Consider the following 46,093-nt stretch of genomic DNA (forward strand, 5'->3'; position numbering starts at 1 on the left):
TTTTAAATAAAATAACCCAAACTTTACCAATAAAATATTGAACAAAAAATCCTATTTCAAAACATTATTGGAAAAATAAGAAGCGTATAAAACTTTCATGCCTGATAGCGGCGGCTTTCAGATTATAATACCCTCCCCTCACAACGATTGTAACTTTTCTTACATATCGCAAGGATGTCATGTAAAAGGCTAAAGATAGAGTACATATTATATAATCACCATTGCATAAATATCTTACACGCTTTATGCTTTTCCATGGGAGCAAAAGGAAGATGTCAATGTCATCTAAACTGACGCGTAACCAAACATTGGTTTTAAATACTTTAAAAAATGCAAAAGGGCCTTTAAGTGCTTATGCGATTCTCAATCACTTACGCGAAGAAGGTTTTCGCGCACCTCTCCAAGTTTATCGTGCGTTAGAAAAGCTCGTACAGTTAAAGTGTATTCATCGTCTTGAAAGTGTAAATGCCTTTATGGTCTGTTTACACCCTGAAAACTGTCAACATGAACTTACAACGTTTATAATTTGCGAAAACTGTGGCACAGTCAACGAAATACAAAATCAAACGATTGTATCAAGTTTAAAACAGATGGTTCAAGCAGTTGACTTCCAAGCACACAAAAGCACCCTAGAAGTACGAGGTCTTTGTAAAAAATGCGCAATAAAATAAGACATCTAACTTGAAAATAAGATCTCTAACTTGCAAGTTTATATATTTAGTATTATGTAGCAGGGATCGCCTTATTGTTGGAAAAGCTCTTATCGTCCGTGCATATATCACCCTACCCTAGAGTGAGAGGCTTATTATACTCGTTAGAACATAAATATTGAAAGTATAAAATCATGTCCGTATCTGAGACCATTTTTTCAACAAAAAATCTCGATAAAATGAAACGAAAAAAGGTAATCAAGGCTCTTCTTATTGTCTTTGCGCTTTTTGTACTTTGGTTTAGCTATAAGTGGACGACGCAATGGTGTTATATGCTGTCCACTGAAGATGCCTAAACTGTGGCACAGTCAACGAAATACAAAATCAAACGATTGTATCAAGTTTAAAACAGATGGTTCAAGCGGTTGGCTTCCAAGCACACAAAAGCACCCTAGAAGTACGAGGTCTTTGTAAAAAATGCGCAATAAAATAAGACATCTAACTTGAAAATAAGATCTCTAACTTGCAAGTTTATATATTTAGTATTATGTAGCAGGGATCGCCTTATTGTTGGAAAAGCTCTTATCGTCCGTGCATATATCACCCTACCCTAGAGTGAGAGGCTTATTATACTCGTTAGAACATAAATATTGAAAGTATAAAATCATGTCCGTATCTGAGACCATTTTTTCAACAAAAAATCTCGATAAAATGAAACGAAAAAAAGTAATCAAGGCTCTTCTTATCGTCTTTGCGCTTTTTGTACTTTGGTTTAGCTATAAGTGGACGACGCAATGGCGTTATATGCTGTCCACTGAAGATGCCTATGTGCAAGGAGATATAGCCGCTATTGCGACTAAATTAAATGGGTATATTGAAAAAATTGCCATTAAAGCCAACCAAGTTGTAAAAAAGGACGATGTTTTATTTTACCTAGACAATGGTGATTATAAAATAGCCTTAGATCAAACAGAAGCGCATCTTAACACACAGAAAAAAACACTTCTACGCATTGATGCGCAAATCACAGCCGCTCGTAGTTCTTTAGATGATGCAAAAGCACAAAAAGCAGCCGCTTCAGCCATAGCAACCAATGCACAACTCACCTTAAAACGTGTAACAGAACTGAAAGCCAATCGTTATGCTCCTCAATCCAATGTTGATGATGCCAAATCCGCTTATGAACAAGCCATTGCGAATGTTAACAGAGCGGATGCAAAAATGGCTTCAGCACGTGCAAATATCCGAGTGCTAGAAGCGCAACGAAGTGAAACAGAAAGCGAAACAAAGAGTTTAGAGCTCTCGCGTAAAAAAGCACAACGTGATCTTGATTCGACCATTATACGAGCGCCATTTGATGGAGTTATAGGAAATTTAACAGCAAAAACGGGAGATTTTGTTGTAAATGGCCAACGTCTTGCGGCGTTAGTCCCCATACATGCACTTTATATTGAAGCAAACTATAAAGAAACACAGCTACAAGACATTCATACCGGACAAAAAGCTTATATTTCTGTTGATGCCTTCGAAGATGATGTTTTTACAGGAACAGTGCTTTCTATTTCGCCCGCAACAGGCGCTGTTTTTTCTCTTCTGCCTCCACAAAATGCTACCGGTAACTTTACAAAGATTGTCCAGCGCATTCCCGTACGTATTTCTATTCCAGAAGAAGTTTTAAAAACCGGACATATCCGAGCAGGAATGAGTGTTTCAGTGAAAATTGATACACGTACAAAGCCACAAGATAAAAGTCTCTTATAAAAAAAGTAGAAGATCTTACTATGACATCTTCCATACCAGAGCTCATACAGTCTCAAGAACGCATAGGAATGCGCAAAATTGTAGTTTTTATTGCTATGTCTTTTGGCATGTTTATGGCAATCTTAGATATCCAAATCGTTTCCTCTTCTTTAGCTGAAATTCAAGCGGGTCTTACAGCAAGCTCTGAAGAAATTTCATGGGTTCAAACCTCCTATCTCATCGCTGAGGTCATCATGTTGCCGCTTTCTGGATTTTTAGGAAGATTGCTTTCAACACGTGTTTTCTTCACCATATCAGCGATCGGGTTTACGATTACTTCTGTTCTTTGTGCAACAGCAACATCTATTGGAGAGATGATTTTGTATCGCGCACTACAAGGTTTTATTGGTGGAGGAATTATCCCAAGCGTTTTTGTCGCCTCTTATGTTCTTTTTCCTCCTTCCAAACGCCCAATTGTTACCCCTATTGTTGGACTAGTAGCAACATTGGCCCCCACCATTGGTCCAACCGTGGGAGGCTATATTTGTCATCTCTCATCATGGCATTGGCTCTTTCTCATCAATGTACCCTGCGGGATTATCATCTCAATTCTCGCTTGGAAATTAATTGATTTTGATAAAGCTGATCCCTCTTTAATGAAGAAGTTTGATTGGTTAGGATTCATTTCTATGGCTACTTTCTTGGGAACTTTAGAGTATATTCTAGAAGAAGGAGCACGTCATGATTGGCTGAGTGATACGCTGATTCGGGATTTGTTCATTACCATGATTCTTGCTGCAGCCTTATTCTTCTGGCGTGCTTTTACAGTAAAAGAACCCATTGTAGATCTCTCTACTTTTTCTAATTTTAATTTTTCAGCTGCATCCATTTTTTCCTTTTCATTGGGAATAGGCCTTTATGGACTCACGTACCTTTATCCTGTCTATTTAAGCCAAATCCGCCACTTTGATGCCCTCATGATTGGAGAAACATTGTTTCTTTCAGGATTCGTCATGTTATTAACTGCCCCGCTTGCTGGATTTCTTTCAGCACGAATGGATGCACGTTTAATGATGGCAATAGGACTTTTTGGTTTTGCAATAGGTATTTGGATGGCGAGCTCTATCACAGATAACTGGGATTTTTGGCAGCTTTTTTGGCCGCAAGTTTTCCGTGGTGCTTCTGTAATGTTATGTATGGTTCCTATTAATAATATTGCCTTGGGAACACTCCCACCAGAACGGATGCAAAATGCTTCCGGACTCTTTAATCTCACCCGGAATCTAGGTGGGGCTGTAGGGCTTGCCATTATCAACACTCTCATAACAAAACGCACAGACTTCCATCATGAACGAATAGCCGAAACTCTTAACTACGCAAACAGACAAGCAACTGAAATGCTTTCAAATCTTACTGTATTATTCAAAACAGAAACCTTTGATTCCTATACTCTGGCTCTTTCTCAATTGTTTGGTATGGTACGCATACAAGCAACCATTATGGCTATTAGTGATATTTTCTTTATCATAACCATCATTTTTGGTGTTTTGACATTTATGACCATGTTTCTCAAAAAAATACCACCTCTCATGGATTCACCACCAAATCACTAAGCTTAATTAAAATTGAGAAATATTTTTTATCCTTATCACTTTGCTCGTTTCCTATGCACTTTATCTTGTCTCAAGAGACAGTATAAATAAACATATGATTCTAAATGATTCTTCTGATAAAAATTCTTTTAATGCGGGCTCTTTCCGCACTTAAAAACAACTTCTCGCATACAAAAATTGTTCTAGATGATAATAAACAAAGAGCTTATCTAAAGTGCTCCACACCATAAAGATAAAGCAGCCATTTCTATAAGATTTTTGATTTATCACCATAGGGCACAAAAGATTAAATCTCTCATCTATCTACCCCCTTTTTACGCTACTATCCTCATAAAAACTATTTTGTTAAGATTCTGTGCCCTTCACTCTTTTGATTCTTACAAGAATATTCATAAAAGATTTATGATTCTTGTGATTTTTATTCACGCACATATTTCTCTTATAATGTGTAGGATAACGTTTTTTTTTGATTCTGAATGCAAAATTTTACATGAGAAAATCATTTTGTATTTGATACTCTCATGCCAATTGCAAAACGATTTACCTTTATAGCAAAAAAGTAATGATATATTTTTTTCAAAAAAGCTGCTTTTAAACATGTAATTTTATTTTTTTACACTCTTTAAAAAAAGCTGATACTTACAATTTTGATTCTACTGCTACATATTTTTCTTTCTTAAGCCCCTTCTCTTTCAACAAGAGCTGAAATGGTATAAAATTTCTCAAAATATCTCTCTATTGAATCAATCAAAACCATTCCCTTGCACATAAAAAGCAAAGAAATAAAAACTGTTTAAGAAAAAAGTAAAATATCCAACCGTTTTTATGCAAGATTTATCAACGATATTGAAAACTGGAAAACTGTATGATGATAGCGACTTTAAAAGAACACAAGACAACTCAAAAATCCGGTTCCTTCAGTATTATAAAATAAGACACTATTTCAAAAAATGAGCTTAAAATATATTCTTACTCACTTAACTGAAATTATCAAAAATAAGAAACCAGCCCCATAAAGAAAAAGCCATATAATAAAATCGCAATACAACTCCCCAAAACTTTGTACCGCTAAATACCTTGGCACTGTCAAAACGCTATGCTCTTCTCAATGGCAGCTGCTGAAAAACGAAATAAACACTATCTTCAAGCGACTTTATGATGCTGAAAACGATTTGAAACTTCTCGTTCTCCACTAGGAACCAAAGTGCCATAACACCCAGAAAGATAATGTGGTATCAGTTCCAACGCTTGAAAGCGATGTTTTTCGTAAGGACCAGGCATTGCCAAATTTTCTGTTAAACTATTTGAAAAGCCAAAACGTTGATAAAATTCAAAATCCCCTACCAGCAAAATGGCGCCATATCCCAATTTTTTTGCTGTTTCAATTGCATGTCGGACTAAAATTGATCCTATTCCCATACCAGCACATTCAGACGCAACAGCCAAGGGGCCTAAAAGTAAAGCATGTTGTGTTTCATTTTTTTCTTTAGAAAAAGAAACATGCCAAAGACGGACACTTCCCACAAGCTCTCCAAGCACATTTTTAACCACAAAAGAGAGCCCTTGAGCAGCCAAACGACCACGACGTAAAACCTCTGATGATTTACGTTTACGTCCATACCCCATCATTGAATCAAGCAAATTTTCTCGATAAGGCTTATCGGCTTCTTGCTCCAATAAAAGTGTAAAACATGCCCCATCTTTTGTTTGAAAATTAATCATGTTCATCTCTATAACCGCCCTCTTACAGCGCCATGACGAGCATAGCAAAAAATTTAAAAAACTATAGTTAAAAGGAAATGTCAGATCACATATGATCGTAAAGGCTCAAAACCATTAAAAGCAACCGATGCGTAAGTTGTTGTGTAAGCACCCGTTCCATGAATCAATATTTCATCTCCTATCGTTAGGGATAGAGGAAGCGGATAAGGTGTTTTTTCATAGAGAACATCTGCCGAATCGCATGTCGGTCCAGCCAAAATACAAGGCTCCATCACCTTATCATCATGAGGTGTCTCAATAGGATAACGAATGGCTTCATCCATAGTCTCAGCAAGACCATTAAATTTCCCAATATCAAGATAAACCCATCGTACATTATCGTTATCAGCTTTTTTAGATATTAGAACAACTTCTGTACGAATAACACCAGCATTGCCAACCATCGCACGTCCTGGCTCAATAATCGTCTCAGGGATACGATTACCAAAATGCTTTTTCAATGAATCAAAAACTGCTGTACCATAAGCTTGTTCTGTAGGGACATCTTTCAAATAACGCGTTGGAAAACCGCCCCCCATATTCACCAACCTTAGTGAAATGCCTTCTTGTTCCAAACGCTTAAAAACTGTAGAAGCATCCGATAAAGCACGATCCCACGCACTCAAATCAACCTGCTGAGATCCAACATGAAAAGAAACACCATAGGCTTGCAAACCCAATTGGTGTGCCCGTCTTAGAACATCAACCGCCATATCTGGAACACAACCAAATTTGCGTGACAATGGCCACTCTGCACCTTTGCCATCGGTAAGAACACGGCAAAAAACACGTGCTCCTGGAGCAACACGCGCAATTTTTTCCACTTCTTCAACACAATCAACAGCATAAAGTGAAACTCCCAATGCATATGCTCGTGCAATATCACGCTCTTTTTTAATCGTATTTCCAAAAGAAATACGCTCTGACGTTGCTCCTGCTTTTAAAGCCATTTCAATTTCTGCAACAGAAGCCGCATCAAAAGAAGATCCTAAAGAACTTAGCAAACGCAAGATTTCAGGAGCTGGATTTGCCTTTATTGCGTAAAAAATACGAGACTGCGGCAGAGCTTTTTCAAAATTTAAATAGTTATCACGAACAACATCAAGGTCAACAATTAAGCATGGACCTTCAGAACGATGTGTTGCAAGAAAATCGCGAATACGTTGCGTTGCCATCTGCAATTCTCCTTGAGGGAACGCTCCCCCACTCTATGCTTAGACAGCCAAAGCTGCCAAAAGCTAAAGGACAAAAAACACACAACAACCATCCCCATTCTGATTACAAAAAACCAGAAATTAGCATTGCATGCTGCGAAAGAACAGCGCGAAACCGCGTTATTCTATTTTATCTGCCTTTTTGATTGGAGTTGAGAAAACCACTTCCGCACTGAAGGCAATGAGGTGTGCCTCTATAGTTATCCCAGCATTTAAAAGCTGGAAGACACCAGAAAGGCCCGCACCGTCGTTGCTTCAAGATGTCCTCATTCTTGCAATTGGCTGTAAGAATGACTGGAGCGGTTAGTTCCAGGTACCGTACCGGTTAATCTCACCATTTGAGAACCAGCGGACACCCACAGGCACGTGCGACTTTGGGCAAGGCATCCTATAAAACGAATTCTTTCTCATTTCAATCATTTTTTTAATTTTAAACATTTTTTAATTCTTAAAGATAAAATGATGCGAAAAAACAACACTCTCCCCAGACAAAGCCATCCATCCGCTTTCATGAGATCACACCCCTTACATTATCTGTGCAACATAAATCACTGTCTTGCGTTTAAAGCCCCTCGTTTCTTTACCCTATTCTATCTCCTAATATCCGCAGCAGAAAATAACGCAAAATAAATTACTCAAGACATTAATTTATAATGATAATTTATTATTGTACCCTTAAACAAAAATCCCATTATAAAATCCTCTTATTTCAACCCTCTTACAATGAATCAATTAAAATCATTCTTTTGCGCATCACAAATAAAAAACAATTGAAAAAAGGAGTACCTCTTATATATCCTCTCAAATGCAAAGATGACCAACATTGAAGACTGAGGATAGTAACGACTGAAGCACCATAGTCTTTAAAGATAACGTGTCCTTCCCCCAACAAAACACCATTATCTTTCTCATTTACATCCTAAAAACATCCCTGCTTCCACATTCATTTCACAGCATCGCTTAAGCAAAATATCATGAAGAAATCCCCGTATAATATAGCTTGTATAATATAGATCAACTACATCTCACCCTCTTTATACTTATGAAATTAAAAACAAACGCTCCCATTCTATCTGCCAACTCCCAATATTGCAGAAACTCCTACATTGAAATGTTTCATAACACCTTATCTAAAATGATTTTTGTCCACACGTTACTCCCATTTGCAACGTACAAGCGAATGAATTTTACGCGATTCGTTCTCATCTAATCTGAAAGCAACAAAGTTCACAATATTGAACTCTTTTATTCAAATGAATAATAAATTATCATTATAAATTAATGTATTATATTAAATTCTGAAATCATAAACTCCTATTATCATTTTATTTTTCCACCTAGCATCTGCTTTTTCATCTCCTCTTATTAATCACATCTTATTCATACGCTTTTCTCTTAAACTATAATCTCCCTCCTCTGCGCTGTTGGTGAACGGCTTTTCTATTTTTAAATGAAAAGTATTTGAAAACTCAATCCTATAAGTCAAGGAGAGCGAACAATCTATAATGATTATTTATAAGTCAAATAATTTAATATAAACAAAAAGACCGAATAATATCCGGTCTTATGAAATATTTTTCTACCAATATAAAAAACTCTTCTCTCTTAAATTTAAGAGAAAAACGCTACAACTTAAAACTCTACACTACGATATCCTTATGTCCCTTGATGAGAATCAATTGCACGCAACTTCAACAATTGAAATTGCTTATGGCGCTCACGAAAGCGCTCTCTATCGGCTTCACTACGCGTGTTATAACAAGCATCACAGGAAACACCTTCCTCATAATGAGGCGATAATTTGCTTTCAGCATTAAGAGGAGAACGACACGCGCGACATAATTCGCGTCCACATTCTTCAAGACCATGTTGAACAGAAACACGCTCATCAAAAACAAAACACTCACCCCACCATAAACTTTTCTCTTTTGGAATTTTTTCTAAATATTTTAGAATACCTCCTTTTAGATGGTAGACTTGCTCATAACCAAGATCACGAACATAAGCTGTTGATTTTTCACACCGAATACCACCTGTACAAAACATGGCAATTTTCTTTTTTTTCTTTAACTCAGCCTCATGTTTACGCACCCATTCAGGAAATTCGCGAAATGTTTTAATCTGCGGATCAATCGCTCCTTGAAAACTCCCTATCGCATATTCATAGTCATTCCGTGTATCGATTAAAATTGTCTCTTCATCTTGAATAAGAGCATTCCAATCTTCAGGATCGACATAAGTACCAACAACTTTTAGCGGATCAACCCCTTCAACCCCCATTGTCACAATCTCTTTTTTCAACCGCACTTTCATGCGATGAAAAGGCATTTTTGATGCCCATGAATATTTAATCTCCGGCGTTTGAAACGCTGGCTCAGCCGTAATAAAATCCACCAATGCCTCAATCGCATCACAAGAACCAGCAACTGTTCCATTAATGCCCTCTTGTGCTAAAAGCAGAGTGCCTTTGATATCCTTTGCTTGACATAAATCCTGCAAAGGTTTTTGTAATTGATGATAATGCTTCAAATCTGCAAAGCAATAAAGTGCAGCAACTTTAAAATTCTTTTCCATGTGTTTTGCCATAACGCGCGTTTCATTCAATTTCAAGATTTATTCATGTACTCTTTAACATATTGTGCTTAATCAAACGATACAAATAATATCATCACCAAGAAGAAAAAATATCATGTGCCAAAAAAGAGAAAAGCTTTTATTATATCTCCAAGGACAAACTGTTATACCTGTTTTACTCATTGACAATCTACAAAGTGCTGTACCGTTAACACGCGCTCTTGTCAAAGGTGGATTAAAAACAATTGAGATCACCTTGCGAACACCAAATGCCCTCAAAGCAATTCAGAAAATCATACAAGAAGTCCCTGAAGCAATTGTTGGAGCCGGCACAATTCTCAACACAACACATTACGAAAAAGCCGAACAAGCTGGAGCCAAGTTTATTGTAAGCCCCGGATTATCCAATGAACTAATCAATTGTGCAAAAAATAGTGAAATTCCCCTTCTTCCCGGTGCAATGACCCCAAGTGAACTCATGCAAGCATTAAACAAAGGCTATTCATATCTTAAATTTTTCCCTGCTGAAGCTGCTGGAGGTATTTCCTTCATTGAAGCTTTAGCATCTCCCTTCTCTGATATCCGGTTTTGCCCAACAGGCGGTATTACACAAAAAAGTGCAACACAATGGCTCCAACTGCCCAATGTCTTCTGCGTTGGTGGTTCTTGGATAGCGCCCCAACAACTCATTGCAATAAGTGATTGGGATTCGATTACTGCATTAGCATATACCGCATCACAACTTCCCTCTCCCTCGAAAAAAGCTCTTTCTACAATCTAATATAAAGTGCAAGAATATCAGCCCCTTCAACAAGACCAAAGCTTTCACACATCCTTACGCAATCTTTTAACATTGCCATGGAACCACAAATCATCACCCGATCTTCATCGAGATGAATTTTGGGGAGTGCTATTGTTTCAAAAAAGCTCCCACTCTCCATAACAGTCGTAATACGCCCCATATGCTCAGAAAGCTCACAAGTAGTCATAGGATAAAATTTCAACTGTTGTGCATATGCCCCAATGAATGAATCTTGTTGCAAAGAGAAAACAAGATCTTTTGCACAAATTAACTCATTCTTTTCGCGCGTTATTTAAATAAGAACAACTTCTGAAAATTTTTCATAAATGTCAGGCTCACGAATAAAGCTTGCAAAAGAAAAAAAAACCGTACCGGTTTGAAAGAAGATAAAGCATCAACTTTCCCACTCATTACTCCACAAAAGCGCGCTCTACAACATAAGTAGCAGGAGCATTATTGGCCCCTTCAACAAGACCAAAGCTTTCACACATCCTTGCGCAATCTTTTAACATAGCCATGGAACCACAAATCATCACCCGATCCTCATCAGGATGAATCTTAGGAAGGCCTGTTGTTTCAAAAAAGTCCCCACTTTCCATCACAGTTGTAATACGACCCATATGCTCAGAAGCTTCACGAGTAGTCATAGGATAAAATCTCAACTGTTGTGCATACTCTCCAATGAGTGGATCTTGTTGCAAAGAGGAAACAAGATCTTTTGCATAAATTAACTCATTTTTTTCGCGCGTTGTTTGAATAAGGACAACTTCTGCAAATTTTTCATAAGTTTCAGGATCACGAATAAGGCTTGCAAAAGGAGCAATCCCCGTCCCAGTTGAAAGAAGATAAAGACGTTTTCCAGGAATAAGAGCATCAAGCACCAGCGTTCCTGTAGATTTTTTACGCATGAGAACTGTATCACCAATTTTAATTTTTTGGAGATGCTCGGTTAAAGGTCCCCCTGGAACTTTTATCGAAAAAAACTCAAGCTGTTCATCCCAAAAGGGACTTGCAATCGAATAAGCGCGATAAATCGGCTTTTCTGCATTTGGCAAACCGATCATAACAAACTCACCCGAACGAAAACGAAAACTTTCCGGACGATTCAGACGGAATTTAAATAACCGATCTGTATAGTGACAAACCTCTTGGACAGTAAGGGCGAACACATTCTCAGGAATCGGAAAATTTGCAACGCTGCTGATGCTTGACGGAACATTGGTAGCAGACGTATTCATACTCTTCCCCATATCTTTATTGAACGTTAAATTTCGAATCCTTGACGTGATATAGTACTTGCACAACCATCTGCCAACAATTTTCTCAACACAAAAGCCTCAAGGTTAACACTTTTATGTCAAAATTAAATAAATGAGTCTAGCGCGCTCTATCAGCGATAAAATTGATTTCACTTAAAACCAATCAAAGACTAGAAAGTAAATATTGGATACCCAATCCATCTTGAAAACAAATAATATCCAAATCAACGAGTTTTCTAAATCAACAGTTTTAATGTATCAAAAAGTGTTTACACACTGTTTTCCATTCAATAAAAATAATTTTAAGTGCATGAGACGACATCCAAAATTGCACAGATGAGTGATCTTCCCCCTCATGGTAGAAAACTTGTAATACATTGACTTAACGTGGTTAATTTAATCATTTTACCTTCTCTAAATAAGAAGCCAATGCAATATTTAATCACAACAATCACACCAGCAATAATAGTCTAACATTGCACTCTTCAAAATGATACAATACAATAAACTATGTTTATTTTTTTATATGCCTAAACGAGGGAAAATAAGTAAAAAAGTCTATGTTTTACAAATCATTAGAAGATACCATGTTGATAACAACACAAATAAAACTAAACTATCTCTTATATCTAGAGTACCATTTTACATAAAAAACGACTTTAATGGCAGCATAGGCTTCTTAATGATTTTGACCATAGCAAATAGTGTCTTTCCCCTATATCGTAAAGAACCTCAATGAAACAACCAAAAAAACTCCGTATTTCACGAACACAGATAAGCTTTTAAAATGAACAAATCCGTTAATGATGAAATAGATACATCACTCTATACAGCTGTAGCAACCATCGATGTCAGTGCCATTGTTGCCAATTATATTACTTTAGCCAAACGTGTAGCTCCAACACAATGTTCAGCAGTTGTAAAGGCAAACGCCTATGGATTAGGAGCTCACAAAATTGCTCCTGCCCTTTATCAAGCTGGTTGTCGCACTTTTTTTGTCGCCCAAATCAGAGAAGCACTCCAATTAAAAAGCATTTTACCATCAAATGTCACAATTGCCATTCTGAATGGACTTCCACACTTAGCAGAAGAGTTTGTCGCACAATCTGGTATTGTTCCTGTTCTAAACTCTTGGAATGCCATTGAAAATTGGCAAAAAATTTGTCAAAAAAAAGATAAAAAATTTCCAGCAATTGTTCAAATCGATACCCATATGAACCGATTAGGACTGGATCAAAAAGAATTACAAAAACTCATCAAACACCCTACAATTTTCGAAAAAGCAGAAATAAAATATATTCTTAGTCATCTTTCTAACGGAGAAGATGATACCCACCCATCAAATTATGCCCAATTGACTTCTTTCAAAACGATCCTTGCGCAATTGCCTGCTTGCAAAGTTTCCTTTGCCAATTCTGGAGGTATCTTTCTAGGATCAGATTTTTATTTTGATCTTGTTCGTCCAGGCATTGCACTTTACGGAGTTGATCCGCGGGGAAAACACCCATCACCTTTGAAACCTGTTTTAAAACTTGAAGCCCAAGTCATTCAAAGCCGCGTTGTTGATATAGGAGCACCTGTTGGTTATGCAGAAAGCTTTATAACCAACAGACCAAGCACTCTTGCAACCATTTCTATAGGCTACGCAGACGGCTGGCTCCGTACTCTTTCGAATAAAGGAACTGTTTATTTCAACGGGCACAAACTTCCCATGGTTGGGCGGGTTTCTATGGATTCCATTATTGTAGATACGACCGATCTTGAACAAAAACCTCAAACTGGTGACTGGGTAGAACTCATTGGTCCCCATCAAACACTTGAAAAAGTATCTATAGATGCCGATACCCTTCCCAATGAAATTCTAACATCTCTTGGCTCCCGCTATAAATACATTTACACATAAAAACTCTTTAAAAAAATAAATTGATAAAAATCATCATTTTAGAAAATTGAGGGGCTTTTACAAAAGATTTTACAACAATCAACCACACAGAATGGTCATAGACACCGTACATTCACAGAAATCTCAAAACAGACAAGTTGATGGACTGTTTTATGGAAGTAGCTTTCATCTAAAATACAAAAACTTAGCCTTTCCCCATAAATTGACAAAAAAGAATCTACTACAAAGTTTTTAAAATTAATTTCCCAATTAAAATCATTCGCTTGCATACCACAAGCTGAACTATGTGTAGATAAAAATGATTTAAGAAAAGAATAATGCCTCTTATGAACCATAGTGCCAAGAGCTATAACATTAGGCGCTGGCAAAGTGTATGATAGTGCCCAGCTTACTCCGTTATGAAGCGTAAAGATAGTGGGGAATCAATGGATTTACCCTTACACCATTCACGAGCGCCGTCGCGAAATGGGATTGGGAGCGAAGTGTCTCTTTAAAACAAACACGTGAATTAACAACTCAAGTATATTCTTTTTGGAGCGTTCTGTTTTACATGAGGATCATTCCCCCACTAAAGAACACAATAAATATAAAGTATGGAGCAATGTGTAATCCCCATTATTTAAAAAACATTGCTTTAAATGCTTTTGAAAGCCATAAAGCTGAATTAAGAGGAGATGACAAACTGAGGATTGATTTTCACCTTACGGCTTTACATTTTCCAAAATAAGATTGTCTTCCAGTTTCAAAGATTACGTCAACAGAAATACGCAATCCCCGCCCTCATCTGACAGACAAAAGCAGGAACTACTCATAAAGCTCTTTTTTTCTCAATCTCTGGCTCAAGACATGTTGCTGCATTAAGTTTGGATGTTGATTTACAGGCAACAGCTAAAGCACACGAGCTCTTAGGAAAACAGCGCCGTAAAGTCACAAACTGACTTGCAATGAAGTGGAAAGATGTGCCGGCTTTTTATAAGATACCTTGTAAAAAACAACCATAATACATTTGGCTTTGCGTTTGCTCATTCTGACAGGTGTTCTTACATATTTTTGCGTCATATTTATAAAAAGCAGATTAAAGAGAAATATTTAGACAATTCTTGACTCGAAAAGATGCAACAACAGAGTTTCGCGTGTCTTTATCATCAAAAACACTAAAATTGATTTTATTCTTTCTACAACCGGTCGTCGTCACCCTAGTGAGAAGGAGTATATCACAACACATGCAACAGACGTGACCTATCCCCCGTAGGTTTCGCTCTCGTTTACATGAATTAGCTGGCTAGACCAATGCCGACTAGTCACTAAAACCATGTCATACGGTAGAAGACAAAGGAGAGCATGCCTATTGCCGACAAAACACAGCTTTTTGTCGACTTTTTCGATTTTGCTCATGTTATAAAAAACAATGCAAAATTCTAGAAAATAGACAAATAATTCCATAGTAACATGATCAACAAGTACAAAACCCACACAAAATGTGTGGGCTTTTTTCGTTCATGCAAATAAACAAATTAAATATATATTTGTTATTTAATAGGTATTTCCCAATGGTGGACACGAACAAATGAGCATTCTGTCTCCCGCAACATTATCAATACGCGATACAGGAGGCCAATATTTATTGGCTGGATCAAGAAAACTGTTGGGAAAAGCAGCTTCTTGTCGCGAATAGGGTCGTGCCCAAGCATCATCTAAAGTATCTACCACTGTATGGGGGGCATTCACCAATGGATTATTGTCTTTTGGCCAAACCCCGCTACCAACTTTTTTCGCTTCTTCAGCAATAGAGAGTAAAGCATCACAAAAACGATCAATCTCTGCTTTTGGTTCAGATTCCGTTGGCTCAATCATCAAAGTTCCCGGAACAGGGAACGACATCGTGGGCGCATGGAATCCATAATCAATGAGACGTTTTGCAATATCATCAACACTCACCCCATACTGCTCTTTCAACACGCGTGTATCCACAATACATTCGTGCGCAACACGTCCATGCTTGCCCCGATAAAGAATGGAATAAGCGGCTGAAAGACGTGCAGCAATATAATTGGCATTTAAAATGGCTATTTGTGTTGCATATTTTAAGCCATCAGCCCCCATCATTCGAATATACATCCATGTAATTGCAAGAATAGACGCACTTCCATAAGGAGCAGCCGAAACCGCATGCGTTGTCCCATCTTGTTCATGACCTGGTACGAATGGTTTGAGATGCACTGCAACTCCAATTGGTCCCATACCAGGACCACCACCACCATGAGGAATAGCAAATGTTTTATGAAGATTCATATGACAAACATCAGCGCCAATATCTGCAGGACGAGCAAGACCCACAAGGGCATTGAGATTAGCACCATCAAAATAAACTTGTCCGCCATTTTCATGAATAATAGAACAAATTTCCTTAATACTTTCCTCATAAACACCATGGGTTGAAGGATAAGTAATCATGAGAGCGGCCAATTTATCTTTATGCAATTGCGCTTTCATCTTGAGATCGTCTACATCAACATCACCATCGCTTAAACATTTTACCACAACGACTTCCATCCCTGCCATATGGGCCGAGGCTGGATTGGTACCATGCGCAGATGCAGGAATAAGACAAACTGTACGTTGATGTTTTCCCCGTGATTGGTAATATCGTCGGATAGCCAAAAGCCCAGCATATTCACCTTGAGCACCAGAATTTGGCTGAAAAGAAACTTGCGCAAATCCTGTAATTTCACACAACCACGCATTTAACTGGTTGATCATCTCCAAATAACCCGCAGCATCCTCTAGTGAAACAAAGGGATGTATATTGGCCATGCTAGCCCAACTTACAGGCATCAATTCAGCAGCTGCATTAAGCTTCATTGTACAAGAACCAAGAGGGATCATAGCGCGATCCAGCGCCAAATCCTTATCCGCTAAACGACGCAAAAAGCGCATCATATCTGTCTCTGAATGAACCGCATGAAAAAAAGGCTGAGAAAGAAAAGCAGCATCCCGTTTTTTTCCAAAGAGTCGTGGAGAAACCTGATCGCCTAATTTTGCCCCAAAAAGCTGCGCTAAAGCACCAGCATCTTCTTCTGTTGATAATTCATCAAAATTGATTGCAATAGTGTCATCATCGAGAACACGAATAAGGCGCCCACCTATTTTGGCTTGATGCGCAATTTCTCGTGCTTTTCCCTTAACAGAAATACTCACACAATCAAAAAAGCTTTTCCCTTCAACATGAACCCCTGCGGCTTCTAAACCAGCAACAAAACGACATGTTAAATGATGAATTCGCTGCGCAATTTCTTGTAAGCCTTTTGGCCCATGCCAAACAGCATAAGCGGTTGCCATATTAGCCAACAAAGCCTGCGCTGTACAAATATTTGACGTCGCTTTATCGCGCCGAATATGTTGTTCACGTGTTTGCAAAGCTAAACGAAAACCAACGCGTCCTTTGGTATCCACGGATTGACCAACAATACGCCCTGGAATAAGACGCGTTAACGCATCACTCACGGCAAGGTAACCAGCATGTGGACCACCAAATCCCATCGGAACGCCATAACGCTGCATAGTGCCAACAACGATATCTGCCCCCCATTGAGCAGGTGGCTCCTGAAGGGTAAGCGCTAAAGGATCAGCCACAACGATAACTAAAGCTCCCTTTTCCTTTGCCTCTTTTATGATCTCACTGTAATCATGAAAAGAGCCTTTTGTATCTGGCCAAGACAAAACAATTGCCGCTGTATCAGGATCAATTTCGCCATTTTGGCTAATCTGAATCCCTTGTGTTTCAGCACGCGTTTGCGCAACACTCGAAGTCTGAGGATGTAAAAGACTCTGAAGAGAAATTTTTGTTTTTTTCTCACGGAAAAAGCGAACAGCAAGGGCATTGGCTTCAGCTAAAGCAGTTGCTTCATCAAGAAGGGAAGCAGCAGAAACAGGCAAACCTGTTAGTTCACTAACCAATGTCTGAAAATAAAATAAAAGCTCTAAACGACCTTGGCTAATTTCTGCTTGATAAGGCGTATAAGCAGTATACCAAGCAGGATTTTCAAACAGATTTCGTAAAATAACCGGAGGCACATAAGTTCCATGATATCCTTGCCCAATAAAACTTTTGTGCACATGGTTACGCTCCATCATCTTGGAGAGTTCTTCCAAGGCTTGTCCTTCACTAGCAGCCTCTGGAAGATTCAATGAACGTCCCAAATGGATAGAGTGTGGAACAGCTTGAGAAATGAGTGTCTCAACACAATCAAGCTCTAAAACATCAAGCATTTTTTGTGTTTCATCAGGACGCAGCCCAATATGTCGAGAAGAAAAAGAACGCTCGATCATGGTACTCATCCAATCAAAGCCTTATAAGCATCTTTATCTAACAACCCCTCCAGTTGTGTCTCATCCTGCAATGTCATTTTCCATAACCAGCCTTCTGTTTCGGGTTTCTGGTTTACCAGTTCAGGATTATCAGCCAAGGCTTCATTTATTTCGACCACTTCACCATCAAGAGGAGCATAAACATCTGAAGCCGCCTTCACTGATTCTACAACAGCCGCCGCCTCTCCTTTGGAAAGTTTTGTTCCACTTTGTGGTAAATCAACAAAAACCAAATCCCCTAATTGCTCTTGCGCATAATGCGTAACCCCAACAGTCACCACTTGCCCTTCAACGCTAAGCCATTCATGGTCATGTGTAAAATAAGTTTTAGACATAAAAAATCATCCTTTAAAATAACGTTGTTCAACAAAGGGAAGAGAATGAACTGATAATACAATCTTTTTGCCTCGCAGTTCTGTAAAGACTTGTGTCCCTTCAACTTTAAAATCAACAGGAACGTAACCCATCGCGACAGGACCATCAAAAGAAGGACCAAAACCACCTGATGTTACAATGCCAATCTCATTACCTTGATCATCAAGAAGCACCGCACCGGCACGAATAGGTTGACGCGTTTGCGGTTTTAATCCAACACGACAACGAGCCGGTCCTTTTTGCAGTGCTTTAAGAAAAGCCTTTGCACCATAAAATTGTGCTTTTTCTCGAACACTTTTAGGAACAGCCCATGTTAGAGCCGCATCAATAGGTGTCGTATCAGGGGTAATATCATTTCCATGCAAACACAGCCCCGCTTCCAACCGCAAGCTATCGCGTGCGGCAAGTCCAATCCACTCAACACGAGAATCACTCAGCAATTTTTCAGCCAACATATGCGCATGCCCTATAGGCAAAGCAATTTCAAAGCCATCCTCTCCCGTATAACCAGAACGCGTTATAAACCAATCCTGTTGTGGTTCGAATCCTTGCATAAAGAACAATTCATTCCCTGGCAAATCCGCATCAGCAAGAACAGCTGCCGCTTCAGGACCTTGAAGTGCAAGCAATACCCTTTCAAGGGCAATCACTTGACATTCAAAATCAACCGCACGCTTTTCCAATTCTAAAAAATCAGCCTGTGCATTCCCAGCATTGGCGACCAACATAAAACGACCCTCTTCCAAACGGGTAATAATAAGATCATCAAGAATACCAGCCTGCTCATTAAGCAAATAATTATACCGTGAATGCCCAATCTTTAAAGCTGCTGCATCAATGGGAAAAGCATAGGACAAAAATTCCACAGCTTGTGCCCCTTCAACCGCAATCAATTTCATATGAGAAATATCAAAAAGTCCTGCATGTGCACGCGTATGAAGATGCTCTTTTAAAACGCCAAGAGGATAAGTTAAAGGCATGTTCCAACCCGCAAAAGCACCAAATTTTGCTCCTGCTTTTTCATGCAAATCATATAAAGGAAGTGTTTTTAAAAAAGATGTTTCTTGTGCTGTGCCCATAATAACTCCAAAGCTGCGCTAACGCCCACAGAATATGGTCGTCTCTGCCCCCTCTGTCATCAACCTGAGAGACTCGCGAAAAAATTTTTCGCTTACACCTTCGGCGCGGGTTCTCCCGACTTTCCAGATCTGCCTTCTTCCTTTTACGGTCCTTAAAGCCTGAGAGATTATGGGCTATTTCCCCTTCGGCGGCAATGCGAAAATTTGCAATCTGCACTCTCCCGCAAAAGAATGAAAGAAACGATAACGCTCTTTCCAGCATATTTAAACCTATAGCCTATCTTCATCACACTGTCATTAGTAAAGTGATGAAAATGTTCTCATTTTAAAACTTGCATAAGCTGCTTCAAAAGATTTATAATATTATCCTTTTGAACCTTACAAAAATTGCAAGGAACACATTTTAGGAAATTTAAGACAAAAATCAAAAGCTATAAACAAAAATACCTCTTGAAAATCATGCAAAACGTCACACACTAAAAAGATCGCAAAGCAATATTCTTTCGCGCGCAGTTCAACCTTAAAAATAGGGTTTCATATTCTTTTTGAGAATAAGGACTTCAAATATTTTATAAGTATGATTTTAATGCACAAGAAGTAGGTTTTCTGCTTTCTCAATAGTGTCATAAATAGCGACTATTTACAGACTAAAACTACCGAACAAAGGTGACAAAATACTCATGAAAGCTGGTAATATCTCTTACAATTGCGAAAATGATCTTCCAAAACAAATTGCTCTTTTTCCTTTAGAAGGTGCACTCTTACTACCCGGTGGTTTTTTATCACTCAATATTTTTGAACCAGAATCACTTGAAATGATTGAAAATGTTATGGTAACTGATCGTCTATTGGGCATTATTCAACCACTTTCATCGGATACAGATCGCTTCTCTACACAACTTTATAAAACAGGCTGTATAGGGCGCATTACAAACTACAGTGAAACAGGAAATGGACAACTGTTCATTATCTTACAAGGTGTTTGCCGCTTCACTTTAGAACAAGAATTGAAAAACACAAAATCCTATCGAACAGCTCTCATCCAATCAAACATAAAAGACTTGCAAGAATTTGATATTGAAGAAAGCATTAACCGAGAGAACTTACTCGACGTTGTAGAAAAATATCTAACCATACATGAAATGGAATATAATTGGAGCAGCATCATAGAAGCCCCTACACCTATATTGGTTAATGCTTTTTCAGCTCTTATCCCCTTTACACCAGCAGAAAAACAAGCTCTCCTTGAAGCTCCAGATATCGAAAGCCGTGCCCAAACTCTTCTTGCATTAACAGAACGCTCGCTCATGAAACAAACAGGAACAGATTACCGCTTAAACTAATGAATGTCCAAACATGAAAAAAATGACCACAGATCCCAAAATGCTCGAATTGCTCGTCTGCCCAATGACGAAAGGCACGCTCTCTTTCAACCGAAAAACACAAGAGCTCATTTCTCTCAAAGCCAAACTTGCCTATCCTATTCGTGATGGCGTTCCCATTATGCTTGCCTCAGAAGCGCGCCCTTTGCAAAACAATGAAGAAATAACGCATAAAAAATAAAAAATCCTCATGCAATTTCCTTCTACAAGCCCACTGTTATCAAACCTCTATATCCATATGGTCTCTCAATATTCACGTATTCTGAGAAAAGGCATTTTACAATAGAGAAATACACTGATTTAAAAGATATTTATATCGCTTTACCCCTTGCAATCAAAGCCCCAAATAGCACAGCTTTTCTCGTTTCAGTCTATTCATTCTGAAGCAATAAAAAACATTCGCTTGCACAACACAAATATCTGAAAAAAGGATTCAAACAGCCCTTGTTTTTACCCACACGGCCCACCCGCTTATGATGTACAAGCAAGCGATTTTAATTAATCCAACATGAAAAGATTTGTGATGAGAGGTTTTAAGATATTCCGCTTTGTATTTTTAGTTAAAAAGAATGATTTATCATAACAAATCAATTTGTTGATCTATCGCGAAAGTACAATATAAAAGCACTTACACTAAATCAGGAGGGGAACATAAGTACAACTGGACATTTATGTTTTTATGACATTCCTATAAGCTTTATAGGCTAAAAAATACGCTTTATTTGCTTGGAATAAGCAATTTGAATTTCAATTGACGATTGAAAATAATTTCCTTATGAATGAAACTTGTGTTTTGGTTATATACGCAACGATCAATAGGTCCTAGATGCCCGAAAAACTCAAACACGAAAAATGAACCCGCTTTGCAGACATCTCTGAGTTCCGGAGATTCTTGTTATGTCCAAGTACTTTAAGCACTAAAAGCAAGAGGCTGAATCGGTTTCAGCACTTCCAGCCCCCGGAATGCCAATGCGAGGGCGCTTGCGACCGGTGGGAGTAGCGGTGGGAGTAGTAAGTACAGACTGGATATCCACACTTTAAAGATATTTCTATAAACTCTATAGACTAAAAAATACGCTTTATTTGCTTGGAATAAGCAATTTGAATTTCGATTGACGATTGAAAATAATTCCCTTATGAATGAAACTTGCGTTTTTGGTCGTATACGCGACGATCAATAGGGTCTGGAAGCCCGAAAAACTCAAACTAGAAATAAAACCGCTTTTTGCGGATATCCCGGATTTTCCGGGGGCTCTTGTTATGTCCAAGTGCTCTCAGCACTAAAAGCAAGAGGCTGTTTTGAGTCAGCACTTCCAGACCCCGGATACTAATGCGAGGGCGCTCGCAACCGGAGGGGAAACAAAGTGCAAACTAAAAATCTACATTTTTACGATATTTCTTTAGGCAAAAAAATTCGCTTCAGAAGAAACGTCATGGGGTTTTCTCAAAAACAATTAGGAAGTCATTTAGGCGTAACATTCCAACAAATCCAAAAGTATGAAAAAGGCTTAAATCGCGTAAGTGCAAGACGTTTACAGGAAATTGCTCATATATTAGATGTTCCCGTTTCCTTCTTTTATGCTGATGGCGCAAAAAAAGAAGAGAACCTCTATCATTGTGATGACAGAATAGCAAGCAAAGCAGAATATTTACTTTTAAAAAATTTCAGAATACTGACCCGCAAAAAACAAAGAGCAATTTTGCAGTTGATTTCTGATGAAAAAAATAACCCCTTATTTTCATAAGTTCATTGCAAAGATAATCAAAGTCCTTAATAATATTGACAAGAATTGTGACTGTCTCCCCACACTTCATGAGAATGAAAATGCTTAATCTAATCTGATTTGTAAATAATCCGAATTCTAACGAGTTTAACTTAGAAATAGTGCATTGATTTATAATGATAATCTAACGTTATTGATATTGAATAAGTGTTTCGAATATCGTAAAATTCTTTCATTTCAAACGTGTTCTATATTGAATCAATCAAAATCTCTTGTTTGCACAACACAAGCAAAGTTGGCGTGTGAGTAAAAATGTACAAAAAGGCATACCTCTTATTGAATCGTCTCACATACCAAGAGCTGTAACGACATTGTGTGCTGAAAAAATGGATGATGGTGCTAACTTGCTCTTTTATTAAACGTAAATATGGGAGTGTTCAACGGCTGACTTTCCACTCATATAAGTCACTTAAAAAAGGCTTGCCAAACAAGCCTAAGAATATTCCCACACACTAAAAAACACTTAAATATATCGAGAAAGCTTAAAGATCATATACCATCATACTACAAATAATGATATTTTATAGCATAACAGGATTAAAGTAAAAATAAGAAATATAAATTAAAAATAGACACGAAAAACTATATGTATAACTTTCATAAGAATTTATCTATATATGGATACTTAAGTTTATCCTGTTGTGCCATAAATTCTATCATTTAAGGTATGAGGATATGAAGCACGCATACCTCCTTGAAACATTCAAATGTTTTTTAGATGCCCAATATCTTTTTAAATATTTTTAGGCCTGCTTGTTGAGCCTTTAGTTTAAGTGAAAAATGAGAAGCCGCTAGAATCTAGCAGTTTACAGACTGTAATAGGAAGCTTCGCTTTTAAAGGCATAGGGAGAAAATCAAATAATTCAACAATTAACAGATAAAGTATAAAAAGATTCCACCAACGCGATACGTAATACCATCTTTAAAAAATTCAAAAGTGTGAAGGTACACATTGACAGAAGATAAGGAATTCACTTAATTAAAGTGTTTTCTAAAGAGATAATAGCTTAGCGTAAAATATTCAATTTTTTCAATTCTGAAAGATTAAAAGAGACGTATTATTTGAAATAAAACAATTTATTGTGCTAATGATGATGATTGGTGTGCACAAAATTGAGTTGTTGAAAATCAAAAATATAATTTAATGATGTTCCTTGACCAACTCACTCTCTCCTGAGTATAGCACGGGGAATAAACGTGGAGAGACATGAGGAGTATATAGAAAATGAGTTATAAAGTTGCAATTGTCGGCGCAACCGGAAATGTTGGTCGTGAAATGCTTACAATTTTAGAAGAACGTGGTTTTCCTGCACATGAAATCGTCCCTCTAGCATCACGACGCTCATTAGGACAAGAAGTTTCTTATGGAGATAAAACTTTAAAAGTAAAAGCACTGGATACTTACGATTTTTCTGACACAGATTTTTGTCTTATGTCTGCGGGAGGGAGCATTTCCAAAGAATACGCCCCTAAAATTGCTGCTGCCGGCTGTGTCGTCATCGATAATTCCTCCACGTGGCGCTATGATGCCAATGTTCCGTTGATAGTCCCTGAAGTCAATGGCGAAGCTATAAATGCCTTTTCTAAGCGTAATATTATAGCAAATCCTAATTGTTCAACAATTCAACTGGTCTTAGCTTTAAAACCTCTCCATGATGCTGCAATCATTAAACGTGTTGTTGTCTCTACATATCAGTCTGTTTCTGGAGCTGGTAAAGAAGGAATGGACGAACTTTTCGAACAATCACGTGCAGTTTTTGTTGCAGACCCAATTACATCAAAAAAATTCACTAAACGCATTGCCTTTAATGTCATTCCTCATATCGATGTTTTCATGGAAGATGGTTATACAAAAGAAGAATGGAAAATGACGGTTGAGACGAAGAAAATTCTCGATCCGAAAATTAAATTAACAGCCACTGCTGTTCGGGTCCCTGTCTTTATCGGTCATGCCGAAGCCGTCCATGTTGAATTTGAAAAACCACTAAGCGCATCTGAAGCACAAGCGCTCCTCCGCGATGCACCAGGCTGTCAGCTTATCGATAAACACGAAGATGGTGGTTATACCACACCTTATGAAGGTACCGGAGAAGATGATACCTTTATTAGCCGTGTTCGTGAAGATATCACCGTTGAAAATGGTTTAGCTTTCTGGGTTGTCGCCGATAATTTAAGAAAAGGAGCAGCATTGAATGCCGTTCAAATTGCTGAATTGCTCATTTTTCGTAATTTGATAAAGCCTAAGTCCGCAAATTAACGCCCTGTCCGAAAGGACAAAGAACCCCTAGCCGGTCTGTCAAAAGTCCGGCTTCTCTTCAGTATAACCTTCCCCAGCTGAAGGTTCATATCACCATCCTAAAGAACTGTAATCCAAGGTATTGTCAAATTTGACTCGGAATATCCTTGAATGCCTCGCCACCTTAAGTTAAGCATTGCCGCCTTAATGACATTTTACGGTACAATAGGATCAGCAGCATAAGCATTGTTTGCTTCATGCTGCTGATCCTTTTTGTCATTCCGGTTGTAAAATTAACTTTACCCTTATCGAGCAGGATAAGTCACGACACGGTAACGCGTTTCATTACGTTCAAAATTTTTGTAATTGACATTATCAGGAAAGGAGGGATTATAAGCACTCACGTGCTTTACAGAAACGCCTTGTGCTTTTTGCGACGGATTTAAAATTGTTCGTTCATCTCTTTTTTTAACACCTGTAGAATCGATAATCATATCTGTTCTGTATAGTTTTTGCATATTTTTCCGTGTTTTTTGAATCGCCGGAAGAGCTTTAAAGTCGGAAACAGCCTGTTTTACTTTTTCTTTTGGCGATTTTACCATGGATTTTGATTTTGCTGGCATCTTTTTAAAAGCAATGGTAGGAACATTGTTAACATTGACGTAACGTGCAGATGCCCAACCAACTTTTCCATGATAACCAAGAGAACACCAAGTTTTATTGGATAGGCAGCCATAAATTTGCACTTTTGCTCCCATTGGAACCATTGCGATAACTTTATAAGCTGTCGCAGGGCCTGTGCGTAAAGATACCTGACCTGATGCAACACGAGCAACTGTTCCTGTAATGGTTCCAGCTTGTGCGTGAAAAGCAGTCACAGCCACCCCTGACGCTCCTAAAGCCCATAAAGTCATCATTGTTGATAAAAATTTCTTTCTTAACATTATTTTTCTTCCTCTCTTAAAACGTATGAAGGGCAAAAATTCGCCTTTGCAAAAATTTGCCGCGTTTAAATCCAATGATCAGCAACCTTTATTCCCCCCCCCCAAAAACCCACAACATTGCAACAAAATTTCTCTTTATCGCCTACACGAACACGGCCTTTTGATCTTGATTGCACAGTATGTTCTTCATGAATTTACGGCTAAAGCATCATCTGATTGTCTGGTTCTTCAACCAATTGTCCCTTACAGAAGTTTTTAAAGGGGCATTGGTTCCCTCAACAAATGATTGCAATAAAAGAATTAATTATTTGAATTTCAGAGAATTTCTATGAACAAATGATGATCAGCCCCCAAAACAACTAAAATAGAAGGAAAAATAATACTCTTTTAAAAATAAAAGTGATTGAATATTCTCTAAAGCTTGTATAACTTTAAATCTGCCTAAAAAGATACAGAGTATATTGAAACTTCCCTCAAAAAATTTCTCGAAAAAGAAAGTTAAAAGCATATGACATTAAAAATTTTTTCTCGTAGTCGGATTATAGGATTATTCCTCTCTCTCTTTGCACTTTTTTTGTCTACTGCTTTTTCCATGGCCGCAGATAAATCAAAAATCAAACTTGGTATTATGGAAGGGCGGGATGCTATTATTTGGAAAACTGCTGCTGAACAGGCTAAAAAAGCCGGTTTAGATATTGAACTCGTTTATTTTTCTGATTACGCTTTGCCTAATGATGCTGTTAACGCAGGAGAGATCGATGCGAATGCTTTTCAGCACGCCCCTTATCTTAATGAACAAATGAAACAACGTGGCTATAAACTTTCAATTGTCGGCTATACATTTATTGCTCCAATCGGTGTTTACTCACACAAAATAAAAGACTTAAAAGATCTTCGTGATGGTGCACATGTTGGTATTCCGAACGACCCATCTAATGGTGGAAGAGCCTTACTTCTTCTTAATTCTTTAGGTCTCATTAAGTTAAAAGATCCTCATAATATTCTTGCATCTCCACTTGATATTATCGAAAATCCTAAAAACCTGCAAATTCGTGAACTCGATGCCGGTATGTTAGGACGAGCTATTGACGATTTTGATCTTGCAATTATAAACACAAACTGGGCTATTGTTTCCGGATTAAACTTCGAAAAAGATGTAGTCGCATGGGAGAGCGCAAAAAATAATCCTTATGATAATATCATCGTTGTACGCACGAGCGAAAAAGATGAACCATGGGTTAAAAAATTAGTTGCCGCTTACAACAACGATCTTATCCGTGCAAAAATCAAAGAGATTTTTGGCAATACCGCCCAAACATCTTGGTAATTGTGCCAAATATCTGAATAACTGTGCCAAATATCCGAGTAATTGTGCCAAATATCCGAGTAATTGTGAATGGAAAAACCTACTCTTATCTCCTTAAAAAACATCAGCCGTTGTTTTAACAAAACGGCTGGTGTTCCGGTGATTAATAATCTCTCTTTAAATATCCATGCTGGTGAAATCCTTGGCATTATTGGGCGCAGTGGAGCAGGAAAATCAACACTTATTCGCTGTTTAAATGGGTTAGAGAAGATTGATGCAGGGTCCATTTTTTTTGAAGATGTTGATATTTCTAATCTATCAGAGATAGAATGGGCGCCTTACCGTCAACGAATTGGGATGATTTTTCAACATTTCAATCTTCTCTCATCGCAGAATATTCTTGATAACATTGCATTGCCACTTAAATTAAGTGGTGTAAGTAAAAAACAACGCCACAAACGTGCCCTTGAACTGATTGAATTGGTTGGGTTATCTGGGAAAGAATATTGCTATCCGGCACAATTGTCCGGGGGACAAAAACAACGCGTTGGCATTGCTCGTGCGCTCGCTGCTAATCCTAAAATATTGTTATCAGATGAAGCCACCTCTGCTCTTGACCCTGAAACAACACAATCTATTCTAGAGCTCCTTGCTGATATTAATAAACACCTCAATCTCACGATTGTGCTCATCACCCATGAAATGGAAGTTGTGCGCACCATAGCGCATCGCGTTGTTGTTCTTAATCAGGGAAACATTGTAGAAGAAGGACGTGTGAAAGACATCTTTACATCACCGCAAGACGATACAACCATAGCCATGCTCAAGCTTGTAACCCCGCAACTTCCTGAAAAATTTGCGAAAAATCTCAAACCAATCGGACGAGAAGCTGTCATTGAAATTAATATTGCCGGTGAAATTGCCCAGCAGCCTTTTCTTCATCTTCTAGAAAATGAGAGTGGTTTAAAAGCACGTATTTTGCATGGTGGCATTGATACAGTTCAAGATGAAACCATCGGGCGACTCTTCTTGGCTCTTCCTGGAGAAGATAAAGAAGCTTTAGAAAAAGCTGTTCAATGGTTAACGAAAAAAGGACGATATTGTGAGGTCTTAGGCTATGTTTAATGTTCTGTCTCATGAACTTCCCCAAGCTGTTATTGATACAATATTGATGACACTTAGTGCTTCTGTTATGGCATTTATTATAGGGCTTCCCCTTGGTCTTCTTCTTCACACAACAGCACGCGGGGGGATTTTTTCCTCATCTCTCATCAATCGCCCTTTAAGCATGATCATTGACAGTATTCGTGCCATTCCCTTTATCATTCTTGCATTTTATCTTCTTCCCGTTACGCGTATCGTTGTAGGAAGAGGGATAGGAATGCCTGCTGTAATTTTTATACTGACCATTTCAGCTATCCCTTTTTATGCACGCATGGCGGAACTCTCTTTTAAAACCGTTGAAAACGGTCTCATTGAAGCGATCCGCTCGATGGGTGCAAGTCGTCTTCAAATTATCAGACATGTTCTTATTCCTGAAGCTCTCCCTAGCCTGATTACAGGTTTTACAGTCATGGTCATTTCTCTTATAGGAGCCACCTCACTTGCTGGATATCTTGGTGGAGGCGGTTTAGGGGATATGGCAATCCGCTATGGCTACCAACGCTACAATACCTTCATCATGACCATCGTCATCATCCTTTTGATCGTGCTTAATATTACAACCCAATGGACTTCTGATAAAATCGTACAAAAACTTGATAAAACAAAACATTAAAAGACTTAGAATTTCACATGCCAATACCATCATCCCCTTTGCCACTTTCCAAGTGCACCAACCCTTGCCTATCGAAAACACTCATAAGAGATTAGAAACTTTTTTCTTAAACAGTTTTTATCTCTCCCCATCCGTTTGTAACATGAAAGAAAATAGTTTTAATGGCTTTAATATAAAAGAATATAAAAGGGGATAAAATAAGAGATCTCACAGTATGTGAGACTCTCTTTAAATTAAGACATTGGTCACGACCTTTCCCAACCTTAGATAACACATTGAATTTATAATGATAATATGGCGTTATTCATATTGAATGAGAACTCTGAATACCGTAAGATCCTCTCATTCCCAATTTGTTCCATATAGAATCAACCAAAACCTCTCGCTTACACGTTACAAGCAGGAAGAGCCGTGTGAGTAAAACTATACAAGAAAGAAAGGCATGCCTCTTATGAATTATCTCAAGCGCCAAGACCTGTCTTAACATTGGCGGCTAGCATATAATATGATGGTGCCAGCTTTCTTCTTCACAAGCATAAAGATAGGGGTGCTCAATGGCTTTATCGTTATACTATTCACAGGCGCCATTGCGAAATGGGCGTGACGAACGTTGAGAGATGTTGCTTTAAAATAAGCCCGTGAATTGGCAACGCAAGTATATTCCATTTGAAGCGTTCTGTTTTACGTGATGGGTATGATCCCATTAAAGAACGCTATAAACAAAAGCGTGAAGCAATGCACTATCTTCATTAGGAAACTCCTCTTCAAAACGATCTAGGAAAGATAGCAACCTGCTATGGCTATCAACGCTATGATAGCTCCACCATATCTATTATCCTATAGATTATTCTCAATATCATCATTGAAGAAACTTCTAATAGAATTGTATAAAAATTTTATAAAATAAAGCACTCAAATAATCTAGATATTGGAAGGTTTTTCTTCCACAACAGCAACAATAAGCCATTGAGCTGTAAGAGCTGGTTTTTTTAACTTTTCAATTTCCACCGTAACCCCATAATGGAAAACCACTCGACCAGAAGGACGAATTTCTGCGTCGTCTAACACAAAACGCGCACGTATCCGTACCCCTGTTTTCACAGGACTCATGAAGCGTACTTTATCGAAACCATAATTAATCCCCATTGTGCTCCCTTCTAACTCTGGAAGAGCTTCATAAGCGAGCTTAGACAAAAGCGATAATGTTAAAAAACCATGAGCAATCGTGCCGCCAAAAGGTGTCTTTTTAGCCTTTTCCTCATCAACGTGTATCCATTGATGATCATCTGTAGCACATGCAAACTGATTAATCATATCCTGTGTAACAAGACGCCACTCCGATAATCCCACTTCTTTCCCAATAAAACTGGTGACATCTTGTACTGTTATTTTTTGCTGCATAACGCTATTCCTATTTTATTTGATAAAAGAAACCACCCCTCTTGCTTTTATAAAATCCATTGATTAGAGCATCAAGAATAAAAGATTAATTGTCTTAAAAACAAATGCACCTTATGAATGAGAAAAGTTCTTTAGCAGAGTAGTTTTCAAATAGGAAAAAAGAATGGCAAGCAATGTGAACCTAACAGGTTTAGCGCATGATTTGAAACAACGTGCAGAAAACCATCCCCCCATCCGTATTGGACTGATTGGTTGTGGTGAAATGGGCACAGATTTATTATCAAGTATTGCGCATATGGATGGTATAACAGTCGCTGCTGTAGCCACGAGGACACCGTCACGTATTTTTGATGCCGCTACACTAGCCTATGGCGAAGATGGACATGTCTGTGAAGTTGAAAATACTTATGCTCTCACCCAAAGCATTGAAAAGGGTTTGATTGCAGCAACAGATGATATTAACCTTGTTTTGCGCCATGAACAAATTGATATTATCGTTGATGCAACAGGCTATCCCGAAGCAGGAGCAGAGATTGGTATCAAAGCGCTTGAGAATAACAAACATCTTGTCATGATGAATGTTGAAGCAGATGTTACAATTGGCGCTTATCTCAAACATGAAGCAGAAAAACGAGGGCTCATTTATACACTTGGTGCCGGCGATGAACCTACTTCTTGTATGGAACTCATAGAATTTGTTTCAGCCCTTGGACATAAGATTGTTGCAGCCGGTAAAGGAAAAAATAATCCTCTGCGCTTTGATGCTACACCTGACGCTTACGAAGAAGAAGCATTCCGGCGTAATATGAATGTGCGCATGTTGGTTGAATTTATTGATGGTTCCAAAACGATGGTTGAAATGGCAGCCATTGCCAATGCCACCGGACTTCTCCCCGATTGCCCAGGAATGCATGGACCACGAGCAGCGCTACAAGATTTAAACAAAGTGCTTATTCCAAAACAAGATGGGGGCATTTTACAACAATATGGTGTTGTAGATTATTCAATAGGTCCAGGTGTTTCACCTGGTGTCTTTGTCATTGCCGAAATAGCACACCCGCGTTTACGCGAACGTATGGAAGATTTAAAAATTGGTCAGGGGCCTTACTTCACCTTTCATCGCCCCTATCATTTAACAGCAATGGAAGTTCCCCTCACCTGCGCACGTATTATGCTTTATGGCAAAAAAGATATGGTTCCTCTTAGCCATCCCGTAGTAGAAGTCTGTGCTGTTGCTAAAAAAGATTTACATCCAGGTGATCAGCTAGACTTTATCGGTCTTTATACTTATCGTGCTTGGATAATGAACATTGCAGAAGCACGCGCTCACCACGCCATTCCTTGTGGTCTTTTGGAAAAAGCAACAGTAACCGCTGAAATTAAAAAAAATGAACTCATTACAGTGCATAATACTGCTATTCGTGAAGATCAATGGATTGCACGTCTTCGTGCTAAACAAGACCTTTTACTTCATTGCCCTTCTTCCGCTAAGCTATAAGTACTCCTGAATTACCTTACTTAACAGCATCTTTCCCTTACACAACAGAACAACCCAGAATACACTTCTATCAAAAATTCAGGCTTCTGTTTTAATAAAAGCATTTTCCAACGACGCACATCCCCACTTCGCTCTCACAATATGTCCCGTAAATGCGACAGTATAAACCACCCCATGAGATGGCATAAGATTCATTGTGTATCACTATCTTTACTCTATGAAGATACAAACCAGCACCATCATTTATTTTCCAATACTACAACAGTCCTTGAACCTTAGAGATAATTAATGAGAAGAATTTTTAGTCTTTTTTTTAATAATTTTATCCATACACGAACGCAACTTGTTATACGTAAAAAATACTTCTGATGGATTTAACATAAACAAATTTAAAATGATAAATAATAATTTCTCATTTTTCTTATTGCATGAGAGCCATGGATATAGGGATATTTTTTATTTTATCCCCTTATGAAAGATAAAAAAATTTAAAAAGGATAAAATATACCTTTGACGAATAATCTTCATATGAGAAAAGGTAGACAATATTAAAAGACTGATAAAGATAGTAAGTATACTAGCCTTATTACTAGAAAATAATCATAAACTGTAAAAAAAAATCAGGTTACGCTAATTTGTAAAAAACAACATAAATGTAGGATCTTGAACTTTAATAATGTTAATAAAAGCTACATTTAGTATTAAGATTAGTGATTTTATTATCTAGTATATTATAAATAATAAAATATTTATTTTTTAAAAATAATGAAGTGAACAAAAAAATCCTCGACTCTGTCGATGAGCTTCCTACTAAAGTGTACTAAATATTGCAAAAAGAGTTACAACAGTACCTAATACATCCCCAATACATAAAGAAGCAAGAAGTGATAAAATACTTATTCCCCCCCAAAAGGCTGAACCTGAAAAGGCAGCAGCTTTTTCAGGTTTCCCTAACGCAATAACATCTTGTTCCTCAACGCCTTGAATAACAACTCTATCCACAGCTTTAATAGCTACATTTTTTTCTAGTGTAGGAATAGTAATTGCCATTCTCTCTTGAACTTTATTTTTTACAAAACTTGCATTTCCCTCTATAGTTTGTATAAAAAAAAGAATAAATAGTGTAAAAGTAAATGAACATACACGATTTTTAAATATTTTAAACATAGCTTTCTTTGCTCCTCTTTTTCTTCACTGAAAAAATGAAAGAATATTCACATATATAAAAACCAAAAATTATATTTAATCATTTATATAATTGCACATAATAAAATATTATATGTAATTTTGTTATTATAATATAACACATTATGTATTACATGTAAAGATAAAAAACAATAAATGATAAAAATAATTTATTCCTTTTACGCCATAATAACTCAAGATACCAACAGTAATATTTTGTCATTTTTATTGCTATAATTAAAAATAATAATAATTTATTAAATTTCTTATTATAAGAAATATTACGAAACAAATTCATTTAAAAAATTATATAATAGAGCTTTTATAAATAATTTAAAATGTAATTAATTTTAAAGAACTATAAAATTTAAAACTTCCAATATAATGATATATGATTGTCTATTATTTCAATAAATATAAAAATGAAATAGCACTTAATGGATTTTTATTATATCACTCATCATTAATATTGAAAAATAAAATTAGTATCGAATAAAAACTTGATCTAAAATAAATCTATCCTAATAAAACAACTTTAAATAGTGTACTATTTTTCTATAAAATAGGTATAAAGTGTAAAAAAGCAATTAAAATCTCTATCTTCAAAAGGAAGAGACGTTAATAAAATGATTCTCAACTTTTACTGATATATAAAGAAAAAATACTGCATAGCATCTTAAAAAAGGTAATTCAGCCCCCTTTATCCCATACAGCATAAAGAACTCAAAATATTGACTTTCAAACCTAACAAAACAAACGCATAAAATAAGTAAATCTATCAGATTTACAAAACCATTATAAGCAATACTAGAGCTCCAACAAACTACCTAAAATTAAATAAAAAGAGAGTCATGAAAAATGAAATGATCCCCAAAATACTGAAAAAACTTTCTTTCTTAATTTTCATAAAAGTTATTCCATATTTTTCGTCAATATTGTAGATCACAACCATATTTATATTTTAAGTAATTATATTTACTCTATATTAGTAACAAATAATTCTCTTTGAACGAAATTTTTAGCAATATTCATATAACTGTCTGCAATTTGTGAAAAACGAATAATAATAAATAATTGATTAAATGCTTGAAAGAAAAGGAATAGAGAAACTTACTAAAAAATTGCATTTTTAAAATACCAACTTAAGTAGCGCATTGAAAAAATAACGCCATGAAAACTGATATTGAATGATAAATTCATCAACCGATCACTTTAATCGCAAAATATTAATCTATAATAATAATTTATTGTTTTGCATGTTGAATGAGAAAGCTGACGATTATAAAACTCTCTTAATTTTAACTCTGTTTATATTGAATCAATCAAAATTCTTCACTTGCAAATCACAAGCGAGATCGGTGTGTGTGTGTAAACACACTTGAAGAAAGGAAAATATCACTTATGAGGTATTTTAACTAACAAGCGCTGTTAACACAGTATTGAAAACTAGCAAAGTGAATGATGGTGCCCATTTTTACTTTAAAAGTGTAAATATGGTGGAAAACAATAGATTTTATATTATAAAACTTTACCGTTATACTATTCACGGGCGCCGTTGCAAAATAGGCTTGGATACCTTGAGAAATGTTTCTTTAAAACAAAAGCGTCAATGTGCAACACAATGGCGTTCTGTTTATTATGTATCCAACGGTGTTTCTTGTATCCAACGGTGTTTCTTACTGAATCATCTTATAAACTGCTCTATGAGATTACAAATTCATCTTAGTGAATTCTTCCCTTTATATTTATTTTTTCTCATGAACACTAAAATCTGTTAAGACACTATCCAAAGTAAAATCAATCAACAAATATTTCCATTCTTTTGTAATATACAGATAATTGAATAGAGTTCCTGATTGCAACAAAAGTCTGTAATATTGCAATAGTAGAAATACTTTGATCATCCTCTCTCCATAATAAAAGAATAATATGTAATTTACAGAAAAAATTATATATTTAATATATACTTATTAAAAATGAGAATATAAATCAGAAATACTTATAAAAGACAACTATCTTGAGAAAGATTGCCTAATATTACAGAAAAATTGCGGTGGCTTTGCTCAATAAAAGCTTCTCTATTTTTAACAAAGCTCTCATTTTTATGCATCCATATGTGATGTAAAAAGATGCCTATTTGCGTTTCTCTTATAGATAGATTAAATAGTGACAGCACCTTTGATCATTTTGTCTCTTTTGACTTCTCTTTTGGGCATTAATTTATGGTATCTAACCCACCTTTTCTCGCTCTTTTACCTTTGGGTGCACATGAATATCACGGAGAGCACCTTCCTTTCGAAACCGACTGGATTATTGCTGAAGCTTTTGCAAAAGCCCTCACTTTACAAACAAAAGAGCAGTTTCATATCGCACTTTTACCGGTTGAAAAGATTGGCTATTCTATAGAACATATGGATGTTACAGGCACGCAAACCCTTACCTTTTCTGATGCGATTAAGCGATGGATAAAGATTGGTGAAAACTGTTATCACAAAGGGATCAACCGTCTTCTTCTTCTCAATGCTCACGGAGGAAATTCACCTTTAATGAGCATCGTTATCACCGAATTACGAAGGCGCCTTTCGATGCTCGCTGTAGCAACAAGCTGGAGCCGTTTTGGTTTACCACAAGGTCTCATGGAGCCATCTCAACAACATCTTGATATCCATGGAGGCTTTATCGAAACCTCTCTCATGCTCTATTTAGCACCAGAAAAAGTCCATATGGAAAAGGCAGAAAATTTTCATAATAAACAAGCGGATATGATTGCCAATTATCGGTATTTACGCGCTTATGGTCCTCATGCCTTTGGTTGGACAATGAAAGATCTAAATACGCAAGGTGCGGCAGGAAATGCAAGCAAAGCAACACCACAAGCCGGTGAAGCAATCTTTTCTCATGTTCTGTCTCAGCTTCGTGATTTACTTGATGATATCAATCGATTTAACATAAACACATGGCAATAAAGAACAATAAAAGGTCTCTCCATGGAAACGATACACCCCAAAAAACTTCCCGTTACGGTTCTCACAGGCTATCTTGGTGCTGGAAAAACCACCCTTCTCAACCGCATTCTCAGTGAAAATCATGGCAAACGTTATGCCGTCATTGTCAATGAATTTGGTGAAATTGGTATTGATAATGACCTGATTATTGAATCAGACGAAGAAATTTATGAAATGAATAATGGCTGTGTTTGCTGCACCGTACGTGGTGATCTCATTCGCATTCTAGAAAGTCTGATGCAACGTTCTTATCGATTTGATGCGATCATTATAGAAACGACAGGGCTTGCTGATCCCGTTCCCGTAGCACAGACCTTTTTCATGGATGATACTATCCATGAAAAAACAGCTCTCGACAGTGTCATAGCGGTCGTTGATGCAAAGCATTTTCCCTCTCAACTGAAAACAAGTCGTGAAGCTGAAGACCAAATTGCCTTCGCGGATATTATTCTTTTAAATAAGATTGATCTTGTCACCCAACAAGAACGCAGCCATGCTGAATCCCTTATTCTGGCCATTAATCCCAGAGCCATAATTTACGCAACAGAGCGCGTTAACATCCCTGTTGATAAACTCCTCGATCGTAGTTCCTTTGATCTCCAACGCACTTTAGATAATGATCCCCATTTTCTTGACCATCATCACGCAGATCATGTATGTGATCCCGATTGTAATCATGATCATGACCATCATCACGCATCCACCATTCATGATATTACCATCACTTCTGTAAGTTTAAAAACAGATGCTCTGCAACCAGAAAAGTTTTTCCCTTGGATCCAGCAGGTTACACAGCAACAAGGACCTGATATCTTGCGTCTTAAAGGCATTATCGCCTTTCAAGGAGACGATGATCGTTACGTCATTCAAGGGATACATATGCTTCTTGAAGGACAACATCAACGCCCATGGCGTGAAGATGAAAAACGAGAAAGCCGCCTTGTCTTTATAGGACGCTCTCTTGATGCTGAAAAATTAAAAACTGGTTTTGAAAATTGCGCATAAGTGAGTGATAATGCCAAACATTACCCATTATGATCTCAAAAGTTACTGCCTTTCCTGCGGTTTTATAGGCAATAAACCAGCCTTTGTTTCCGTAGAAGGTTTCATTGTTTTTTTTAATCCAACCCCACAAATCGTTGAAGTTCACCAAGGAATAATTTCAAGCCATTTTTCCCATGACAATACCGCGATCATCACCGGTGGAGAAGATGGAAAAGTCTGTCAAACAACCGCAGCAGATCACACGGAAGTGTTAAGCCAAAAAGAACGCAAATGGATAAACAACGTTGCTTTTGGTCCACAAAAAGCTTTTGCTTTTTCCTCCTCACGCCTCGCATTTGCGCATATTGGAAAAGAACGACAAGAGCTCACACATGAACGCAGTGTAGAAGGCCTTGCTTTTGCCCCCAAAGGTTTGCGACTTGCCGTTGCCCATTACAATGGTGTGACTCTTCATTGGTTATCAACGCAAATATCTCCCACCACATTAGTATGGAAAGGAGCTCATTGTGGTGTCACCTTTTCACCAGACAACCGCTATGTCATTTCCACCATGCAAGAAAACGCCTTACACGGCTGGCGTCTCACTGATAATCAGCACCTCCGCATGAGTGGCTATCCAAGCAAAGTCAAAAGCTGGTCTTGGAGTGCAAAAGGAAAATGGCTAGCAACATCAGGTGCCTCTGCCGCAATTGTTTGGCCCTTTCATACAAAAGATGGCCCCATGGGAAAAACACCTCTAGAACTAGGCACACGAGCAAATGCACTTGTTAGCACCGTTTCATGCCACCCAAACAAAGAAATTGTAGCAATAGGCTTCAATGATGGAATGATTTTAGCGGCACAATTCCATGATGGAAAAGAAGTCCTTCTAAAAGGTTATGGGAAAAGTGCTATCTCAGCACTTAATTGGGATCAAGCAGGGCAAAACCTCTCCTTCGGTAGCGAAAATGGTGAATGTGGTATAATCAAGATCACTGATTAAATTAAGCACCCAAAAGCGCAATCATCGCCGATAAAGAATGCCCACACAATCCTCCAGAAATCTTATCCCCTTGCATCTCCAGAGCTCTCAGAAATCCTATCTCCCTAATCTCCCCCCAAAAATCTCCTAAAATCTTCGTAATCATTAAATCTTCCCTCTTCCTTTCCTCCCCCCTTTAGACAAGAAAATACCTTAAACATGTTTTTTGACCTTTTAACATTGCTACCCCCATACAAGAATAAAAACATCACTCTCAAGACCGCCCCCCATCTCCCTATAAACATCTATATAGGCTACATACTTCCACAAAAGCATTTTTCTTAAAAATTTGGCAAAAAATAGCTGATATCATCATTAAAACAACGATTTATTCCTACGATCAGAAGAAGGGAATTCAACACTATTTTCCTAAATAAAAAATTTTTTGATTTCCCCCTCTAAAGAGCAAAGTTTCCTACGAGCAGCCTTCCACACTTTAGTTTCTTGCCTAGAAAATTCTATCTAATAATCATTTCATGGAGCTTCTATTACCGCCCTCTGTTCCGGTATCACCTTCTTCTACAGATTCTGTTGTTCTTCCTTCTGTCCCTGTTGAATCAAAGCCTTCTCAGTCCTCTGATCCTTTAGATCCTTCATCTAATCTCTCTATATCGCTTGATGTTCAGTCTAATCTCCAAATTAGAGCTGTTGTTCCACAGGTTCCAACTTATCTTCTTTTGCCAAATGCCTTATTGCATGCTGGTTTAGTGGATATGACCACGCAAAATAAGACGTTAGAGACAATGCGGAATGCTTTTCATTCCTTTGGGAAAGATGATAAAAAGACAGCCTTTTTTCTGCGTGCTTATGGGGGGAGTCATCATTATGCTTCCAATTTATCTGCTTTTGAATATGGTTATGGTGCTGAGCTCGATTATAATGCATTTCAAGCAGGTGTTTTGTTAAACGAGATTGAGAGTTTATATGGTCGTACATTCTTTGGAGTTTGGGGAAACTATGGAAATCTTTCTCTACACCCTCAGGATGTTGAACAAAGCAAAAAAAGCGCATTTGATAAATGGTCTGTTGGGGCTTATGGAAGTTTGCAGCATGATACCGGTTTTTATATGGATGGGGTGTTATGGTATGGCCTTTTTAAGGGTGATATTTTGACACGAGCACGGGGTAAAGTTGTGGCGTTAAAGGATAAACAGTTTAGTGGTTCTTTAACGAGTGGCAGAACGTTTGCAACAGGGTATAAAGGTGTTGTTTTTGATCCGTAGATTCAGGTTGTTTATCAGCATCTTCAGTTTAATCAGGCGCGTGATATTGATTTAGGAAAATTTCATGCAATAATTCAGAATGCTCATTCATCATTTTACATATTGAATAAAAACTGAATATTATAAATTTCTTTCATTTCAAACCTGTTTATATTTAATCAATTAACCCCTTGTCCATCACAAACGAAGCTGGCATGCAAAGAAGGACTTTTGAAAAAAGGTAAATTACTCCTTATGAACATTCTCGAGTGCTAAAATCTGCGCAAATATTGAATGCTGAAAAAAGAATGGTGATATCCGCGCATGACCGCAATAAAAATAATATCCTGTATCTTATCGAAATTTCTCTGCCACCTATCATTTACAAAACAACAACCGTAACAACACGATAAAGTATACTTTACTTTTATTATAATTTGACCTCAAACTCCCTCTTTTTGTTCTAAAATAAGTATTTATCCAAAATTCTTAAGTAAACATCCTAAAAAGGAAACAAATAATATGCGTATTAAATGATATAAACGTGAATAAAGTTCTAAAACAAAATTCAAAACAATGCATAAAACTCATAAAGACGAAACTTATGATCTATAAAAATGAATAAAGAAATGGACAAAAACAACCACCTATATCGTCTCTTTTGAAAGCTTATGCCACAAGCATTTAGCGTTTAATCTTCTCACATTCACAATGAAATCTGTCCTCATATCTTAACATCAAAAATTTTAGAAAAATTTCTCATCGCATAAAAGAAAGCATCTATTGTAATCTTTTATATCAAAAAATAACCATATTGATGAAGCAAAATAAATTTTAATACATTAAAAGGCAGAAAATCTTCTGCCTTTTAACTAAAAATACATATTGCAGCTCATCAAAAAAGGTGGCGCAATCCAGCAGAGAAACTCGTTCCAGAAAAACCAATTTTCTTAAATCTATGCTGATAAGTGACATCTCCACGAAGAGAAAGTTTTGATGAGAGACGGGCATTAAACCCAACCCCTGCTTCCAAAGAAGAACCAAAGGAACCTAACTGAAAATCGTTTTTAAAAGAAACGAATTGCTTATCTTCAAAACTATGCAAATAAGAAAGCTTACTATAAAAAGAAACTTCACGTCCCTCTTCAGAAGCATTAAGCGTCTTGCTTAAACGCCCACCAACACGCCCCACCCATTGATGAAATTTTCCTAAATCAACATCAAGATTATCAATATCACGCGCCTGATTAAACTGAAGATGCTGATAAACAACCTGAATCTGCGGATCAAAAACAACACCTTTATACCCTGTTGCAAACGTTCTACCACTCGTTAAAGAACCGCTAAATTGTTTACCCTTTAACGCCACAACCTTGCCCCGTGCAAGGGTCAAAACATCACCCTTAAAAAGACCATACGATACCACCCCATCCATATAAAAACCGGTATCATGCTGCAAATTTCCATAAGCAGCAACAGACCATTTATTAAATGCGCTTTTTTTGCTTTGTTCAACATCCTGAGGGTGTAGAGAAAGATTTCCATAGTTTCCCCAAACTCCAAAGAATGTACGACCATATAAACTCTCAATCTCGTTTAACAAAACACCTGCTTGAAATGCATTATAATCGAGCTCAGCACCATAACCATATTCAAAAGCAGATAAATTGGAAGCATAGTGATGGCTCCCCCCATAAGCACGCAGAAAAAAGGCTGTCTTTTCATTCTCTTTCCAAGAAGAATGAAAAGCATTCCGCATTGTCTCCAACGTCTTATTTTGCGTGATCATATCCACTAAACCAGCATGAAATAAGGCATTTGGCAAAAGAAGATAAGTTGGAACCTGTGGAACAACAGCTCTAATTTGGAGATTAAACGAAGGATTAATAGGGGCAGAATCCCCAGATGGCTTTGGTTCAACAGGGGTAGAAGGAGGAGAAACAGAATCTGTAGATGAAGGTGATACCGGAACAGATGGCTTAGATGGCATAACCTCATCCGTAGAAGTCTCAACTGGAACAAATGGTGCAGGCATAGGCACAGCAGAAGGATTTTCTGGAACTGTTGGTACAGAGGGAGACGGAACTGGTGCAGAAGGAGTCAGCGTCGAATCCGTAGGGATAAATGTTTCAGACGGTTCAGATCCCTCAGGCAAAGAAGGTGTAGATGGTATAAGTGGAGGCTCAACAGAAGGGGGTTGTTCAGGTGAAATAGTCTCTGTTGGTCGTTTAGAAGGAACCGTCTCTTCTTCAGATTGAGGAGGTAAAACTGTAGACGTTGGCTTAGAAGCAGTTTCAGAAGAATCTAATTCAGGACCAATATAAACACTTTCGAGACGAAAATCCCAAAAATCCCCTTCTCCAACAACCAATCTATTCTTTGGATCTGCATTTCCAGAAGAAGAACTTGGACCATAGACACGAAGTTTATATTGATAAGGAAATCCATTCACCGTAGTATAACTATTGGCTAACTTAAAAGAACTTTCCTCTGCTGTCCCAGCAACTTGAACAAGTGAAATACTTTGACTTCCTTTATTGCCAGCTTCTCCTTCTAAGGTTTTGGAAAATTTCTCCATCATGAGCAGTGTACTTCCCAAAACATTCCCGTAGATCAAAATACGATCAGTTTTTTGAGGATTAAACGAGCCGTCATTATTCACAAACGCACTCATCTTAATCTGCACATTTCCCTTTGCATTATAGGCTTCTTTATCATATTGTATCCCCTCTATTGGATTTATGTCATTTAGATTACTTCCTTTCTCAATATATACTTTTCCAATATATAGCGTTTGATAATCTTGAGATATAAATTTATCAAAAAAAATTGTGCTATCAGAAATGCTTATAGACGAAAGTAATGAATCTACAGGAAGAGATTCCAGTAAATCTGTATGTTTTCTTTTGGTGAGATACCATGCAGAGCCATTTGTTAATTCTAAGTGAACAGTTGATGCATCCTCAACACGAATACCCCCTGTAAGGATAGAATCCTTTGCTTTCACCAATAGAGAAGAATTATTTTGAGCCTTTAACAATAAATCACCAGAGATCTTTGTCCTTTCTGTTAATTCAATGGTAGCTTCAGCTCCATAAATATCATCTCCCGTACTATAAATGGCAATACCATCGGGAACTGAAAAAGTTGTCTGTGACAAATGCAAAGATGCTTCACCCCAAACAATTTTTTCTACTTTTGAAAGTTTTTCACTCCCTACCTTAAACATATCACCCCATACATCTGGGCCTAATCCATAAAAATACAGACCGTATACTCCCTCACCCTGAACAGAAATTTCTGTTCCTTCAATCTTAATATTTGTCTTTTTAAACTCATTTGATGAAGCGTATTCTTGAACCAATTTACCTTCAGCATCTGCATAACCTGCAAAATTCGTAATCAAGAAGCCATGCATATCAGTGAGCTGAATAAAATCACCACGTAATTGAACATTACCACCCTGTGATATGTCAAAAGCTCTTGGAAATTCATCAATACTTTCATTATCAACTACAATCGTGTGTTTCTTACCTTTTCCCTGAATATTGGTTGTATCAATAAGATATTTTCCCCCAAATTGTGTTGAAAACGCACCAATCTCATTAAAAGTAATAGTACTGCCTGACATCCTAATGAATGCATCAGAACTACTAACAAATCCAATCCCTTTTGCATTCAAATTATCTGATACAATATCAATATTTACGCTCACTAAAGCAATATCGGTTTTTTTTCCTTCTGCACATACAGCTTGCAAACTACCTTCAATCTTCCCTCTATTCATCACAACTTGCCCGTTCTGAACACGAAAACCGGACATATCCTTAATATTTGAATTGGTTAGAACAAGCTTGCCATCATCTTTTACAGATGCACTATATAAAAATGACTGCTTTGGCCTATGCGAGATAATATTTGTCTCTAATAAATTTAAAACAGTTCCCTCTTTTTCTATAGAGAAGACAGCAATAAAATCATCTAGAGAAGAGACAGAAGGAGTATAATTTTTATTACTTATCGTATGTTTTTTACTATCGCTATATGTAAAAAAACTCCCTGATACATTACAGGAAGTTCCTAAATTATTAGGATTCGCATTAACACTCACGATTGGCAAAAAAGAAACAATAGCCGTTGTAATAAATAAAAATCTATACCCGCTTAATACATTAACCATAACTTTATTCCCAATTTGCCTTTCTCCCCCTGTTAGTTAAAAATAAAAAACATTCCCCATAACATTAAGTTAAACACACTAAAAATAGCAAGTATAAAACTTAAATAATCACTTTATACTTCAAAAACACTCTATAACTTATGTAAAAATTACTCTATATTTCATAGGCACCTAAAAACGATAGTATAAACCGCCTGAAAAAAATAATCCCTGAAAAACCACCTTTTCTAAGGCAATGCTGATAAGTTACATCTCCATGCAAAGCAAAGTTTGAAGACAACTGAGCCTTCAATCCCATTCCAGTTTCTAGAGAAGAGCCAAAAGCCCTTATTGGAATTCATCTCCAAACCGCACACGTTGTTTTCCTCTAAAACTAATGGCAAGCTGAAGCTCGCAATTGAAAGAAACAACAAGAGCCTCTTCAGAAGCAGCAAGCATCTTTCTTAAAGACCACCAACACGCATCACCCATAAATCAAGTTTTCCCATCTCAATATCAAAACCATCAATATCAGACGCCTTATCAAACCGCACATTTTGATAAATAACCTAAACCTGCGGATCAAAAATAACCCCTTTATGCCCTGTCGTAAATGACTTGCCCGCAATCAATGAAGCACTCAAAGGTGTTTCCTTCAATGTTGCTGTCTTGCCTCTTGCTTGCGTGAGAACATCCCCTTTAAATAAACCATAGGAAAAAAGGACATCTATATAAAAGCCTGTATCATGCTGCATGCTGCCATATACTGTAATAGACCATTTATCAAATGTACTTTTTTGCTTTCTTTAACATCTTGAGGTTGTAGAAAGTTTTTTTCCATTATTCTCCATTATTCCAAAGCTCAAAGTGTGATGTGTATCCTCAACCGCATTGAGCAAGACACTTGCCTCTATACCATGAACAACAGAAACCTGAATCTTACCTTCATCAAAGGAAAGAACCACCCTGCTTCACACCAAACACAGATTGAGATAACGTAGCATTTCTACCACTTTTCTTTTCGCCATTTCCTGTAATAGAACTCTTTTTAAAAGAAGTTTTATTATCTTTTGACACAACCACTGCTGATGTAATCTTCTCAGATCTCTTTAATTCTAAAATTCCATCAGTTCCTGAAAGCCTTTTTCCCCTTTACTTTTTTGCGGCTTAATAACTATGTTATGAGCTCGTATTGTAAAAATAACACCTGTAGTCCTCCTATCCAATCCACTCATATATAACTTATTACGACTTCCAAAAGTACGAGAAGCATCAACTGTATCACACGAATACGACTTAAAAAGAGAATTACACGAGGGGTTATAATCTTCTGCACTCACATCTATATTGTGCACGAAGAAAGAAATAGAGGTCGTAAGAGAACACACACATAGCGTTTTAGTACTTTAATCATAATTTAGTCTAAACTTCCTTTATTTTATTCATAAAAAACTGAAAAGACACACCTAGTTCATCTACTTATTATGTACCGTTACATATAATTTGTTTTGTATTATATGTAAAGTCAAAAATCAGAAAAACGACACAACAAAACTATGTTTTGTGCTTATGTCTTTCACAAAGGATGTATTAAAGAAAAATACAATTAAAAATGATAACTTAATCCACCAGAAAAATGCGTTCCGGAAAAGCCGTCACTCGTAAATTTATGCTGATAAATCAGATCGCTATGAAAAATAATTTTGGGAGATAATTGCGAAAAAACACCAAATCCAGCTTCTAAAGAAGTCCCAAAGGAACCAAGCTGGAAGGCATCTTTAAAATATACAAATTGTTTATCATCAAAACTACGAATGAAATGAAGCTTACCATAGAATGAGAGAACATGTGCATCTTTATCTTTAGTAAATGTAAGTGTCTTCGTTAAATACCCACCAATACGCATCCCCCAATGATCTGGACTTCGCATATCAATATTAAAATTATCAATATCACGAGTCTTATGAAACTGGAGATTTTGATAAACAAACTGAACCTGTGGTTCAAAAATAAAATATCGGCTGCCTATCATAAACGTTTTACCAGCAATTAAAGAAACACTTAGGGGCTTCCCTCTCAATGCAGCCGTTTTACCTCGCTCAAGTGTGAGAACATTTCCATTAAACAAACCATAAGAGAAGAGACCATCCATATAGAGCCCCGTATCATGCTGCATGCTTCCATATGCTGTTATTGTCCATTTATCAAATATACTTTCTTGACTTTGTTTAACCTTTCGAGGCTGCAAAGAAAGCTTGCCATAATTTCCCATAATCCCAAAAGATGTCGTACTGTATGCACTTTCGATTTTCTTGAGTAAAATACCTGCCTCTAGTGCATTATAATCAAGCTCACCGCCATAATCACCATATTTAAATGCAGACAAATTTGAAGTATAATGATGATGTCCACCGTAACCGCGCAAAAACAAAGCGGGATTTTCATCATTTTTCAACAACCGACCAGGAACAGTTCGCAGCGCTTGCAACTGCTTGCTTTGATTACTGATATCCATCAATCCAGCATAAAATAAGGTATTTGGCACAAGAATATAAGTCAAAACCTGTGGAACAACGACTCTCACATTTGGCTCAAAATGAGAAGAAGGCTCAAAAACAGATGCCGGAACAGAAGAACCAGACGCAGGTGGAGTAACAACAAAAGGAGTGGGTGAAACATGCGGCGGAACAAGTGAACCAGATGCAACTGGGGAAACAACAGAAGGAGTGGGTGAAACATGCGGCGGAACAAGTGAACCAGATGCAACTGGGGAAACAACAGAAGGAGTGGGTGAAACATGCGGCGGAACAAGTGAACCAGATGCAACTGGGGAAACAACAGAAGGAGTGG

The 46,093-nt window shown here is 37.3% G+C and carries 30 protein-coding genes, 6 pseudogenes and 1 riboswitch; of the genes and pseudogenes, 20 read left to right on the forward strand and 16 right to left on the reverse strand.

Annotation, left to right across the window (positions count from 1 at the left end):
- Window positions 1–278: 278 nt before the first annotated feature.
- The 5 genes and pseudogenes from ACFINS_RS07625 to ACFINS_RS07645 all read left to right on the forward strand — a co-directional run bounded on the left by ACFINS_RS07625 (window position 279) and on the right by ACFINS_RS07645 (window position 4,003).
- Window positions 279–671: a Fur family transcriptional regulator gene (locus ACFINS_RS07625; protein WP_375612302.1), complete on the forward strand. Its 393-nt coding sequence runs from the start codon at window positions 279–281 to the stop codon at window positions 669–671.
- A 173-nt stretch (window positions 672–844) separates the two neighbouring features.
- Window positions 845–1,003: pseudogene (locus tag ACFINS_RS07630) on the forward strand (HlyD family secretion protein); the annotation flags it as partial.
- Window positions 1,000–1,143: pseudogene (locus ACFINS_RS07635) on the forward strand (transcriptional repressor); the annotation flags it as partial. The pseudogenes ACFINS_RS07630 and ACFINS_RS07635, both read left to right, overlap by 4 nt.
- Window positions 1,144–1,316: 173 nt before the next feature.
- Window positions 1,317–2,411 (forward strand): HlyD family secretion protein, encoded by a 1,095-nt coding sequence (locus ACFINS_RS07640; protein ID WP_375612301.1) that lies wholly within the window; start codon window positions 1,317–1,319, stop codon window positions 2,409–2,411.
- 20 nt (window positions 2,412–2,431) lie between these two features.
- Window positions 2,432–4,003 carry a DHA2 family efflux MFS transporter permease subunit gene (locus ACFINS_RS07645; RefSeq protein ID WP_273791457.1) on the forward strand — a complete coding sequence of 524 codons (1,572 nt, stop codon included), beginning with the start codon at window positions 2,432–2,434 and terminating at the stop codon, window positions 4,001–4,003.
- Between the two features lie 1,143 nt (window positions 4,004–5,146).
- Here the strand turns inward: ACFINS_RS07645 and ACFINS_RS07650 are convergent.
- The 3 genes from ACFINS_RS07650 to ACFINS_RS07660 form a co-directional block, all read right to left on the reverse strand.
- Window positions 5,147–5,731, reverse strand: a complete 585-nt coding sequence (locus tag ACFINS_RS07650; RefSeq protein ID WP_273791458.1) for a GNAT family N-acetyltransferase — start codon at window positions 5,729–5,731, stop codon at window positions 5,147–5,149.
- A 74-nt stretch (window positions 5,732–5,805) separates the two neighbouring features.
- Complete coding sequence (locus ACFINS_RS07655; RefSeq protein WP_273791459.1) at window positions 5,806–6,939, reverse strand: type III PLP-dependent enzyme; 1,134 nt, start codon at window positions 6,937–6,939, stop codon at window positions 5,806–5,808.
- 1,695 nt (window positions 6,940–8,634) lie between these two features.
- Window positions 8,635–9,552, reverse strand: coding sequence for a rhodanese-related sulfurtransferase (locus ACFINS_RS07660; protein ID WP_375706062.1), 918 nt, complete (start codon window positions 9,550–9,552; stop codon window positions 8,635–8,637).
- Between the two features lie 115 nt (window positions 9,553–9,667).
- On the opposite strand from ACFINS_RS07660, the gene eda reads away from it, so the two are divergent.
- Window positions 9,668–10,333 (forward strand): bifunctional 4-hydroxy-2-oxoglutarate aldolase/2-dehydro-3-deoxy-phosphogluconate aldolase, encoded by a 666-nt coding sequence (gene eda, locus ACFINS_RS07665; protein WP_375706052.1) that lies wholly within the window; start codon window positions 9,668–9,670, stop codon window positions 10,331–10,333.
- Here the strand turns inward: eda and ACFINS_RS07670 are convergent.
- Together ACFINS_RS07670 and ACFINS_RS07675 are read right to left on the reverse strand one after the other, a co-directional pair.
- Window positions 10,323–10,730 (reverse strand): annotated as a pseudogene (locus ACFINS_RS07670) (ferredoxin--NADP reductase); the annotation flags it as partial. The gene eda and the pseudogene ACFINS_RS07670 overlap by 11 nt on opposite strands.
- A 34-nt stretch (window positions 10,731–10,764) precedes the next feature.
- Window positions 10,765–11,592, reverse strand: coding sequence for a ferredoxin--NADP reductase (locus tag ACFINS_RS07675; RefSeq protein ID WP_375612296.1), 828 nt, complete (start codon window positions 11,590–11,592; stop codon window positions 10,765–10,767).
- 808 nt (window positions 11,593–12,400) lie between these two features.
- Between ACFINS_RS07675 and alr the strand changes: the two genes are divergently transcribed.
- Complete coding sequence (gene alr, locus ACFINS_RS07680; protein ID WP_375651329.1) at window positions 12,401–13,516, forward strand: alanine racemase; 1,116 nt, start codon at window positions 12,401–12,403, stop codon at window positions 13,514–13,516.
- A 1,533-nt stretch (window positions 13,517–15,049) separates the two neighbouring features.
- On the opposite strand, the gene gcvP is transcribed toward alr, so the two are convergent.
- The 3 genes from gcvP to gcvT are packed head-to-tail and all read right to left on the reverse strand — an operon-like array spanning window position 15,050 to window position 19,338.
- The gene (gene gcvP / locus ACFINS_RS07685; protein ID WP_375706063.1) at window positions 15,050–17,845 is read right to left on the reverse strand and encodes an aminomethyl-transferring glycine dehydrogenase; all 2,796 of its coding nucleotides are present in this window, start codon (window positions 17,843–17,845) and stop codon (window positions 15,050–15,052) included.
- A gap of 5 nt (window positions 17,846–17,850) precedes the next feature.
- Window positions 17,851–18,219, reverse strand: a complete 369-nt coding sequence (gcvH, locus tag ACFINS_RS07690; RefSeq protein ID WP_375612294.1) for a glycine cleavage system protein GcvH — start codon at window positions 18,217–18,219, stop codon at window positions 17,851–17,853.
- 6 nt (window positions 18,220–18,225) lie between these two features.
- Entirely contained in the window at window positions 18,226–19,338 is a 1,113-nt protein-coding gene (gcvT, locus tag ACFINS_RS07695; RefSeq protein WP_375612293.1) for a glycine cleavage system aminomethyltransferase GcvT, read from the reverse strand.
- Window positions 19,339–19,474: 136 nt separating this feature from the next.
- Window positions 19,475–19,572: riboswitch (glycine riboswitch) on the reverse strand.
- Window positions 19,573–20,018: 446 nt separating this feature from the next.
- Here gcvT and ACFINS_RS07700 point away from each other — a divergent pair.
- The 4 genes from ACFINS_RS07700 to ACFINS_RS07715 all read left to right on the forward strand — a co-directional run bounded on the left by ACFINS_RS07700 (window position 20,019) and on the right by ACFINS_RS07715 (window position 24,761).
- The gene (locus ACFINS_RS07700) at window positions 20,019–20,681 is read left to right on the forward strand and encodes an LON peptidase substrate-binding domain-containing protein (RefSeq protein ID WP_375610818.1); all 663 of its coding nucleotides are present in this window, start codon (window positions 20,019–20,021) and stop codon (window positions 20,679–20,681) included.
- A gap of 13 nt (window positions 20,682–20,694) precedes the next feature.
- Window positions 20,695–20,901 carry a Trm112 family protein gene (locus ACFINS_RS07705; protein WP_273791466.1) on the forward strand — a complete coding sequence of 69 codons (207 nt, stop codon included), beginning with the start codon at window positions 20,695–20,697 and terminating at the stop codon, window positions 20,899–20,901.
- Between the two features lie 1,183 nt (window positions 20,902–22,084).
- Window positions 22,085–22,465, forward strand: a complete 381-nt coding sequence (locus ACFINS_RS07710) for a helix-turn-helix domain-containing protein (RefSeq protein WP_375706053.1) — start codon at window positions 22,085–22,087, stop codon at window positions 22,463–22,465.
- Between the two features lie 1,264 nt (window positions 22,466–23,729).
- Entirely contained in the window at window positions 23,730–24,761 is a 1,032-nt protein-coding gene (locus tag ACFINS_RS07715; protein WP_375638768.1) for an aspartate-semialdehyde dehydrogenase, read from the forward strand.
- A gap of 284 nt (window positions 24,762–25,045) precedes the next feature.
- Here the strand turns inward: ACFINS_RS07715 and ACFINS_RS07720 are convergent, their stop codons facing one another.
- Window positions 25,046–25,684 (reverse strand): SH3 domain-containing protein, encoded by a 639-nt coding sequence (locus ACFINS_RS07720; RefSeq protein ID WP_375638766.1) that lies wholly within the window; start codon window positions 25,682–25,684, stop codon window positions 25,046–25,048.
- 508 nt (window positions 25,685–26,192) lie between these two features.
- Here ACFINS_RS07720 and ACFINS_RS07725 point away from each other — a divergent pair.
- From ACFINS_RS07725 to ACFINS_RS07740, 4 genes and pseudogenes are all read left to right on the forward strand, one after another.
- On the forward strand, window positions 26,193–27,011 hold the full coding sequence (locus ACFINS_RS07725; protein ID WP_375612289.1) for a MetQ/NlpA family ABC transporter substrate-binding protein: 819 nt from the start codon (window positions 26,193–26,195) through the stop codon (window positions 27,009–27,011).
- 69 nt (window positions 27,012–27,080) lie between these two features.
- Window positions 27,081–28,115 (forward strand): methionine ABC transporter ATP-binding protein, encoded by a 1,035-nt coding sequence (locus ACFINS_RS07730; RefSeq protein WP_375613642.1) that lies wholly within the window; start codon window positions 27,081–27,083, stop codon window positions 28,113–28,115.
- Window positions 28,108–28,767, forward strand: a complete 660-nt coding sequence (locus ACFINS_RS07735) for a methionine ABC transporter permease (protein WP_375609233.1) — start codon at window positions 28,108–28,110, stop codon at window positions 28,765–28,767. Before ACFINS_RS07730 ends, ACFINS_RS07735 begins: the two co-directional genes overlap by 8 nt.
- Window positions 28,768–29,340: 573 nt before the next feature.
- A pseudogene (locus ACFINS_RS07740) lies at window positions 29,341–29,517 on the forward strand (integrase); the annotation flags it as partial.
- 171 nt (window positions 29,518–29,688) lie between these two features.
- Here ACFINS_RS07740 and ACFINS_RS07745 read toward each other — a convergent pair.
- On the reverse strand, window positions 29,689–30,168 hold the full coding sequence (locus ACFINS_RS07745; RefSeq protein ID WP_375651325.1) for a MaoC family dehydratase: 480 nt from the start codon (window positions 30,166–30,168) through the stop codon (window positions 29,689–29,691).
- Window positions 30,169–30,331: 163 nt separating this feature from the next.
- Between ACFINS_RS07745 and ACFINS_RS07750 the strand changes: the two genes are divergently transcribed.
- On the forward strand, window positions 30,332–31,666 hold the full coding sequence (locus ACFINS_RS07750) for an NAD(P)H-dependent oxidoreductase (protein WP_375613643.1): 1,335 nt from the start codon (window positions 30,332–30,334) through the stop codon (window positions 31,664–31,666).
- Window positions 31,667–32,476: 810 nt separating this feature from the next.
- Here ACFINS_RS07750 and ACFINS_RS07755 read toward each other — a convergent pair.
- Together ACFINS_RS07755 and ACFINS_RS07760 are read right to left on the reverse strand one after the other, a co-directional pair.
- On the reverse strand, window positions 32,477–32,833 hold the full coding sequence (locus tag ACFINS_RS07755) for a hypothetical protein (protein ID WP_375612285.1): 357 nt from the start codon (window positions 32,831–32,833) through the stop codon (window positions 32,477–32,479).
- A 1,763-nt stretch (window positions 32,834–34,596) separates the two neighbouring features.
- Window positions 34,597–34,755 carry a hypothetical protein gene (locus tag ACFINS_RS07760; RefSeq protein WP_375651323.1) on the reverse strand — a complete coding sequence of 53 codons (159 nt, stop codon included), beginning with the start codon at window positions 34,753–34,755 and terminating at the stop codon, window positions 34,597–34,599.
- A gap of 318 nt (window positions 34,756–35,073) precedes the next feature.
- Between ACFINS_RS07760 and ACFINS_RS07765 the strand changes: the two genes are divergently transcribed.
- Genes ACFINS_RS07765 through ACFINS_RS07775 form a run of 3 tightly spaced genes read left to right on the forward strand, consistent with a single transcriptional unit; the run spans window position 35,074 to window position 37,843 of the window.
- On the forward strand, window positions 35,074–35,817 hold the full coding sequence (locus ACFINS_RS07765; RefSeq protein WP_375612284.1) for a creatininase family protein: 744 nt from the start codon (window positions 35,074–35,076) through the stop codon (window positions 35,815–35,817).
- Window positions 35,818–35,838: 21 nt separating this feature from the next.
- On the forward strand, window positions 35,839–36,861 hold the full coding sequence (locus tag ACFINS_RS07770) for a CobW family GTP-binding protein (protein WP_375706054.1): 1,023 nt from the start codon (window positions 35,839–35,841) through the stop codon (window positions 36,859–36,861).
- A gap of 10 nt (window positions 36,862–36,871) precedes the next feature.
- Entirely contained in the window at window positions 36,872–37,843 is a 972-nt protein-coding gene (locus tag ACFINS_RS07775; RefSeq protein WP_375675392.1) for a WD40 repeat domain-containing protein, read from the forward strand.
- A 1-nt stretch (window position 37,844) separates the two neighbouring features.
- Here ACFINS_RS07775 and ACFINS_RS07780 read toward each other — a convergent pair whose 3' ends face one another.
- Window positions 37,845–37,988 (reverse strand): hypothetical protein, encoded by a 144-nt coding sequence (locus ACFINS_RS07780; protein WP_375612281.1) that lies wholly within the window; start codon window positions 37,986–37,988, stop codon window positions 37,845–37,847.
- Between the two features lie 388 nt (window positions 37,989–38,376).
- Here ACFINS_RS07780 and ACFINS_RS07785 point away from each other — a divergent pair.
- Window positions 38,377–39,171, forward strand: a pseudogene (locus ACFINS_RS07785) (autotransporter outer membrane beta-barrel domain-containing protein); the annotation flags it as partial.
- An 808-nt stretch (window positions 39,172–39,979) separates the two neighbouring features.
- Here the strand turns inward: ACFINS_RS07785 and ACFINS_RS07790 are convergent.
- The 3 genes and pseudogenes from ACFINS_RS07790 to ACFINS_RS07800 form a co-directional block, all read right to left on the reverse strand.
- A complete protein-coding gene (locus tag ACFINS_RS07790) occupies window positions 39,980–43,264 on the reverse strand; it encodes an autotransporter outer membrane beta-barrel domain-containing protein (protein ID WP_375706055.1) in 3,285 nt (1,094 codons plus the stop codon).
- Between the two features lie 171 nt (window positions 43,265–43,435).
- Window positions 43,436–44,163 (reverse strand): annotated as a pseudogene (locus tag ACFINS_RS07795) (autotransporter outer membrane beta-barrel domain-containing protein); the annotation flags it as partial.
- Between the two features lie 686 nt (window positions 44,164–44,849).
- Window positions 44,850–46,093, reverse strand: a 1,244-nt coding sequence (locus ACFINS_RS07800; RefSeq protein WP_375706056.1) for an autotransporter outer membrane beta-barrel domain-containing protein, incomplete at its 5' end; no start/stop codon positions are given.

Source organism: Bartonella sp. AA2SXKL (assembly GCF_042197205.1).
Lineage (GTDB): Bacteria > Pseudomonadota > Alphaproteobacteria > Rhizobiales > Rhizobiaceae > Bartonella.

Excerpts from the sequence above, each read along its gene's own strand:
- ACFINS_RS07625 (WP_375612302.1), top strand. The coding sequence starts at position 279 with ATGTCATCTAAACTGACGCGTAACCAAACATTGGTTTTAAATACTTTA.
- ACFINS_RS07640 (WP_375612301.1), top strand. The coding sequence starts at position 1,317 with ATGTCCGTATCTGAGACCATTTTTTCAACAAAAAATCTCGATAAAATG.
- ACFINS_RS07645 (WP_273791457.1), top strand. The coding sequence starts at position 2,432 with ATGACATCTTCCATACCAGAGCTCATACAGTCTCAAGAACGCATAGGA.
- ACFINS_RS07650 (WP_273791458.1), bottom strand. The coding sequence starts at position 5,731 with ATGAACATGATTAATTTTCAAACAAAAGATGGGGCATGTTTTACACTT.
- ACFINS_RS07655 (WP_273791459.1), bottom strand. The coding sequence starts at position 6,939 with ATGGCAACGCAACGTATTCGCGATTTTCTTGCAACACATCGTTCTGAA.
- ACFINS_RS07660 (WP_375706062.1), bottom strand. The coding sequence starts at position 9,552 with ATGGAAAAGAATTTTAAAGTTGCTGCACTTTATTGCTTTGCAGATTTG.
- eda (WP_375706052.1), top strand. The coding sequence starts at position 9,668 with ATGTGCCAAAAAAGAGAAAAGCTTTTATTATATCTCCAAGGACAAACT.
- ACFINS_RS07675 (WP_375612296.1), bottom strand. The coding sequence starts at position 11,592 with ATGAATACGTCTGCTACCAATGTTCCGTCAAGCATCAGCAGCGTTGCA.
- alr (WP_375651329.1), top strand. The coding sequence starts at position 12,401 with ATGAACAAATCCGTTAATGATGAAATAGATACATCACTCTATACAGCT.
- gcvP (WP_375706063.1), bottom strand. The coding sequence starts at position 17,845 with ATGATCGAGCGTTCTTTTTCTTCTCGACATATTGGGCTGCGTCCTGAT.
- gcvH (WP_375612294.1), bottom strand. The coding sequence starts at position 18,219 with ATGTCTAAAACTTATTTTACACATGACCATGAATGGCTTAGCGTTGAA.
- gcvT (WP_375612293.1), bottom strand. The coding sequence starts at position 19,338 with ATGGGCACAGCACAAGAAACATCTTTTTTAAAAACACTTCCTTTATAT.
- ACFINS_RS07700 (WP_375610818.1), top strand. The coding sequence starts at position 20,019 with ATGAAAGCTGGTAATATCTCTTACAATTGCGAAAATGATCTTCCAAAA.
- ACFINS_RS07705 (WP_273791466.1), top strand. The coding sequence starts at position 20,695 with ATGAAAAAAATGACCACAGATCCCAAAATGCTCGAATTGCTCGTCTGC.
- ACFINS_RS07715 (WP_375638768.1), top strand. The coding sequence starts at position 23,730 with ATGAGTTATAAAGTTGCAATTGTCGGCGCAACCGGAAATGTTGGTCGT.
- ACFINS_RS07720 (WP_375638766.1), bottom strand. The coding sequence starts at position 25,684 with ATGTTAAGAAAGAAATTTTTATCAACAATGATGACTTTATGGGCTTTA.
- ACFINS_RS07725 (WP_375612289.1), top strand. The coding sequence starts at position 26,193 with ATGACATTAAAAATTTTTTCTCGTAGTCGGATTATAGGATTATTCCTC.
- ACFINS_RS07730 (WP_375613642.1), top strand. The coding sequence starts at position 27,081 with ATGGAAAAACCTACTCTTATCTCCTTAAAAAACATCAGCCGTTGTTTT.
- ACFINS_RS07735 (WP_375609233.1), top strand. The coding sequence starts at position 28,108 with ATGTTTAATGTTCTGTCTCATGAACTTCCCCAAGCTGTTATTGATACA.
- ACFINS_RS07745 (WP_375651325.1), bottom strand. The coding sequence starts at position 30,168 with ATGCAGCAAAAAATAACAGTACAAGATGTCACCAGTTTTATTGGGAAA.
- ACFINS_RS07750 (WP_375613643.1), top strand. The coding sequence starts at position 30,332 with ATGGCAAGCAATGTGAACCTAACAGGTTTAGCGCATGATTTGAAACAA.
- ACFINS_RS07755 (WP_375612285.1), bottom strand. The coding sequence starts at position 32,833 with ATGTTTAAAATATTTAAAAATCGTGTATGTTCATTTACTTTTACACTA.
- ACFINS_RS07760 (WP_375651323.1), bottom strand. The coding sequence starts at position 34,755 with ATGATCAAAGTATTTCTACTATTGCAATATTACAGACTTTTGTTGCAA.
- ACFINS_RS07765 (WP_375612284.1), top strand. The coding sequence starts at position 35,074 with ATGGTATCTAACCCACCTTTTCTCGCTCTTTTACCTTTGGGTGCACAT.
- ACFINS_RS07770 (WP_375706054.1), top strand. The coding sequence starts at position 35,839 with ATGGAAACGATACACCCCAAAAAACTTCCCGTTACGGTTCTCACAGGC.
- ACFINS_RS07775 (WP_375675392.1), top strand. The coding sequence starts at position 36,872 with ATGCCAAACATTACCCATTATGATCTCAAAAGTTACTGCCTTTCCTGC.
- ACFINS_RS07780 (WP_375612281.1), bottom strand. The coding sequence starts at position 37,988 with ATGATTACGAAGATTTTAGGAGATTTTTGGGGGGAGATTAGGGAGATA.
- ACFINS_RS07790 (WP_375706055.1), bottom strand. The coding sequence starts at position 43,264 with ATGGTTAATGTATTAAGCGGGTATAGATTTTTATTTATTACAACGGCT.